Origin of the sequence: Hymenobacter piscis, from assembly GCF_018760735.1 — a bacterium.
Taxonomy (GTDB): domain Bacteria; phylum Bacteroidota; class Bacteroidia; order Cytophagales; family Hymenobacteraceae; genus Hymenobacter; species Hymenobacter piscis.
In genome coordinates this window covers 56,373-112,463 of record NZ_JAHHZN010000012.1, presented here as the reverse complement: position 1 = coordinate 112,463, position 56,091 = coordinate 56,373, and the positions used below count along the sequence as shown (strand labels likewise).

Annotated in this window: 52 protein-coding genes (2 of these 52 running past the window's edge); 26 read left to right on the top strand and 26 right to left on the bottom strand. The window is 63.4% G+C overall.

Annotated features, from left to right (window positions below; translation table 11 throughout):
* The 3 genes in view from KLP40_RS13815 to KLP40_RS13805 are tightly spaced (at most 45 nt apart) and all read left to right on the top strand, a layout consistent with a single transcriptional unit that may run on beyond the window.
* On the top strand, positions 1-250 hold the 3' portion of the coding sequence (locus KLP40_RS13815) for a hypothetical protein (protein ID WP_215594407.1). It extends 80 nt beyond the left edge of the window; the window shows 250 of its 330 coding nt (coding positions 81-330); its start codon lies off the left edge, out of view; its stop codon occupies positions 248-250.
* A 45-nt stretch (positions 251-295) separates the two neighbouring features.
* Entirely contained in the window at positions 296-811 is a 516-nt protein-coding gene (locus tag KLP40_RS13810; protein ID WP_215594405.1) for a hypothetical protein, read from the top strand.
* 32 nt (positions 812-843) lie between these two features.
* Entirely contained in the window at positions 844-1,509 is a 666-nt protein-coding gene (locus KLP40_RS13805) for a Rossmann-fold NAD(P)-binding domain-containing protein (protein WP_215594403.1), read from the top strand.
* Between the two features lie 34 nt (positions 1,510-1,543).
* On the opposite strand, the gene KLP40_RS13800 is transcribed toward KLP40_RS13805, so the two are convergent.
* Positions 1,544-2,002 carry a nuclear transport factor 2 family protein gene (locus tag KLP40_RS13800; protein ID WP_215594402.1) on the bottom strand — a complete coding sequence of 153 codons (459 nt, stop codon included), beginning with the start codon at positions 2,000-2,002 and terminating at the stop codon, positions 1,544-1,546.
* Positions 2,003-2,348: 346 nt separating this feature from the next.
* Between KLP40_RS13800 and KLP40_RS13795 the strand changes: the two genes are divergently transcribed.
* The 7 genes from KLP40_RS13795 (at position 2,349) to KLP40_RS13765 (ending at position 6,819) form a co-directional block, all read left to right on the top strand.
* Positions 2,349-4,118 carry an AMP-dependent synthetase/ligase gene (locus KLP40_RS13795; RefSeq protein ID WP_215594401.1) on the top strand — a complete coding sequence of 590 codons (1,770 nt, stop codon included), beginning with the start codon at positions 2,349-2,351 and terminating at the stop codon, positions 4,116-4,118.
* Between the two features lie 172 nt (positions 4,119-4,290).
* Positions 4,291-4,464 carry a DUF6728 family protein gene (locus KLP40_RS13790; RefSeq protein ID WP_215594400.1) on the top strand — a complete coding sequence of 58 codons (174 nt, stop codon included), beginning with the start codon at positions 4,291-4,293 and terminating at the stop codon, positions 4,462-4,464.
* Between the two features lie 104 nt (positions 4,465-4,568).
* Positions 4,569-4,919 (top strand): MmcQ/YjbR family DNA-binding protein, encoded by a 351-nt coding sequence (locus tag KLP40_RS13785; RefSeq protein WP_215594399.1) that lies wholly within the window; start codon positions 4,569-4,571, stop codon positions 4,917-4,919.
* 19 nt (positions 4,920-4,938) lie between these two features.
* Positions 4,939-5,175: a hypothetical protein gene (locus KLP40_RS13780; protein ID WP_215594398.1), complete on the top strand. Its 237-nt coding sequence runs from the start codon at positions 4,939-4,941 to the stop codon at positions 5,173-5,175.
* Entirely contained in the window at positions 5,165-5,497 is a 333-nt protein-coding gene (locus KLP40_RS13775) for a type II toxin-antitoxin system RelE/ParE family toxin (protein ID WP_215594396.1), read from the top strand. The genes KLP40_RS13780 and KLP40_RS13775 overlap by 11 nt, the downstream gene beginning before the upstream one ends.
* Before the next feature lie 155 nt (positions 5,498-5,652).
* Positions 5,653-6,093 carry an Rrf2 family transcriptional regulator gene (locus KLP40_RS13770; protein ID WP_262898946.1) on the top strand — a complete coding sequence of 147 codons (441 nt, stop codon included), beginning with the start codon at positions 5,653-5,655 and terminating at the stop codon, positions 6,091-6,093.
* 75 nt (positions 6,094-6,168) lie between these two features.
* Positions 6,169-6,819 carry an NAD(P)-dependent oxidoreductase gene (locus KLP40_RS13765; RefSeq protein ID WP_215594394.1) on the top strand — a complete coding sequence of 217 codons (651 nt, stop codon included), beginning with the start codon at positions 6,169-6,171 and terminating at the stop codon, positions 6,817-6,819.
* A 179-nt stretch (positions 6,820-6,998) separates the two neighbouring features.
* Here the strand turns inward: KLP40_RS13765 and KLP40_RS13755 are convergent, their stop codons facing one another.
* The 3 genes from KLP40_RS13755 to KLP40_RS13745 all read right to left on the bottom strand — a co-directional run bounded on the left by KLP40_RS13755 (position 6,999) and on the right by KLP40_RS13745 (position 11,488).
* Positions 6,999-10,019, bottom strand: a complete 3,021-nt coding sequence (locus KLP40_RS13755; protein WP_246558842.1) for a leucine--tRNA ligase — start codon at positions 10,017-10,019, stop codon at positions 6,999-7,001.
* 124 nt (positions 10,020-10,143) lie between these two features.
* The gene (locus KLP40_RS13750; protein ID WP_246558841.1) at positions 10,144-10,833 is read right to left on the bottom strand and encodes a spheroidene monooxygenase; all 690 of its coding nucleotides are present in this window, start codon (positions 10,831-10,833) and stop codon (positions 10,144-10,146) included.
* 142 nt (positions 10,834-10,975) lie between these two features.
* Complete coding sequence (locus KLP40_RS13745) at positions 10,976-11,488, bottom strand: pyridoxamine 5'-phosphate oxidase family protein (RefSeq protein WP_215594393.1); 513 nt, start codon at positions 11,486-11,488, stop codon at positions 10,976-10,978.
* 153 nt (positions 11,489-11,641) lie between these two features.
* On the opposite strand from KLP40_RS13745, the gene KLP40_RS13740 reads away from it, so the two are divergent.
* On the top strand, positions 11,642-12,262 hold the full coding sequence (locus tag KLP40_RS13740; RefSeq protein WP_215594392.1) for an acyl carrier protein phosphodiesterase: 621 nt from the start codon (positions 11,642-11,644) through the stop codon (positions 12,260-12,262).
* Between the two features lie 531 nt (positions 12,263-12,793).
* Here the strand turns inward: KLP40_RS13740 and KLP40_RS13735 are convergent.
* The 7 genes from KLP40_RS13735 to KLP40_RS13705 all read right to left on the bottom strand — a co-directional run bounded on the left by KLP40_RS13735 (position 12,794) and on the right by KLP40_RS13705 (position 23,303).
* Complete coding sequence (locus KLP40_RS13735; RefSeq protein ID WP_215594391.1) at positions 12,794-13,309, bottom strand: FKBP-type peptidyl-prolyl cis-trans isomerase; 516 nt, start codon at positions 13,307-13,309, stop codon at positions 12,794-12,796.
* Positions 13,310-13,594: 285 nt separating this feature from the next.
* Entirely contained in the window at positions 13,595-15,577 is a 1,983-nt protein-coding gene (locus tag KLP40_RS13730) for an AAA domain-containing protein (RefSeq protein ID WP_215594390.1), read from the bottom strand.
* A 97-nt stretch (positions 15,578-15,674) separates the two neighbouring features.
* Positions 15,675-16,241, bottom strand: a complete 567-nt coding sequence (locus tag KLP40_RS13725; RefSeq protein ID WP_215594389.1) for a hypothetical protein — start codon at positions 16,239-16,241, stop codon at positions 15,675-15,677.
* A 31-nt stretch (positions 16,242-16,272) separates the two neighbouring features.
* A complete protein-coding gene (locus tag KLP40_RS13720; RefSeq protein WP_215594388.1) occupies positions 16,273-17,244 on the bottom strand; it encodes a PorP/SprF family type IX secretion system membrane protein in 972 nt (323 codons plus the stop codon).
* A gap of 143 nt (positions 17,245-17,387) precedes the next feature.
* On the bottom strand, positions 17,388-22,280 hold the full coding sequence (locus KLP40_RS13715) for a T9SS type B sorting domain-containing protein (protein ID WP_215594386.1): 4,893 nt from the start codon (positions 22,278-22,280) through the stop codon (positions 17,388-17,390).
* Positions 22,281-22,495: 215 nt separating this feature from the next.
* Positions 22,496-22,858 (bottom strand): VOC family protein, encoded by a 363-nt coding sequence (locus tag KLP40_RS13710; RefSeq protein ID WP_215594385.1) that lies wholly within the window; start codon positions 22,856-22,858, stop codon positions 22,496-22,498.
* 16 nt (positions 22,859-22,874) lie between these two features.
* Complete coding sequence (locus KLP40_RS13705; RefSeq protein ID WP_215594383.1) at positions 22,875-23,303, bottom strand: hypothetical protein; 429 nt, start codon at positions 23,301-23,303, stop codon at positions 22,875-22,877.
* A 56-nt stretch (positions 23,304-23,359) separates the two neighbouring features.
* Here KLP40_RS13705 and mgrA point away from each other — a divergent pair, with 56 nt between their 5' ends.
* The gene (mgrA, locus tag KLP40_RS13700; protein WP_215594382.1) at positions 23,360-24,349 is read left to right on the top strand and encodes an L-glyceraldehyde 3-phosphate reductase; all 990 of its coding nucleotides are present in this window, start codon (positions 23,360-23,362) and stop codon (positions 24,347-24,349) included.
* 104 nt (positions 24,350-24,453) lie between these two features.
* Here mgrA and KLP40_RS13695 read toward each other — a convergent pair whose 3' ends face one another.
* From KLP40_RS13695 to KLP40_RS13650, 10 genes are all read right to left on the bottom strand, one after another.
* Positions 24,454-25,944, bottom strand: a complete 1,491-nt coding sequence (locus tag KLP40_RS13695) for a TolC family protein (protein ID WP_215594381.1) — start codon at positions 25,942-25,944, stop codon at positions 24,454-24,456.
* Between the two features lie 55 nt (positions 25,945-25,999).
* Positions 26,000-29,155, bottom strand: a complete 3,156-nt coding sequence (locus KLP40_RS13690) for an efflux RND transporter permease subunit (RefSeq protein WP_215594380.1) — start codon at positions 29,153-29,155, stop codon at positions 26,000-26,002.
* 254 nt (positions 29,156-29,409) lie between these two features.
* Entirely contained in the window at positions 29,410-30,558 is a 1,149-nt protein-coding gene (locus KLP40_RS13685) for an efflux RND transporter periplasmic adaptor subunit (RefSeq protein ID WP_215594379.1), read from the bottom strand.
* 149 nt (positions 30,559-30,707) lie between these two features.
* Positions 30,708-30,977: a hypothetical protein gene (locus KLP40_RS13680; protein WP_215594378.1), complete on the bottom strand. Its 270-nt coding sequence runs from the start codon at positions 30,975-30,977 to the stop codon at positions 30,708-30,710.
* A 288-nt stretch (positions 30,978-31,265) separates the two neighbouring features.
* Positions 31,266-32,642 (bottom strand): sensor histidine kinase, encoded by a 1,377-nt coding sequence (locus KLP40_RS13675; RefSeq protein ID WP_215594376.1) that lies wholly within the window; start codon positions 32,640-32,642, stop codon positions 31,266-31,268.
* A 247-nt stretch (positions 32,643-32,889) separates the two neighbouring features.
* Complete coding sequence (locus tag KLP40_RS13670) at positions 32,890-33,567, bottom strand: response regulator (RefSeq protein ID WP_215594374.1); 678 nt, start codon at positions 33,565-33,567, stop codon at positions 32,890-32,892.
* Positions 33,568-33,634: 67 nt separating this feature from the next.
* Positions 33,635-33,994: a hypothetical protein gene (locus tag KLP40_RS13665; protein WP_215594373.1), complete on the bottom strand. Its 360-nt coding sequence runs from the start codon at positions 33,992-33,994 to the stop codon at positions 33,635-33,637.
* 26 nt (positions 33,995-34,020) lie between these two features.
* On the bottom strand, positions 34,021-34,371 hold the full coding sequence (locus KLP40_RS13660) for a hypothetical protein (RefSeq protein ID WP_215594372.1): 351 nt from the start codon (positions 34,369-34,371) through the stop codon (positions 34,021-34,023).
* A 174-nt stretch (positions 34,372-34,545) separates the two neighbouring features.
* A complete protein-coding gene (locus KLP40_RS13655) occupies positions 34,546-35,118 on the bottom strand; it encodes a hypothetical protein (RefSeq protein ID WP_215594371.1) in 573 nt (190 codons plus the stop codon).
* A gap of 158 nt (positions 35,119-35,276) precedes the next feature.
* Entirely contained in the window at positions 35,277-37,577 is a 2,301-nt protein-coding gene (locus tag KLP40_RS13650; RefSeq protein WP_215594370.1) for an efflux RND transporter permease subunit, read from the bottom strand.
* A 183-nt stretch (positions 37,578-37,760) separates the two neighbouring features.
* On the opposite strand from KLP40_RS13650, the gene KLP40_RS13645 reads away from it, so the two are divergent.
* The 7 genes from KLP40_RS13645 to KLP40_RS13615 all read left to right on the top strand — a co-directional run bounded on the left by KLP40_RS13645 (position 37,761) and on the right by KLP40_RS13615 (position 42,561).
* Entirely contained in the window at positions 37,761-37,988 is a 228-nt protein-coding gene (locus KLP40_RS13645) for a hypothetical protein (RefSeq protein ID WP_215594368.1), read from the top strand.
* Between the two features lie 227 nt (positions 37,989-38,215).
* Positions 38,216-38,722, top strand: coding sequence for an energy transducer TonB (locus KLP40_RS13640; protein WP_215594367.1), 507 nt, complete (start codon positions 38,216-38,218; stop codon positions 38,720-38,722).
* A gap of 3 nt (positions 38,723-38,725) precedes the next feature.
* Positions 38,726-39,205, top strand: coding sequence for an SRPBCC family protein (locus tag KLP40_RS13635; RefSeq protein WP_215594366.1), 480 nt, complete (start codon positions 38,726-38,728; stop codon positions 39,203-39,205).
* 95 nt (positions 39,206-39,300) lie between these two features.
* Positions 39,301-39,585, top strand: a complete 285-nt coding sequence (locus KLP40_RS13630) for a TIGR03643 family protein (protein WP_215594365.1) — start codon at positions 39,301-39,303, stop codon at positions 39,583-39,585.
* Between the two features lie 15 nt (positions 39,586-39,600).
* Positions 39,601-40,785: an FAD-binding domain-containing protein gene (locus KLP40_RS13625; RefSeq protein ID WP_215594364.1), complete on the top strand. Its 1,185-nt coding sequence runs from the start codon at positions 39,601-39,603 to the stop codon at positions 40,783-40,785.
* Between the two features lie 179 nt (positions 40,786-40,964).
* On the top strand, positions 40,965-41,759 hold the full coding sequence (locus tag KLP40_RS13620; RefSeq protein WP_215594363.1) for a thymidylate synthase: 795 nt from the start codon (positions 40,965-40,967) through the stop codon (positions 41,757-41,759).
* A 190-nt stretch (positions 41,760-41,949) separates the two neighbouring features.
* Positions 41,950-42,561 carry a TonB family protein gene (locus tag KLP40_RS13615; protein ID WP_215594362.1) on the top strand — a complete coding sequence of 204 codons (612 nt, stop codon included), beginning with the start codon at positions 41,950-41,952 and terminating at the stop codon, positions 42,559-42,561.
* Positions 42,562-42,564: 3 nt separating this feature from the next.
* Here KLP40_RS13615 and KLP40_RS13610 read toward each other — a convergent pair whose 3' ends face one another.
* Positions 42,565-44,232, bottom strand: coding sequence for an alpha/beta fold hydrolase (locus KLP40_RS13610; protein WP_215594361.1), 1,668 nt, complete (start codon positions 44,230-44,232; stop codon positions 42,565-42,567).
* 158 nt (positions 44,233-44,390) lie between these two features.
* Here KLP40_RS13610 and KLP40_RS13605 point away from each other — a divergent pair, with 158 nt between their 5' ends.
* Positions 44,391-44,594 carry a hypothetical protein gene (locus KLP40_RS13605; protein ID WP_215594360.1) on the top strand — a complete coding sequence of 68 codons (204 nt, stop codon included), beginning with the start codon at positions 44,391-44,393 and terminating at the stop codon, positions 44,592-44,594.
* A 112-nt stretch (positions 44,595-44,706) separates the two neighbouring features.
* Positions 44,707-44,901 (top strand): hypothetical protein, encoded by a 195-nt coding sequence (locus KLP40_RS13600; RefSeq protein ID WP_215594359.1) that lies wholly within the window; start codon positions 44,707-44,709, stop codon positions 44,899-44,901.
* Between the two features lie 28 nt (positions 44,902-44,929).
* Here KLP40_RS13600 and KLP40_RS13595 read toward each other — a convergent pair whose 3' ends face one another.
* From KLP40_RS13595 to KLP40_RS13585, 3 genes are all read right to left on the bottom strand, one after another.
* A complete protein-coding gene (locus KLP40_RS13595) occupies positions 44,930-45,772 on the bottom strand; it encodes an aminotransferase class IV (protein ID WP_215594357.1) in 843 nt (280 codons plus the stop codon).
* A 262-nt stretch (positions 45,773-46,034) separates the two neighbouring features.
* The gene (dprA, locus tag KLP40_RS13590) at positions 46,035-47,159 is read right to left on the bottom strand and encodes a DNA-processing protein DprA (protein WP_215594356.1); all 1,125 of its coding nucleotides are present in this window, start codon (positions 47,157-47,159) and stop codon (positions 46,035-46,037) included.
* A 177-nt stretch (positions 47,160-47,336) separates the two neighbouring features.
* A complete protein-coding gene (locus KLP40_RS13585; RefSeq protein ID WP_215594355.1) occupies positions 47,337-47,696 on the bottom strand; it encodes a MerR family transcriptional regulator in 360 nt (119 codons plus the stop codon).
* 193 nt (positions 47,697-47,889) lie between these two features.
* Between KLP40_RS13585 and alaS the strand changes: the two genes are divergently transcribed.
* From alaS to KLP40_RS13560, 5 genes are all read left to right on the top strand, one after another.
* Positions 47,890-50,619, top strand: coding sequence for an alanine--tRNA ligase (alaS, locus tag KLP40_RS13580; RefSeq protein ID WP_215594354.1), 2,730 nt, complete (start codon positions 47,890-47,892; stop codon positions 50,617-50,619).
* A gap of 136 nt (positions 50,620-50,755) precedes the next feature.
* A complete protein-coding gene (locus KLP40_RS13575; RefSeq protein ID WP_215594353.1) occupies positions 50,756-51,499 on the top strand; it encodes an energy transducer TonB in 744 nt (247 codons plus the stop codon).
* A 197-nt stretch (positions 51,500-51,696) separates the two neighbouring features.
* Complete coding sequence (gatB, locus tag KLP40_RS13570; protein WP_215594352.1) at positions 51,697-53,154, top strand: Asp-tRNA(Asn)/Glu-tRNA(Gln) amidotransferase subunit GatB; 1,458 nt, start codon at positions 51,697-51,699, stop codon at positions 53,152-53,154.
* Positions 53,155-53,402: 248 nt separating this feature from the next.
* Complete coding sequence (locus KLP40_RS13565) at positions 53,403-53,918, top strand: peroxiredoxin family protein (RefSeq protein WP_215594350.1); 516 nt, start codon at positions 53,403-53,405, stop codon at positions 53,916-53,918.
* Positions 53,919-54,198: 280 nt separating this feature from the next.
* A complete protein-coding gene (locus KLP40_RS13560; protein ID WP_215594349.1) occupies positions 54,199-55,365 on the top strand; it encodes a TlpA disulfide reductase family protein in 1,167 nt (388 codons plus the stop codon).
* 146 nt (positions 55,366-55,511) lie between these two features.
* Here the strand turns inward: KLP40_RS13560 and KLP40_RS13555 are convergent, their stop codons facing one another.
* A protein-coding gene (locus tag KLP40_RS13555; RefSeq protein WP_215594348.1) for a hypothetical protein crosses the window boundary here: on the bottom strand, positions 55,512-56,091 show its 3' portion. 287 nt of this gene lie beyond the right edge of the window; the window shows 580 of its 867 coding nt (coding positions 288-867); its start codon lies off the right edge, out of view — the gene reads right to left on this strand; its stop codon occupies positions 55,512-55,514.

The following is a 56,091-nucleotide window of genomic DNA, read 5'->3' as shown; positions in this document are numbered from 1 at the left end:
AATCGGGGGCACCCTGAAGCCAACGTCCGCTTATTACACCAACTATCAGCCTTTCTTCCAAGCACATCTGGAAACACCCAATTGGGAAGGGCTTGCAGCACTGAAGCTAAAAACTGTTTCACCATTGGCCGGTGAAATCGTTGCAGAAGGAGGAATAGATATCACTGATGTGGACGGTGTTGATCAGATTGATGCCAATGTCTGCGGAATTGGCTTTCAGCAAATGAACCAGCTATTTCCTGACAGCTAAGAACATTCAAGCCGCTCACGCATCTACAGCAGATATTCAATTGCCATGACCGATAAACAGAGACTACAGGCCGCGCTGGAAGCGGCAGGAATCAACGCCCAGAAACACCGGGCGCAGTTGCGCCCTGAAAACGCGGCGCTACTGCAGCAGTGGAACGTCTCGGCGGAGGTGCAGCAGCTGTTGGCGGAGTTTTCTTTCGATACTGATCTGACAATCGGGGAGGTGCATTTTGATCATGTAAATACCCTGAAGAAGAAACTGGACTGGGAAGACGATTTTCAGCGGGCTCTACAGGCCGGGCTGCTGCTGGTCGGCAGTGGTTTAAACGGCGACCCTATAGCGCTGGATATTCGGGATTCGCAGGTAGGCTATCTGTTTCACGATTACTTCTGGGAAGAGGAAGCCGAAAACCCGCGCAAGTTCTTTATTAAGCTCAATTGCTCGCTGGGGCAGTTTTTCTGGAATACCCAGTTTGTGGAGGAGTATCCGGTAGATGCTTATGAAGCAGCTGCGTACATGGGCGCGGAGTTTACTGGCTACTGGAATCCGGACGAGGCCTAAAACATCCGCGCCGCTTATCCGTCCTCACCAGCATGAAACTACGCGTGATACTCACCGGCACGACCGGTATGGTGGGGGAAGGGGTGCTGCTGGAGTGCTTGCAGAACCCCGAAGTGGAGCAGGTGCTCAGCATCAGCCGCCGGCCCAGCGGGCACCAGCACCCCAAGCTGCGGGAGCTGCTGCACGAGGATTTCCACAACCTCACGCCCATTGCCGGCCAGCTGCGCGGCTACAACGCCTGCTTTTTCTGCCTGGGCGTATCGTCGGTGGGGATGCAGGAGCCGGAGTACCGCCGCCTCACCTACGACCTGACCCTGCACTTCGCCCGCACCCTGCTGGCCCACAACGGCCCCGACCTCACGTTCTGCTACGTCTCGGGCTCCGGCACCGACGACACGCTGCGCAGCCGCCAGATGTGGGCCCGCGTGAAGGGCGAAACCGAAAACGAGCTGCGGCAGCTGGGCTTCCGGCAGGCGTTCATGTTCCGCCCCGGTTTCCTGCGCGCCACCCCCGGCCAGCGGCACGTGCTGTCGTACTACAAGTATTTCGGCTGGCTGTACCCCGTGGTGCGCGGCGTGGCCCCCAAATTCGCTTCCACGCTGCAGGAGCTGGGCCAGGCCATGCTGCACGTAGCCCAGCGCGGCTACCCCAAACCCATTCTGGAAGTACCCGACATCGTGGCGGCGGCGAAAGGATAATCCTCCGTTCAGGATGACAGAGCTAAAGGTTGTTTTACTTACACGGCTCCTTGCGCCGCGTGTCGATGATGTGGGCGATGCGCCAGCCCTCGGCCAGCTTCACCAGCTGAAACGAGTTGTAGCCGCAGTGGCTGAAGGTGCTGCCCCGGTAGAACTGGTAGGGCGTCCAGACGCTGGCCAGGTTGGCGTCAATGAGCACTTTTTCAAACGTGATGCGCTCATCCCACACCTCTGGGTGCGGCGTACCCACGGCTTTCACAAACTCCGTGGGTCTTTCGGGGCGCAGCTGCGTCTGGCCGTTTTTGGTGGCGAGGGTGTGGAATATCGCCCCCGGGGCCAGCGTGGCGCGCACGGCGGCACTGTCGCCGCGGCGCATGCCGTCGAAGAAGCGGCGGATGGTTTGCTGCACCGCCTCGGTTTCGGCGGCCGGTTTGGTTTGGGCGAAGGCCGCCGGAGCGGCCAGCAGCAGGGGCAGAAGGAACACAGACTTCATAAGTTGAGCAGCGGGGTAGAGCGCACAAGGTAACAGAACGTCCTGCCGAAGCAGCATGCGGGCCGACGTTGGATGTAGAGACGCGTATTCGCGTCTCGTCGTTGCTGACGTTGTTTGAGTGGATGGTGCGGCCTCAGTCGTTCAACAGCGAGACGCGAATACGCGTCTCTACATCGTACTGCCGGCGCGGCCTCAGCTGTTCAACGCCGAGCCGCGAAGGGTCGCGGCTCTACACCGCGTGGCTGCCCGTGCCCTGATAAAATTATGGCCTGCCGCCATTGCCACCGGGCAGCCGCCTATTTTTGCGGATTGCCGCAGTTTCGGCAGCTTTCCCCGCGCTTCTCCCATGACGTTTTCCCGCACCTTCGACCTCCTGGCTCACCTGGCCCATACCACCCCCGCGGCCGACTGCCTGGTAGCCAAAAAGGACGACCAGTGGCAGCCGCTGAGTGCCGCCCAGGTGCAGGAAATGAGCAACCAGGCCAGCCTGGGCCTGCGGGCCCTGGGGGTGCGGGCCGCCGATAAGGTGGCCATCATCTGCCCCAACCGTCCCGAGTGGGTGGTAGCCGATATGGGCATTGCCCAGCTGGGGGCCGTGAGCGTGCCCATGTACCCCACCATCACGGTGGAAGACTACCGCCACATTTTTCAGGATGCCGGCGTGCGCGTGGTGCTGGTGGAGGGCGAAAAGCTGCTGACCCGGGTGCAGGAGGCCGTGGCCGGGCTGCCGCACGGTCCCGAGCACATCCTCACCTTCGAGCCCACGCCCGGCCACCGCTCCTTCGCCGACCTGCTGGCCCTGGGAGCCGCCGCCGACGTGGCCGCGCTGGAGCCCCTGAAAGCCGCCGTGCAGCCCGACGATTTGCTCACGCTCATCTACACCTCCGGCACCACCGGCCGGCCCAAGGGCGTGATGCTCAGCCACCACAACATCCTGTTCAACTGCCAGAACCTGCTGAGCTACCTGCCGCTGGCCCCGGGCCACAAAACCCTCAGCTTCCTGCCCCTGAGCCACATTTTCGAGCGCACCGCTACCTTCCTGTACCTGCAGCTGGGCTTTAGCATCTACTACGCCGAAAGCGTGGAGCGCATCCCCGACAACCTGCGCGAGGTGCAGCCCCACGTATTCACCACGGTGCCCCGCCTGCTCGAAAAAATCTACGACAAGATTGTGGCCACCGGCCAGCAGCTCACCGGCCTCAAGCGCAAGCTGTTCTTCTGGGCCCTCGACCTGGGTTTGCGCTACGACACCCAGCAGGACCAGGGCGCGTGGTACAACGCCCAGCTGGCGCTGGCCAATAAGCTGGTGTTCAGCAAGTGGCGCGCGGCCATGGGCGGGCAGGTGCGCTACATCGTGAGCGGGGGCGGGGCTCTGCAGCCGCGGCTGGCGCGGGTGTTCTGGGCCGCCGGCATCCGGGTGATGGAGGGCTACGGCATGACCGAAACCTCGCCCGTTATTGCCGCCAGCCAGCCCGTGCCCGAGGGCAACCTCATCGGGGCCGTGGGGCCGGTGCTGCCGGGCGTGGAAGTGAAAATTGCCGCCGACGGCGAAATCCTGACCCGCTCGCCCTCCGTGATGCAGGGCTACTACCAGCGTCCCGACCTCACGGCCGAAGTCATCGACGCCGAGGGCTGGCTGCACACCGGCGACATCGGCGAGCTGGTGCAGGGCCGCTTCCTCAAAATCACGGACCGCAAAAAGGAGATGTTCAAAACCTCCAACGGCAAGTACGTGGCCCCGCAACCCCTGGAATCGAAGCTCTCGGAGTCGCCGCTGGTGGAGCAGGTGATGGTGCTGGGCGAAGGCGAAAAGTACGCCGCCGCCCTGCTGGTGCCCGCCTTCACCGAGCTGCGCGCCTGGGCCAAGCAGCACCAGCTCCCCGCCGACCTCTCCGACGCCGCTCTGGCCGCCCACGCCCAGGTGCGCCAGCTCTACGAGCAACTGGTGCAGCAAACCAACGCCGCCTTCGCCCAGTGGGAGCAGATCAAGAAAATCGAGCTGCTGCCCGCCCTCTGGAGCGTAGAATCGGGCGAGCTGACGCCCACGCTCAAAGTGCGCCGCAAAATCATCAGCCAGAACAACCAGCAGCGCATCGAGAACCTGTTTCGGGGCTAGCGCAGTAGCGCGAACTGTGTAGTTCGCGTCCCCGCGCCGCTGAAACGAAATCGTCCGGACGGCTCGGGGGTGCGAACTACACAGTTCGCGCTACTGCCCGGCCATCCGGCCTGTGGGCAAATCTTTTCCGGGGCCCGGGTGTTATCTTTCCGAACCCGAATCCAACTGCCTCATGCGTAAAGACCTGTTTAATTTCGGCCCGATGCTCGGGTACTTTTTCCGCAAGAACGACCCCGCGCGCCACACCAACTTCAACCTGCGCACCATGCACTTCATTAATAAGCTGAGCATGGCCATGTTTCTGGTGGCGCTGGTGGTGCTGCTCTACCGCTGGTTTATCCGGTAATTTAGTTGTCAGGTGATGGTTGCCAGTTGTCAGGGGTTGCTGTAAGGTATCCTGACTGGCAACTGACACCTAACGACTGACCACCTTACCTGACAACTCTCCGCGTGAACATCGAAGACTTCCGCGACTATTGCCTGCTCAAAGCCGGCGTGACCGAAGAAACTCCCTTCGGCCCCGAAACGCTGGTGTTCAAAGTCGGCGGCAAAGTGTTTGCCCTCACCGACATCGAAACCTTCGGCAGCATCAACCTCAAGTGTGACCCCGAGCGCGCCCAGGAGCTGCGCGAGCAGCACGAGTATGTGCTGCCCGGCTACCACATGAACAAGAAGCACTGGAACACGGTACTCATCGGCACGGGCGCGCCGGAGCAGCAGCTGCGCGAGTTGATTGACCATTCCTACGACCTGGTGCGCGCCTCCCTGCCCAAAAAGCAGCGCGACGAACTATTACCCTAGAAACTCAGTATTTTGCGATATGCGCCAGATTCTGCTGACTGTTCCCGATGAGCAATACGCCTTCCTGATGAAGGTGCTCAAGAGCTTTTCCTTTGAGGTGGACGCCAAGCCCATCCGGCAGACGGCGGCCAAAAAGCTCACCCCGGCCCAGCAGGAGTGGGTGGATGATTTCCGCGAAGCCTTGGAGCAGATGGAGCTGCACGAGCAAGGCAAAATCAGGCTGAAGTCGGCTAGGGAATTGCTGGATGAGCTTTGAAATCATTGTTTCGGAAGGATTTCAGCGGCGGCTGAAGAAGTTGGGGAAGCGGTATTCCTCCATCCGGGGTGATTTTAGCGCTTTGCTCGACCAGCTGGAACTGAACCCCACTGCCGGTACTCCGCTGGGTCGCGACTGTTACAAGGTGCGCATGGCCATTGCGGCCAAAAACAAGGGTAAAAGCGGTGGGGCCCGCGTCATTACCTGCGTGAAAGTGGTAGGTCAACGCGTGTATCTGCTGACGATTTACGATAAGTCAGCGCATGACTCTGTGTCGGATAACGAGCGGGATGAGCTGCTGCGAGATAATGGATTGCTGTAGCCCCGGCCGGGCGGCTGCTTGCAGCAAGCAGCTATAAGCGGCTTCAGCCGCTTTCTTTTTGAACCGGGTTGTAACAACTGTAGTTACACTGCTACCTTTGTCGCACCGAGTGCCGGCAGTCACGGCCGTGCCGCCAGGATTTCTTCGCCCAGATTATGCAGATCAGCAGCCGCTTTTCCGTCGCCGTCCATGTGCTTTCTCTGCTGGCGCTGCCGGAGCAGGAGGGCGTGCCGCTGACGTCGGAGCGCATGGCGGGCAGCGTGAACACCAATCCGGTGGTAATTCGGCGGATTCTGGGGCAGCTCAAGAAGGCCGGGCTGGTGGAAGTGCGGCCGGCCTCGGGCGGCACGTTCCTGACGCGCCAGCCGGCTAACATCACGCTGCTGGAGGTGTACCGCGCCGTGGAAGTGGTGGAGGAAGGCCAGCTGTTCAGCGTGCACGACAAGCCCAACCCGGCCTGCCTGGTGGGCCGCCACATCCAGTCGGCGCTGGATGATACGCTGCAGCGCGCCCAGACGGCCCTGGAGCAGGTGCTGGCCCACACCACCCTGCAGCAGGTCACCACCGACATTGCAGCCAAAGCCCTTATTTCCTGACCTTTTTTTGCGCCTGATTGTAACTGTATTGGTTACAGCGTGTTTCTTTTTCTCTTCACTTTACCCTTTACGTCCATGAAAATTGCCCTCATTGGTGCCACTGGCTTTGTTGGCTCCCGCATCCTGGCCGAAGCCCTGCAGCGCGGCCACCACGTAACCGCCCTCGTGCGCGACCCCGCCAAGCTCACCCAGACCTCCGACCTCCTGACCGTAGTAACCGGCGACGTAACCTACGTCGAGGAAACCGCCCGCCAGCTGGCCGGCCACGACGTGGTCATCAACGCCTTCAGCGCCGGCTGGACCAACCCCAACCTCTACCACGACTTCCTGGAAGGCGCCCGCGCCATCGAAGCGGCCACCGTGCAGTCGGGCGTGGCGCGGCTGGTGGCCATCGGCGGGGCCGGCAGCCTCTACCTCAACGGCCAGCAGCTGGTTGATGGCCCGGACTTCCCCGCCGACATCAAGCCCGGTGCCCAGGCCGCCCGCGACTACCACAACGAGCTGAAAGCTAACGACACCCTCGACTGGACGTTCCTGAGCCCCGCCATCGAAATGCACCCCGGCATCGACACCGGCCGCACCGGCCACTACCGCCTCGGCACCGAAAGCCCGGTGTTTAACGCCGAAGGCCGCAGCATCCTCTCGGGCGAAGACCTGGCCGTCGTGGTCCTCGACGAAGTAGAGCAGCCCAAACACAGCCGCCAGCGGTTCACGGCGGCGTATTAGCATATCTGTCATCCTGAGCGGAGCGAAGGACCTTATCACGTCAGCACGAGTCGTTCGGTAGAAGCGCGGACGTGATAAGGTCCTTCGCTCCGCTCAGGATGACAAATGAAAAGGCCCGCCGGACGAATCCGGCGGGCCTTTTTCGCTAATAACTAACAGCCATCAGCGAACAGCTAAAATCACACCACCACGTTCACCATGCGGCCGGGCACGACGATGACTTTTTTCGGGGCCTTGCCGTCGGCGAAGCGGGGCAGAAAGTCGGAGGCGCGTACGGCGGCCTCGATTTCCTGGGGCGTGGCGGTGGCGGCGAACTGCATCTGCTCGCGCACCTTGCCGTTGATAGCTACCGGGTAGTTCACCACGTCCTCGACCAGGAATTCCTCGCGGAACTCGGGGTAAGCGGCCTCACTGATGGAGCAGGGCGCGTGGCCCAGCTGCTGCCAGAGCTCCTCGGCCAGGTGGGGGGCGTAGGGCGAAATGAGCACCACCAGCGGCTCCAGGATGGCGCGCTTGTGGCAGTCGAGGGCCATGAGCTCGTTCACGGTAATCATTAGGGCGCTGACGGTGGTGTTGAACGAGAATCGCTCAATGTCCTCTTCCACCTTGCGGATGGCCTTGTGCAGGGCCTTGAGCTCGGCGGGGGCGGCCGGCTCGTCGGTCACGGCAAAGGCGCCGTCCTGGGGGTGGTAGAGGCGCCAGAACTTCTTGAGGAAGCCCGATACCCCGCTCATGCCGTTGGTGTTCCAGGGCTTGAACTGCTCCAGCGGCCCGAGGAACATCTCGTACAGGCGCAGCGCATCGGCCCCGTATTTGTCGATCAAAACGTCGGGATTAACGACGTTGTACTTCGACTTCGACATCTTCTCCACTTCCACGCCCACCACGTAGGTGCCGTTGTCTTCGAGGATGAACTCAGCCGTAGCGTACTCCTCGCGCCAGTTTTTAAAGGCGGCGGTATCCAGCACGTCGTTGTTGACAATGCTTACATCCACATGTAAGGGTGTGATACTCGCCTCTTCGAAATCAGGTAGTTCGAGGGTCGTATTTCCCAGAGATTTACCTAAAAAAGCGTTGACAAGGCCATAATATTTGAGTACGCCGGGCCCATCAATTAATTCTTGCTCAGTGTATTTGCCCTTGTCTTCAAATATATCAGCAATACTTTTCGAAACGAAAACCGGACCTGTCTCCTTAGGTGTGCCACTCGTAAAGTCGATGACTTTAGCCCCATTTAACCGATACACGAAGTTCGAGCGGCCCAGAATCATGCCCTGGTTGATGAGCTTCTGGAAGGGCTCATTGGCCGTCACCAGACCCAGATCTTTCAGGAACAGGTGCCAGAAGCGGGAGTAGAGCAGGTGGCCGGTAGCGTGCTCTGCGCCACCGAGATATAGGTCCACGTTCTGCCAGTACGCCTCGGCTGCTTCGCCCACAAAACGGTCGGCGTTGTGCGGGTCCATGTAGCGCAGGTAGTACCAGCTGGAGCCGGCCCAGCCGGGCATGGTGCTCAGCTCGTAGGGATACTTGCCCTGGTAGAGCCAGTCCTGGGCGCGGCCCAGGGGCGGCTCGCCGGTTTCGGTGGGCTTGTACTCGTCGATTTCCGGGAGCACCAAAGGCAGGTCGGCTTCGGCCACGCCGTAGGCTACGCCGTCCTTGTAGTAGATCGGGATGGGCTCACCCCAATAGCGCTGGCGGCCGAAGATGGCGTCGCGGATGCGGTAGGTGATTTTGGGCTCGCCCACGCGGTTGGCCCGCAGGCGCAGGCGCAGCTGCTCGGTGGCTTCGTCGTAGGTGAGGCCCGTGATGAAGCCCGAGTTGATGTAGCGGCCTTCCTTGGTGGGGTCGGCCTGCTCGTCGAGATTTTGCTGGGCGTCCAGGATCTGGCGGATGGGCAGCTGGAAGTGAGTGGCAAACAGCCAGTCGCGCTGGTCGCCGCTGGGCACGCCCATCACGGCGCCGGTGCCGTAGCCGGCCAGCACGTAGTCGGCCGTCCAGACGGGCAGGAACTCCTGGGTAAAGGGGTTTTGCACGTAGGCGCCGGTCGGGGCCCCGCTCACGGTTTTCACGTCGGTCTGCCGCTCCCGCTCCGAGCGGTTGGTGGCCGCTTTTACGTACTGCTGCAACTCGGACAGGGTCTGCGAGGCTTCGGGCGAGTGGTCGGCCTGGGCGGCGGCCCGCTCGCCCAGTACGCGGGTCAGGTCGAGCTCGGGGGCCAGCACCAGGAAAGTGGCCCCGAAAATGGTGTCCACGCGGGTGGTGAACACCTCAATTTCCTCGGGCTGGGGCTTCATGGTACCGTCGGCGGCGCGCAGGTACACCGGGAACCGCACGCTGGCGCCGGTGCTCTTGCCAATCCAGTTACGCTGCATTTCCTTCACCGCGTCGGGCCAGTCGAGGGTGTCGAGGCCCTGGAGCAGGCGGTCGGCGTAGGCGGTGATGCGCAGGTTCCACTGGGGCATGAGGCGGCGCTCCACGGGGAAGCCGCCGCGCTCGGAGAGGCCGTCTTTTACCTCGTCATTCGAGAGCACCGTGCCCAGGCCGGGGCACCAGTTCACGTAGGTATCCTGCTGGTAGGCCAGGCGGTAGGGGTGCACGGCCTGGAGGCGCTGCTTCTCGGTGAACGACTGCCACTGGCCGGCCGTAAACTCGTGGCGCTCATCGGCGTCGCCGGCCGCCCGGATGCCCTCACTGCCGGTGGCGGCAAACTTGGCGAGCAGGGTTTTCAGCGGCTCGGCCTTGTTGGTGTCGAGGTTGTACCAGCTGTTGAAGAGCTTGAGGAAAATCCACTGCGTCCACTTGTAGTACGCGGGGTCGGAGGTGCGCACCTCCCGGCTCCAGTCGTAGCTGAAGCCCAGGGCCGAGAGCTGCTTGATGTAAGTGCTGATGTTCTGCTCGGTGGTTACCGCGGGGTGCTGGCCGGTCTGGATGGCGTACTGCTCGGCGGGCAGCCCGAACGAGTCGAAGCCCATGGGATGCAGCACGTTGAAGCCGCGCAGGCGCTTGTAGCGGGCCACAATATCGGAGGCAATGTAGCCCAGCGGATGGCCCACGTGCAGCCCGGCCCCCGAGGGGTAGGGGAACATGTCGAGCACGTAGTATTTGGGCTTCTCCGAGCCGTTTTCGGCCTTGAAGGTGTGCTGGTCTTTCCAGTGGGCTTGCCACTTCTTCTCAATATCCTGGGGATGGTAGCCGGGCATGGGCAGAGGGGGTACGGTGAATCGGAACGGGCGAAATTACGGAAAAACAGGGGCTGACCGGCCCTTTTTGCCCGGCTTCAACCGAAAATCTGCGCCTGCCGCCCCGCCGGCGTAGCAGCAGAACTCAGCCCAGCGGGTTGCGCCCGTCCCAAACCCCCTCGGTGCCCAGCACCCGGAACCGGGCGAACAGCTCCTCGCCGTACCAGTCTTCCTGACGCGTCAGCCGGATAACTTCCTTGTGTTTCTCGCTGCGGTAAGCGTAGTCCTGCATGGCCCGGGCCGACTCCCAGAGGCTCACCGTGGCCTGGCGCACCACCGGCAGCTCGCCCAGCCCGATGGCGGCGCGCACGCCCGGCGCGTCGGCAATGGTGGCGCTTACCGGGGCCACGTAGCGCCAGAACCGCGGCGTTTTCAGCAGCCGGATGGAGGCCCGCGTCAGCACCAGCACCGGCTCATCGGGGGCGGAGGGCTCGGTGGCGTAATCGAAGGGGGTTTGGCCGTCCCAGAGGCCGTGGGCCTTGATGGGTGCCAGCCGGGCCGTCCAGAGGGCCGTGGTGCGCTGCCGGTACTGCTGCCAGAGCGGGTGCCCGTCGAAGAAGGCCTGGGCCGCTGCCTCGTCGTCCCAGACGGCCATAAAGCCGTACCGCCTCAGGTTGGGCAACGCTCCGAAGCCGCCCGCCCCGCTGCCCAGCAGCTTCTGAAACCGCAGGCCCGGCACGCGCTGCAAGGGCCGTTGGGCCGTGCCCATCTGCGCAAAGCCCCAACGGCGCTGGTCGGGCCGGAGGGTGAGGATGGAAAGGGTGGTAAGAGGCAAAACGGGAAGGAAGTTAAAGCTAAAAAACTGGTTCCCCACCTTGGAAAGCAGGGGCTGGTTTTCTAGCGCTAGGTATATCGTCAAAACAACAAAAAAGGCCCGGAATTGCTTCCGGACCTTTCTCCTATTCAGTAAGCGAAGTCTATTTCACTTCCACTTTGGCGTGCTCGTTCACGTCGTCGGAGGTGCTCCGCTCGCCGGTGGCCAGGGCGCGCACGTAGGCGTAGGCCTGGGTAATGAGGCTGCTGGGCGTATCCCAGTACTCGCCTTTGTCGATTTCTACCTTCAGGATGTAGATGCTCTCGTCGTCTTTGCCCTTGGGGAACCAGGCGCGCAGGGGCTCACTCCAGAGCTGGTCGATTTCGGCCTGGTCGCGGTAGGCGTTGGCCCGGCCCGAAACCGAGACGTACACGTTATCGTCGGGGTTGGCGTAGCTCAGGTTCACGTGGCCGTCTTTTTTCACTTCGTACACCTTGGCCGAGTCCTTGTCGGTCAGGAACACCAGGGCGCTGCTGCCGTCGGGCTTCTGGGTGTACATGGGGCGGCTGCGCAGGCTGCCATCGTTGTCCTGGGTGGTGAGCATGGCAATGCGCACGTCCTTGATTTTATCGAGCAGCTTGGACAGGTCGTGGGTGACGGTGGTTTGATTCGACATGGGTTGGGATGTTTTGGAAAGAATCGGGGCGAAAAACTATTGCCCGGGGGCCGGGGTTGGACCCGCGGGCCGCCTATCTGTACGGTTGGCCCCGGCTGCGGGTTGGCTTCGCGCGGCCATTCCGCCGCCCCCTTGCCGTATCTTCCGCTCCGCATGAACTTTCTGGCCCACCTGCTGCTCTCCGGCGCCCCCGCCACCACCCCCGACTACGCCGATATCGTGGTGGGCAACTTCGCGGCCGAGGCCGTGCGCGGCCGGGCCGGGCTGCTGGCCTATCCCGAAGCGGTGCAGCGCGGCATCCGGCTCCACCGCTTCATCGACTCCTTTACGGATGCCCACCCCGTCGTGCGCCGCACCACCGCCCGCCTGCGCGAAGCAGGACTGGGCAAGTGGGCCGGCGTGGTCTCGGACATGGGCTACGACCATCTGCTGGCCCGCGACTTCGCGCAGCATCACCCCCAGGAGCCGCTCCCGCAGTTTGCCCGGCGCCAGTACCAGCTGCTCCACGAGCGCCGCCACGAGCTGCCCGGACGTTTGCAGGAAATGCTGCACTACATGCGCCAGCACGACTGGCTAACCGGCTACGCCCACCCCGAAGGTCTGCACCGCGCCCTGCTGGGTTTGAGCCGCCGCGTGCCCGCCGCCGGAGTGCTGGCCACCGGCGGCGCCGCGTTTCTGGCGGAGCTGCCGGCCTACGAGGCCGATTTTCAGGAGTTCTGGCCGGAACTACGGGCGGGGGTGGAGGACATTTGCATAAGCGCCCTCTATTTTTAGCTGGCCTACTTTATAGGGAAGCCCGAATCCCTACATCAGACGTGCACACTGTTCACGAAACAGCTATAAAGGTATTACACTATTCTCAATAATTATAGAATTCCGCAAAAAACCAAGCTATTATATTGACAACGATTATAGCAATTGATATCTTAAATATTGGTAAACTTAAAATAAATTTGCTTTGCACATTCAATAGATCAAGCACGTTTTCCGGTATAAAAATGGAAATAATTCCTGAAAGATATTTGTATAAAATATAGTTTATTAACAATATTAAATAAATTATATCTGCGAATAATAAAAAAATCTTCATATTGATTGCCTAACGGGTTTTTTTGTGAAGGTTTTTTGTTTGGAACGTTAGTATGTCCAAATCTAATTTTACCTTCAAGTCCTACTGTTATTTTTAAGCCTGCTGAAATGTTGTAAGCTTCCCTACAAAATAGGCTAGCTAAAAATAGAGGTCAAAATACTGACAAAAAACGGGGCCGTGAAGCCCCGTTTTTATTGCCAATAAGCCTGAAAAGACTAGTGCTGGTGGCCGCCTTCGCCGTGGACGTGGCCGTGCTCCATTTCTTCCTGGGTGGCGTCGCGCACGTCGGCTACTTTGCCGTCGAAGTGCATGACCATGCCGGCCAGGGGATGGTTGAAGTCCATTTTCACGGCCGCGTCGCCGATTTCGAGCACTTTGCCCTGCATGTGGTGGCCCTGGTTGTCGGCCATGGGCAGGAAGTTGCCGACCTGCAGCATTTCGCCGTCAATCTGGCCGTCGATTTCGAACACGTTTTTCGGGATTTCGACGACGGCCTGCTCGTCGTACTCGCCGTAGGCCTGCTCGGGCGTGAGTGAGAAGGTGAACGAGTCGCCGGGGTTTTTGCCGCTGAGCTGGCGCTCAAACTCGTCGGGCAGGCCGCTCTGGCCGAACAGGAATACCATCGGCGCATCTTCCTCGGCCGATTCTACGAGGACTTTCTCTTGGTTTTCGTCGGTTACGCTCAGGTCGTAGGTGATGGTAACGACTTTGTTTTCGCTGATCTGGGTCATATGCGGGGTGGGCGCGGGTGCGCCGCAAATGAAGGATGGGTTTGAGATGGCTAGTTACGGAATTAGGCCGGTAATTTTCAGGACTTAGTTGTCAGTTGTCAGTTGCTCGTTGTCAGTTGTTCGTGTCGTTCTAACAACTGACAACGAACAACTGACAACGAACAACTGACAACGAGCAACTGACAACGAGCAACTGACAACGAGCAACTGACAACGAGCAACTGACAACGAGCAACTGACAACGAGCAACTAACAACGAGCAACTAACAACGAGCAACTAACACCTTACTGCAGCTCCCAGGCCGTGCGGTAGGCCCCGATGCTTTCCACGTAGTCGAGGAAGGCCTTGTAGAAGGGGTGGGCGCCGAGGGTGCTGGAGTCGCCCACGAGCAGGAGCTTGCGGCGGGCCCGGGTCATGCCTACGTTCATGCGGCGGATGTCGCTCAGAAAGCCGATTTCGGCCTGGGTGTTGGAGCGGGTGAGGCTAATGGCGATGATGTCGCGCTCCTGGCCCTGGAACGAGTCCACGGTGCCCACGCTCAGCATGCGGTGCTCCAGCAGGCCCACCAGCTCGTCGTTTTCCTCAATGGCGTCCTTGAGGTAGTTGATCTGGGCGCGGTAGGGGGCAATGACGCCGATGGTGAGCAGGTCGTCCTCGTGGTCGGCGGGGTCGTAGGGCTCCAGCAGCTGCGAAAGGCGCTTGAGCAGCAGGTCGGCCTCCTCGGGGTTGGCCGTGGAGCGGCTTTCCTCAATGGTGATTTCCTGAAAGCCGAAGCCGGCCGTATCCAGGAACTCCACGGCCAAGTCGGGGGCGAAACGCGGGTCGTAGGCGGTCAGGTCGGCGTGGGCCACGGCCGGGGCGGCCACCAGGCGGCCGTCGTAGAACTGCTGGGAGCTGAATTCCATAATCAGCTCGTGCATGCGGTACTGCACTTCCAGCATCCGGGCCGTGGCGGGCTGGCGCTTGATGCACTTCTCGAACAGGGTTTCGCGCAGGCCGTCGCGGGCCGCTTTGTCGCTCTTCACGGTGGGTGGCAGCTGCTGGTGGTCGCCGGCCAGCACCACGCGGTTGGCTTTGGAAATCGGAATCCAGGAGCCCGGCTCCAGGGCCTGGGCGGCCTCGTCGATGAACACGGTTTCGTAGGTGAGGTGGCGGATGGCGCGGTTGCTGGCACCCACCAGCGTGCACGTAATCACCTGCACCTGCTCCAGCAAGTCCTCCGTGATGTAGCGCTCCAACTGGTCCGACTCCTGGAGCAAATCGTGGGCCTGCTGCTTGAGCAACCGGCGCTGCTCGCGCTCCTCCCAGCCGAAGTGGCGCTTGAACTTGCCGGCCTGCTCGCGGTACTGCTCGGCCGTCTGGCGCATGCTGCGCAGCTCGGCGTAGCTCTTGTGGTTCATAATCTGGGCGTCGAGCGTGTGCTGGAGCAGCAAGTCCGACACCCGGGAGGGGTTGCCCATCCGGATGACGTTCACGCCGCGCTCGGCCAGCTTTTCGGTCAGCAAATCCACGGCCGTATTGCTGGGCGCGCACACCAGCACCCGCCGCTCGCGCCGGATGGTTTCCAGGATGGCCTGCACCAGGGTAGTGGTTTTGCCGGTGCCGGGCGGGCCGTGGATGATGGCCACGTCCTGGGCCGCCAGCACGTGGCGCACGGCCGAGAGCTGGCTTTCGTTGAGGGGCGAAGGGTAGTAGAGCGTGGCTTCCGATTCCGGCTTGAATCGGGCCGGTTTGGCGCCCAGCAGCACGTCGCGCAGCTCGGCCAGGCGGGAGTCGTAAGCGCCCATCACCTTGCCCAGGGCGTACTCCATCTCGCGGTAGCTCACCTCGTCGAAGGTCAGGTCCACGCCCAGCTTGCCCTCGTCTACCCAGTCGGGAAGGTCTTCCTTGGTGGTGGCGAGCAGGATTTTGTTGCGCTTGACGCTGGTAATCACGCCCGAGAGCGTGGGCCGGTCGGAGCCCGAGCGGCCGGGGATGTTGCCGAACAGGGCCGCGTTCTTGCCCACCTGAAACAGGTGCAGACCGCCCTGGCCGCCCTGGCGCTCCAGCTCAATAACGAGCTTGCCGCCGAAGCCAATGTCTTCCTTCGTGATTTTAACCGGGTACCAGGTCAGGCCCCGCTTCTGGCGCTCGGCAATGCTGGCCTGGGCGCTCTTGATTTTGAATTGCTCGTAGTCCTCCTGCTGCTCGAGCTTCATGAGGGCCTGCACCTTGCGCAGCTCTTTTTCGAGGGCGTAGGGTTCGGTATAGGTAGGTTGTTCAGCCAACAGATTCAGGGTTTGGGATTCGTGACTAACAACGAATCCGGGCAAATGGTGGCCGAAAGGTCGGGAGGAATTTGGGAATGGGCTTTGGGGCGGCGGGTTAGTTGAATTGAACCAGATGCGAATAACACCGCTGGATTTTGCCTTCGGGGCCAAACAGGAATAAGTAGACCACCGACTGATCGAACGTGGAAATTACATTTTTCAGGCCGGGGCCGCCCTGCTGGTTGTCACTGACCTGAGCCAGCAGACGGTTCTTGTCGAGTTGGGAGAACAGGATGACGGTAGCGCCTCTGCTGCTGCCCGGATTGGCCGTCAGGCGGGCGGTCAGCGGGGAGAAATAGGGCTGGTGGTAGGTCGCTTCATCTAGCCGGATCAGGGAATCGAGCAGGCAATGTTGTTGATGATACGAAATATATCCCCACAACTCGCTTACGTCCTGGTTAAAGACGCCCAGGTCCTGATGAACGATGCTGTCGAAGACGGCGACGTCCCGAAGATGGAGCCCCATCCGGCGCAGCTGCCGGTCGTGGCGGATGTAGTTAAAAGCCGTTTCGTAGAGCTTCTCCGGCGCCGGAGAAGTCTGGCCGGCGGCCGCCAGCGGGAGCAGTGCCCAGATGAAGACGAGTAATAGCCGCATTGGAAAGGACCGGTATCCGGTGAGCATAGTTGAACTTGTTTCGAGCCGCCAAAACCTTTTACCAGAACCGGTTGGTGCACACGACCTGCGTTTTCTTTTTCAGGCGCAGACCGATCAGCAGCTCGTGGCTGCCGAAGTGGTAGCCAGCCAGCTCCGAGAGGCCGGCGTCGTAGGAGTAGCCCACCGTGAACTGCTCGTAGCTCAGGCCCGCCATGAGCACGGCCGAATCGAAGGCGCGCCAGGACACGCCGGCCCACAGCAAATCCTGGTACTTGAGCTTGGCGTTGAGGTCGAGGGAAAGCGGGGCGGAACCCACGGCCTTCACCAGCACCGAGGGTACCAAGGACCAGTCGCGGCTGAGGGGCAGACGCACCCCGCTGGTCAGGTAGTAGTGGCGCCGGAGTGAGTTGCCCGCGCCGGCCCCGAGCTGGTTGGGGTCGTAGGAGAAGTCGAGCTTGTTGGCCAGCAGCTGGGTGCCCGAAATGCCCACGTACACGCTGGGGCTGTACACCCACAGGCCCACCGAGCCATCGAGCACTCGGGAGGCGTCGCTGGCGGCCACGGTGGTGGGGTCGAAGAACTGCAGCTGGCTCCCGTCTACGGCAAACTGCTGCATGCCCACCGACATGCCCAGCGCGGCCCGGAGCTTGGGCGTCAGGACCTGGTTATAGGCGTAGGAAAGGTAGGCGCTGGTGCGGCTGGTGGGCCCGGTAACGTCGCGGTACACCAGGCCGCCCAGGGCGTGGAAGGGCCGGCGGCGGTCCTGGAGGGTGCGCTTGTTGGTGGTGCGCCACTTGCCCAAAGAGGAGTTGATGCTGGCGTAGTAGGTTCTCGGACCCCCCGTCAGGCCCACCCACTGAGCGCGGTAGCTGAACTTCACATCAATGTAGTCCTCCGCGCCCGTGGCCCCCGGATTGAGCAGGTAATTGTTGTTCATGTACTGACTGTACTGCGCCTCCTGCTGGGCCAGCACCGGCGCGGCGGCCAGCAGCAGGAGCAGCAGCAGGGAAAAGAGAAAGGCTGGTTTCATATCAGCGGGGGGCGTTAGTAGTCGGATGCTGGTCTGTTAGTTGTCAGTTTTTAGTTGTCGGTTGTCAGTGGGCAAGATTCTTCACAATATCCTCAATGAAGCCCCTGACAACCGACAACTAAAAACCAACAACTAACAACCACTCAATAAAGAACCGTAAGCGAGCCGCTGTAGGACCGGCCCAGCGGACCCTTCGTGACAACGACGTAGTAGTAAGTGCCCACCGGAGCCGGCTGGCCGTTGATGTCGCCGCGCCACTCAGTGGCCCGACTGTAGTTTTCGGCCGAAAAAACCTTATTGCCCCAGCGGTTGAACACGGTCACGGTATTGTCCGGAAACTGCTCAATGAACTCAATCTGCCAGGTATCGTCGCGGCCGTCGCCGTTGGGGGTGAAGGCGTTGGGAATCCGGATGGCCGGCAGCACGGTCACCGTCACCTGGTCGGAGGCGGCGCAGCCTCCGGCGCCGGCCGCCAGGGTGTAGGTGGTCGTTACCAGGGGCGTGGCCCGGGGCCGCAGCGAGTCGCCGCCCGAAAAGTCCAGCCCCTGGGCCGGGGTCCAGGTCACGGGGTAGGAGCCATCGGCGGTGCCTTCCAGCAGTACCGATGTGCCGGCCAGTATCAGCTGATCGGGCCCGGCACTGATCCGGACCGGGGGCTGAATGCGCACCGCTATGCCGTTGGAAACGGCCGTTACGACCTGGTTGCAGGAGTTGGTGGTGCGCAGGCGCAGCGTCACGGTCTGCCCTTCGCGCAGGGTGGTGCTGGTAAACACCGGTCCCGTGGCGCCGGCCACATCCGTGCCGTTCACCTGCCACTGGTAGGCCGGGGCCGGGCCGGGCGCGCTGACGCCGGCCAGCCGGAACGTCAGCAGCTCACCCGGGCACACCGGTCCGGCCGGCTGCCCGGCAATCGTCAGGGTGGGGACGGGCGAGGCAGTGCGCGTCACGGTTACGGTGGCCGTGGCCGGCTGGGTGCTGCACAGGCCCGCGGAGGGTGTCACGGCCACCCGCACCTGGTCGCCGGTGACCAGCGTGCTGCTGGTGAAAGTCGGCCCGCTGGCTACGGCCGCGTTGTTGACGAACCACTGGAAAGTCGGGGCCGGGCCCGCGTTGGCAACCACGGCCGTAAAGGTGAGGGGCGTACCAGGGCACTGGGTGGGCGGCGTCGCCAGCGTCACGGTGGGTGTCACCAGGGGCTGCACGCGCACTACCACCACGTTGGAAACTCCCGTGGCGCAGGTGCCGGTGCCCGACGTTACCCGGCGCCGGAAATAGGTGGTAGTCGTGAGCGGAACCGGAGCGTACGCCGCGGCACTGGCCCCCGCAATGGCCGTCCAGGTGGCGTTGTTGGTGGACGATTCCCACTGGTAGGTGAAGGTGCCCGTGCCGCCCCCGGCGCCCGCCGAACTGGTCAGGGGCGCGGGCGCAGTGCCCGCGCAGATTGTCTGGTCGGCCCGGATGCTGCCCGCCGTCAGGGGCGGGAGCAGCGTCAGCCGCACCACGTTAGAGGTCTGCGGTTCGCAGGGGCCCGATGTTACCCGCCGGCGGAAATACGTGGTAGCCGGGAGCGGCCCGGGCGCGTACGTTGCCTGGGTAGCGCCCGCAATGGTCGTCCAGGTCGAGTTGTTCACCGACGATTCCCACTGGTAGGCATACGTGCCGGTGCCGCCGGTCGGGGCCGTGGCACTCGTCAGCGGGGCCACGGCACTGCCCGCGCACACGGCCTGGCTGGCCGCAATGGTGCCCGCTGTCAGGGCCGGCGTCACGGTAATGGTTACCACGTTGGAGGGCCCACTGGCGCAGGCGCCCGACGTGACCCGGCGGCGGAAATAGGTAGTGGCCGCCAGCGGCCCGGGGGCATACGTTGCTTGGGTCGCGCCCGCAATGGTGGTCCAGGTGGCGTTATTGGTCGATGACTCCCACTGGTAGGTGAAGGTGCCGGTGCCGCCGCTGGCTGCCGTCGGGCTGGTCAGGGGGGCGGGCACAGTGCCCGCGCACACGGTCTGGTTGGCTGCAATGGTGCCGGCCGTCAGGGCCGGCGTTACGGTAATCGTCACCACGTTGGAGGGCACCGGCCCGCAGCCACCCGACGTGACCCGACGCCGGAAATACGTGGTAGCCGTGAGCGAACGGGGGGCGTACGTCGGGCTCGTCGCTCCGCTGATAACCGTCCAGGTGGCGTTATTGGTCGATGACTCCCACTGGTAGGTGACAGTGCCCGTGCCACCGCTGGCGCCCGCCGAGCTGGTCAGGGGGGCGGGCACGGTGCCCGCGCAGATAGCCTGGTCGGCCCGGATGGTGCCGGGCCGCAGGTCGGGCAGCACCGTCAGCCGCACCACGTTGGAACTCACCGGCCCGCAGCCCCCCGCGCTGGCCTGGCGGCGGAAGTAGGTGGTCGCCGTGAGCGGCCCCGGGGCATAGGTTGAACTCGTGGCGCCGCTGAGAACGGTCCAGGTAGTGCTGTTCGCCGACGATTCCCACTGGTACGTAATGGGGCCCGCCCCGCCCGTAGCCGGCGCGCGGCTGGTAAGTGAAGCCGGCGTCGCACCAAAGCACAGCGTCTGGTCGGCCGCAATGCTGCCGGCCGTCAGGACCGGGGCCACCGTGATGGTGACGACATTGGATACGGCCGGGGCGCAGGCCGCTCCCGCGCTGGCCCGGCGGCGGAAGTAGGTGGTTGCCGTGAGCCGCCCGGGCGCGTACGTTGCCTGGGTAGCACCCGCAATGGTGGTCCAGGTGGCGTTATTGGTCGACGATTCCCACTGGTAGGCAATGGTACCCGCGCCGCCCGCGGCCGGCGCGGCGCTGGTGAGCGGGGCCGGGGTGGCGCCGGCGCACAGGGCCTGGTCGGCCGCAATGGTGCCGGCCGTCAGGGCTGGGACCACCGTAATCGTGACCGGTCCGGACAGCGCCGCGCAGGGCCCGGATGTAACCCGGCGGCGGAAGGAGGTCGTGACCGTACGCGGCCCCGGATTATAGGTACTGGCCCTGGCCCCGGCAATGGGCGTCCAGGTAACGTTATCAACCGATGCCTCCCACTGGTAGGCAAACTGCCCGGAGCCCCCCGTGGGCGCCGTGGTGCTCGTCAGCGGCGCTACGGGGCTGCCGGCGCACACAGTTTGATTGGCGGCGATGGAGCCGGCAGTCAGCGCGGGCAGCACCGTAATTTTCACCGAAGCCGTGGGCGTGCGCGGGGCGCAGAAGCCCGAGGTAACCAGCCGCCGGTAGTAGGTGGTGGTGCTGAGCGCGCCCGGGGCGTAGGTATCGGCGGTGGCCCCGGGGATATCCGTCCAGGCCGCGTTGTTGGCCGAGCGCTGCCACTGGTAGCTGTACTGCCCGATGCCGGCCCCGGCCGGGGCCGCGCTGGTGAGCGGGGCGGGGGTACTGCCGCTGCAAAGGGTCTGATCGGCCGCAATGCGGCCGGGGGTGGGGGCGCCGGGCACGGGCACAAGGCTGGTGGCCTCGCGGCAGAAGCAGTCGGTGGTGATGCGCAGCGTAACGGTGTAGTTGCCGGGAGCCGGGAACGTGTGTACCGGGTTTTCGAGCGTTGAGGTGGTGCCGTCGCCGAAAGTCCAGAGGTAGGTCTTGTTGTTGAACTCGATGGGCGGCGCCTGGAAGGTAATCTGGAGGCAGGCCGTCGATTGCCCCCCGAAACCCACCCGTAGCAGGGAGCTCTGGTTGAAGTTGACCAGCCCCAGCCCGCTGCGCCGCCCGTCCAGCTGCAGGCTGTCGTCGGAGTAGGCAATGGCCACGCCCAGGGAATCGGGGTAGGGAATAAAGCCCAGGGCGGACTGGTTTTCGCGGGCCACGTAAATCTTGCCATCGGGCGCCGCCTGCAGGGAGCCCAGGTTCACCGGAGCCGTCTGATTCAGCGGAATTACTTCCCGCCCCACCAGGCCGCCGCCCGTGCCCAGGTTGCTGATATCGAACTGCAGAAGCTGGGGCAGGCGGGGCGCCGCACCCAGTACGGTGGCGTAGAGGCGGCTCCCGCCCGGCGAAAACTCCACCCCGTAGTAGCCGCCGGCGGTGCTGTCGATGATTTTGGGGTTGCTGACCAGGCCCGTTTCCGTATCGAAGCTGAACAGCTCCACGCTGCTGGTGCTGTCGCCGGCCACCGCGCTGTAGCGCGCCAGGGCAAGCTGCTGACCATCGGGCGTCACTTTCATCTGGCCGCGGTAGCCCATCGGCGATACGCTCGGCGCGTGCAGGGAGCCTATGACCGAGGGGATGGGCGCATCAATTGTGGGTGGCCCCGAGGCTCCGCCCGTAGCCGGCCGCACGCGGTAGGCCAGGAAGGCGTCGCCGCGGTTGGCGGTGCCGGTTTTGGCGTCGCCCCAGCCGTGCACGATAAGCCAAATGTCGCAGCCGTTTTTGTGGAATACGGCCGTCATCTTCTCGGTGGTGCCCTGGGTGAGGAGCGTGTTTTTGGTGGCCGCCACCACCGTGCCCGGCCCGCCCCCGGCCGGAATCACGATTTCGGAGTAGCTCAGGCCCTTGGGGCCGCCCTGGGCATCCTGGGTGAACAGCAGGTAGCGCGTGGCGGCGCCCGGGGTCAGGGGGGGCGGGCTGCCGGGCATGCGGATGGGCAGGGGGCCGTCGGTGGTGAGGCGGTTGCCGCCCAGGCCCGTGCCGTTGGTCATGATGCTGCCGTCGGCATTCCAGATGGTGTCGCCGTTGCTGTAAAACAGGGGGGCGCCGGTGCCGTCCGACATGACGCCCGCGCCGGCGGGGGCCCGCATCTGGCCGTTGGTGAGTACCACGGGCTTGATGGAATCGGTGGCCTGGTTGAAATCGAGGCCCGCTTTGTAGCCGAAATACCAGGTATTGGCAAATTTCTCGTCCTGGCTGCACTCCGGCGGAGCCGTCTGGGCGCGGGCCGGAGTCAGCAGGCCGCTTAGGGCCAGCCCAAGCAGCGCGAAGAGCCAGCGGATGCCCCCCTGCCCGCGCGGATACCGGCGCCGGCCCGGCAGGCGGGCGGCAGACGGGATGGGAGAGAAGACAGCAGCGGCGGAAACAGGTGGGAAATCTGCGGGCATAGGGAGCAGCGGGCAAGTGGGCGAGCAAACGGGCAGGTCCCGGGAAAGATGAGCCTCCCGTTGTTTGGGGACAACGCGACCTGCCAGGAAGTTAGTTTAAAAAATACCAATCCTCTTTGCTATAGTTATATAGCTATGCACCGGCAATAAAGTTTGTCCCCGGTCCCGAAGGCGTTTTCCGGCAGGCTACGCTATCCCGGCTCCCGCCGCACTACCTATCTGAACTCGCCGATGTGCCAGAGCACGCCGGCCGGGTCGTGCACGAAGCCTTCCCGGCCCCAGGCTTCCTCCCGGATGGGCACCAGCTTCACGCCCGCAAACCGGCCGGGCAGATCCAGCGCCGTCAGCTCCTGCCAGTATTGCGCCAGATTCTCCACCTCCAGAAACAGCATGGTGTTGTCCACCCAGTCCGCCACGTAGGCATTCTGCAGGTAGAAGCTCACGCCGCCGAGGCTGAACAAGGACATGACCGGCGAGAGAACCGTTTCGGTGAAGCCGAAGGCGTGGTAGAAGCGGCGCGAAACGGCGTAGTCCCGGGCCCCGATGAAGGGCCGGAGGGAAAGGATTTTTTGCGGCATAAAGAAGTCGGTATGGTCAGGGCGTGCCAGGTTTGAAAAGTAGAAAATACAGTAGTCCCACGCTGTAGAGTAGCCCGATTAGGTTGAACACGAACAAGCGGGTGCTGCCGCGCCACTGCCGGGGAAGCGTTAGCGCCGCCGGAACCAGCAGGGTGTGGGCAACCAACAGAAACGGCAGCCCCAGCCACCCATACCCCATGGGGCCCCCCTCAGAACGAATGAGCCAATAGCTGAGAACGAGAAAATACCCGTTGCTGAGCACCAGCAGACCGGCCACCACTTGGTTTGCGTGCTGAAAACGGAGGGGTAAGGCCGACATAGTTGAAAAAAAGAAACCCGGAGCTAAGACGAGCAGAAGGTAAGGCAAACCAGCGGACTGCCGGCCCTGCGTAGTTGCGTTGGCCACAAAGCAATTCCAGCCAACGCAGTGGAGGTAGCGGCGCAAGCGTTTGACGGGTTCCTGCTTACTTACGACTTCATCCAACTACTTTCCGACCCACTATGCCCTACCAACCCCGCCCCGCCCGCTACGCCGACATGCCCTACCGCCGCTGCGGGCGCAGCGGCCTGAAACTGCCGGCCGTCTCGCTCGGCCTCTGGCACAACTTCGGCGACGTGGACGTGCTCGCCAACTTCCGCGCTATTTTGCACCGGGCCTTCGATAGCGGCGTCACGCACTTCGACCTGGCCAACAACTACGGCCCGCCGCCCGGCTCGGCCGAAACCAACTTCGGCCGCCTTCTGAAGGAGGATTTTCGCGGCTACCGCGACGAGCTGGTCATTTCTACCAAGGCCGGCTACCACATGTGGGAAGGGCCCTACGGGGAGTGGGGCTCGCGCAAATACCTCGTGTCGAGCCTCGACCAGAGCCTGCGCCGCCTGAAGCTCGACTACGTGGACATCTTTTACTCCCACCGCCCCGACCCCGACACGCCCCTGGAAGAAACCATGGCCGCCCTCGACCACGTGGTGCGCCAGGGCAAGGCCCTGTACGTGGGCATCAGCAACTACGAGCCCGCCGAAGCCGCCGAGGCCATCGGGATGCTGCGCGCGCTGGGCACGCCCTGCCTGATTCACCAGCCCAAATACTCGATGTTTGAGCGCGGCCCGGAAAACGGCCTGCTCGACCTGTTGGGCCGGGAAGGCGTGGGCTGCATCCCGTTTTCGCCCCTGGCCCAGGGCCTGCTCACGGGCAAGTACCTGCACGGCATCCCCAACGACTCGCGGGTGGCCAAGGGCGTGGGCTTCCTCACCGAAACCCAGCTCACGGAGGAGCGCCTGACCCAGATCCGGGCCCTGAACGAGCTGGCTCAGGAACGCGGCCAGAGCCTGGCCCAGATGGCCCTGAGCTGGATTCTGCGCGACGAGCGGGTCACCTCCGTGCTCATCGGGGCCAGCAAACCCGCCCAGCTGGATGATTCGTTGCGCTGCCTGGAAAACCTGACCTTTAGTGAACAGGAACTGGGGCGGATTGAAAAGGTGCTGGGGTAAATAGGTTTCCCACGAACGTCCGCTGGGCGCTGCGCAGAGGTGAGGGATAAACTTCCTTCCTCTGCGCAGCGCCCAGCGGACGTTCGTGGGAATTTCAAAAGTGCCTACTCCCCAGCCTCCGTCCCAGCCCCGGCCGTCCAGCCGCCGCCGAGGGCGCGGTAGAGGTCGATGAGCAGCAGAAACTGCTGGCGGCGGGTGTTGGTCAGGTTCAGCTCGGCTTCCAGCACGCTGCGCTGGGCCGTGACCACCTCCAGGTAGGTGGCGTAGTTGGCCTTGTAGAGGTCGTCGGACACGCTTACGGCCTTATTGAGGGCCGTTACTTCCTGCTGCTGAAGCTCGTACATGCGCTGGTAGTTGCCCACGCCCCGCAGGTTGGTGGCAACCTCCTCGAAGCCCGTCTGGATAGCCTTCTGGTACGTGTGGTAGGCCATCTGCTGCTCGGCCACGGAGCGGCGGTAGCCGGCCTGGAGAGCGGCGCGGTTGAGCAGCGGGGCCGAGAGGCCGGCCAGCAGCCCGTAGGCCAGGGAGCCGGGCGTGGAAAACAGCACCGAGGCCCGGTAGGCGTTCAGGCCCAAGTAGGGCGTGAGGTTGAGCGAGGGCAGGAAGGCGGCCCGGGCCGCGGCTACGTCGGCGCGGGTGGCGGCCAGCTCCAGCTCGGCCTGGCGCACATCGGGGCGGCGCAGGAGCATGGCGGCGGGCAGGCCGGACGCTACCTGGGCGGGCAGGGGCTGCTCCAGAATAGGCAGGCTGCGGCGGATGGGCTGGGGGTAGCGGCCGAGCAGGCGGTTGAGCGTGTTTTCGGTGGCGGCAATGCGCTGGCGGGTTTCGGCCTCCAGGCTGCGGGTGCGCAGCAGCTGGGCCGTGAACTGCTGCACGGCCAGCTCGTTGGCCCGCCCGGCCCGCTTGAGGGTGCCCACAATGTCGAGGGCGCGCTCCTGGAGGCGCTGGTTTTTCTCCAGCACCCGCAGCTCGTTGTCCTGGCCCAGCAGGTTGAAGTAGAGACGGGCCACTTCGGCCACCAGCTCGGTTTCGATGAGGTGGCGGCCCTTCTGGGTGGCCAGCAGGCGCAGGTAGGCGGCCTGGCGGCGCTGGCGCAGCTTGCCCCAGAGGTCAATTTCCCAGGACGAGCGCAGGCCCAGGAAGAAGTCGGGCGTGGGGGTGGGGATGCGCTCCTTGCCCTCAATGTTGCCCGACAGGTTGGTGTCGTAGTTGCCGATGCCGTTCATCGTATAGTAGCCGAAGCGGTCCACGCCGGCGCTGGCCACCCCATCCACGGTGGGCCGCAGGGCCCCGCGCCGAAGCTGCAAATCGGCCCGGGCAATTTCGAGGCGCTGCAGGGCAATGCGGGCGTCGGGGTTGGCCTGCAGGGCCGTGTCAATGAGCCCGCGCAGGTTGGCATCCCCGAACAGCTCCCGCCAGGGCTGATCGGCGTAGGAAGCGGAGTCCGCGGCCACTGAATCGGCGGCCACCAGCGGGAAGGCAGCGGGCAGGGGCGTGGCGGCCGGGGCCGCTGCCGGCGCGGCCACCCGGCAGCCCGCCGCCGCCAGCGAAAGGGCCGTGAGCAGGGGGAGCAGGGAGCGGGTAAGTGAGGGCATGGAGAGTAGTGAGTATTGGGTACTGAGTAGTGAGAGGGGGGAGTTCCGTTCTGAATTACACCAGCACCGCCTCTTCCGCGGGCGCTTCCACGGGCTGCTTGGGCTTCTTGCCGCCGCCCGAGAACAGCACGTAAAGGCCCGGAATCAGGATCACGCCGAACAGGGTGCCGATGAACATGCCGCCGGCCGCGGCCGTGCCGATGGAGCGGTTGCCGAGGGCGCCCGCGCCGGTGGCAATGGTGAGCGGAATCAGGCCGGCAATGAAGGCGAAGCTGGTCATCAGGATGGGGCGCAGGCGGGCGTAGCTGCCCTGCACGGCCGCCTCCAGGGCCGAGAGGCCTTCCTGGCGCTTAAGCACCGCGAATTCGATAATCAGAATGGCGTTCTTGCCCAGCAACCCGATGAGCATCACCAGCGAAACCTGGGCGTAGATGTTATTTTCGAGGCCCAGCAGCTTGAGGGCCAGGAAGGCGCCGAAGATGCCGGTGGGCAGACTCAGCAGCACGGGCAGGGGCAGCAGGAAGCTTTCGTACTGGGCCGCCAGCAGCAGGTACACGAACAGCAGCACGATGCCGAACACGTACAGGGCCTGGTTGCCGCTCAGAATCTGCTCCCGGGTCATGCCGCTCCACTCGTAGGTGTAGCCCCGGGGCAGCTCGGTGGCGGCCACGCGCTCAATGGTCGAAATCACGTCGCCGGAGGAGAAGCCGGGGGCCGCGTCGCCGTTGAGCATGGCCGAGGTGTACATGTTGTAGCGGGTGAGCTGCTCGGGGCCGTACACGCGCTCGAGGCGCACAAAGGCCGAGTAAGGCACCATCTCGCCCCGGTCGTTTTTGACGTAGAGCTTGAGCACGTCCTCGGGCTTGGTGCGGAAGCGCGGGTCGGCCTGCACCATCACCTTGTACATCTGGCCGAAGCGGATGAAGTTGGAGGCGTAGAGCGAGCCCATCAGGGTCTGGAGCGTGCCCATGGCTTTTTCCACCGTCACGCCCTTCTTGGCGGCCTGGTCCTGGTCGACGTGAATCAGGTACTGGGGGAAGCTGGCGTCGAAGCCGGTGAAGGCCGCGCCCACGGCCGGCGTCTGGCGCAAAGCGGCAATGAAGTCCTGGCTGACCTTGGCCGTCTCCTGCAGGTTGCCCCGGCCGGTGCGGTCGAGCAGGCGCAGCTCGAAGCCGGCCGAGTTGCCGAAGCCGGGCACGGTGGGCGGGGGGAAGAACTGAATGTCGGCGTCGGTGATGTGCCGGGTTTTGGCTTCGAGCTCGGCAATCAGCTCGGTCACCGACTGCTGCCGGTCGTCCCAGCTTTTGAGGTTGATCATGCCCATGCCGTAGCTGGAGCCGGCCACCTCGTTCATGAGGCTGTAGCCGGCCAGCGTCGAAACCGACTCGACGGGCCCGAGCTGGGCGGCGGCTTTTTCAATCTGGTCGAGCACCCGCTCGGTGCGCTCCACGGTGGCCCCGGGCGGGGTCGTCACGTTCACGTACACCATGCCCTGGTCCTCGGTCGGGATGAAGCCGGACGGCAGGATGGTGTTCACGCCCCAGGTGGCGGCGCAGAAAATCAGCAGCAGGGCCACGGTAACGAGGCGGCGGCTGGCTACGGCCCGCACCAGGCGCTGGTAGCCCAGGGCCAGGCTTTCGTAGCGGCGGTTGAAACCGGCGAAAAACCGGTTGATCAGCCCCTTTTGGGCGGCGGCTCCCTCGGGCACGGGCTTGAGCAGCAGGGCGCACAAAGCCGGAGTGAGGGTAAGCGCATTCACCCCCGAAATGACGATGGAAATGGCCAGCGTAAGCGAAAACTGGCGGTAGAACACGCCCACCGGCCCGTCCATGAACGACACCGGCACGAACACGGCCGACATCACCAGGGTGATGGCCACGATGGCGCCCCCGATTTCCTGCATGGCCGCCAGCGTGGCCTCCAGGGCCGGCAGGTGCTCCTCGTGCATTTTGGCGTGCACGGCTTCCACCACCACAATGGCGTTATCGACCACAATGCCGATGGCCAGCACCAGGGCAAACAGGGTGAGCAGGTTGATGCTGAAGCCCAGCAGCTGCATGAAAAACAGGGTGCCCACCAGCGCCACCGGCACGGCCAGGGCCGGAATGAGGGTGGAGCGCCAGTCCTGCAAAAACAGGTACACCACCACGAACACCAGCAAAAACGCCTCCACCAGCGTGCGCAGTACCTCATGAATACTCGCGTCGAGGAAGCGCGACACGTCGTAGGCCACGTTGTAGGTCATGCCGGGCGGGAAGCTGGTGCCCTGGAGCTCGGCCATGCGCTCCTTTACTTTCTCAATGACTTCGGAGGCGTTGGAGCCAGGGCGCTGCTTGAGCATGATGGCGGCCGAGGGGCGGCCGTTAATCTTGGAAATCATGCCGTAGTCGAGGATGTCGAACTTGACCTCGGCCACGTCGCGCAGGCGCAGCACCGAGCCGTCGGGGTTGGCCCGCAGCACAATGTTTTCGTACTGCTTGGGCTCGAAGAGCTTGCCGGTGTAGCGTAGCACGTACTGGAGCACCTGGGCCTGCTTGCCCGAGCTCTCACCCGATTTGCCGGGGGCCGCCTCCACGTTGGCCGCCCGGATGGCGTCCACCACCTCGTCGGCCGACACGTCGTAGGCCACCAGGCGGTCGGGGCGCAGCCACACCCGCATGGAGTACTCGCGGGAGCCCATAATTTCGGCGAAGCCCACGCCATCGATGCGCTTGAGCTCCTGGAGCACGTTGATGTCGGCAAAGTTGTAGATGAACTTCTCGTTCACCGTCGGGTCGTCGCTCATAATATTGAGGTAGAGCAGCATGCTGTTTACCTCCTTCTCGGTGGCCACGCCGGCCTTAATCACCTCCTCGGGCAGCTCATCAATGACGGTCTGCACCCGGTTCTGCACGTTCACGGCGGCCAGGTCGGGGTCGGTGCCTACCTGGAAAAACACGGTGATGAGCGTGGTGCCGTTGTTGGAGTTCACCGATTGCAGGTAGGTCATGCCCGGCACCCCGTTGATGGCCCGTTCCAGGGGCGTGGCTACGGCCTTGGCCAGCACCTCCGAGTTGGCCCCGGTGTAGCGGGCCGTCACCGTCACCGACGGCGGCACGATATCCGGAAACTGGGTGATGGGCAGCGTAAACAGCGCCAACCCGCCCAGCAGGGTAATAAACAAGGAAATGACCAGCGACAAAACCGGCCGGCGAATGAAGAGTGCGAACATAGAAACAGCTAGGCGGCGTGAGGGGAGCGGTGAATGAGTGAAGTAGCGAATGAGTGAAACCTTAGAGAACTGTCATTCTGAGCCAAGGCGAAGCATCTCTACCGCAGTGCTAATCCGGTCGGCTGGCTCCCCCTCTCCTTTTTCGGAGAGGGGGCCGGGGGGTGAGGCGAGACGTGAGAACGAAGCGGTAGAGATGCTTCGACTGCGGCTGCGCTGCGCTCAGCATGACCGTTCTCTGTGGTTTCCGGCTCGGGCTACCGCGCCTCGGCGGTGGGTTCGGACTGGGGGGGGCGGGGGGTAATCTGGGCCCCGTCGCGCAGGCCCTGCACGCCCTCGTACACAATTCGGTCGCCGGTTTTGAGGCCCGATTTCACCACGTAGAACTGGGCCAGGCGGGTTTCGGGCTGGAAGGCGTGCTGGGCCACGCGCCCGGTGCTGTCCACGAGGTAGACGTAGTTCTTGTCCTGGACCTCGAACACCGATTTCTGGGGCACCAGCACCGCGTCGTGGACCGTGTTGGCCAGGCGGATGCTGCCGCTGGCGCCGTGGCGCAGCAGCTTGCGGGGGTTATCGAAGCGGGCCCGGAAGGCAATGGAGCCGGTATTGGGCGCGAACTGGGCTTCCACCGTTTCCACCTTGCCCTTCACCGAATAGGTGCTGCCATCGGCCAGCAGCAGCGTGGCCACGTTGGTGCTGCGGGCCGAGTCCTGCTGGTGGGTTTTCACGTACTCCAGGTACTCGGCCTCCGACACGTTAAAGTAGGCAAACACGGCCCGGGTGTCCGATAGGCTCGTGAGCAGGGTGCCGTCTTCCACCACGCTGCCCATCTTGAGCGGAATCCGGTTGATTACCCCATCGAAGGGCGCCTTAATGAGCGTGTACGACAGGTTCAGCTCGGCATTCGACTGGGCCGAGCGGGCCTGCTGCACCTGCGAGAGGGCGGCCTGGTACTTGGCCCGGGCTACGTCGAGCTCGGTTTTGGAGATGATGTCCTTGCTCACCAGCAGCCGCACGCGCTCAAGTTCCAGCTGGGCCACCCGGGCATCGGCGCGGGCGCTGCTCAAAGCGGCCTGGGCCCGGTCGAGGCGGCTGCGGTACTCGGCGTCGTTGATGCGGAACAGGGTCTGGCCCTTTTTCACGGTCTGGCCCTCATCCACGTAAATCTGCTCCAGAAACCCTTCCAGCCGGGCCCGGATTTCCACGTTGCGCACGGCCTGAATATCGGCCACGTAATCGTGGGTGAGCACAGTGTCGCGGGAGTGCAGGCGCACGACGGGCAGTTCGGGCAGGGTTTCCTTGACAGGCGTATCGGCCTGACTGTTGGAGCCGCAGCCGGCCAGGGTGGCGGCGCAGAGAGGCAGCAGCAGCAGCCGGCGCAAACGGAAACGGGAGGGTAAGGGCATACAAAAGGTTCGGAGGTGAGCCCGCCGGGGCCCCGGCTCGGTAGTGTGAGCCAAGGCCCCGGCGGGCCAGTGAGCGGGCCCGCCGGCCCGCGGTAAGACGGTAAGACAAGACGAAAAACCGCCCCCGGCCGGGGCGGTCAGCAAGGCAGTCAGGGGTAGGCAGTAGCAGCGGCCGTCGCCAGCGAGTCGGGCGGGAGCGGGTGGCCGGCCTGGCACTCGGCCAAGGCCCGCCGGGTCTGGACGAGCTCCACGGCCGCGGCCGACTCCAGCAGGGGGCCTTCGAGCTCGTAACCGGCCAGATAGGCGGGTTCCTCCAGCAGCAGGTACAGATTCAGGCCGGTCGAGAGCAAGAGCGTGGCCAGCAACAGGCCCAAAAGCAGGTTGCGGGAGTTGCGCCGACTAATTGGTTTCCCCATCATACTCCCAAAGCTCCCCCCACAACATTAAAACGGGATGAGAAGCAGGTTAGAAGATGTTAAGAAGGTGGGATTGTTGGATGGGTGAATTGTCGGATGGGTGGATTGTCGGATGGGTGGTCGGGGCACAAACAAAACTGTCATCCTGAGCAGAGCGAAGGACCTTATCATGTGAGCACGGCCCTATCAACGGCTCGTTCCAACGTGGCAAGGTCCTTCGCTCCGCTCAGGATGACAGTTCCTTTGTCCAATCACTCATTCAGCAATCCACCCCTTCACTCATTCCCTGCTTCACTCACTCATCGCCGGTAGCTCCACGGTGGCGGTGGTGCCGGTGCCGGGCTGGGAAGTCAGCCGGATTTCGCCCCGGTGAACGAGGATGATTCTGCGGGCCATGGGCAGACCCAGGCCGTAGCCGGGAGCAGAAGTGGCGGTGCCGGCCCGGTACAGGGGCTCGTAGATACGGGCCAGCTCGTGGGGGGCCATGCCGATGCCCGAATCGGAGATGCGCACGCGCAGGATGGTGGGCGTGGGGTAGTCGAGGCGGGCCAGCACGGGACCGGTGGAGTACTTGCAGGCGTTGTCGAGCAGGTTGAGCAGGGCCGAGGTGAGCAGGCGGGCGTTGCCACGCACTACAAACAGGTCGTCCACTTCCTCGGCGGGCAGCTCCCCGAACGCCAGGCGCAGCTCCCGGCCGGGGTAGCGGCGCTGGCAGGCGTCGAGGGCCTGGGTCAGGCACTCATCAAGGCGCACGGCCTCCTGCGCGAAGGCCGGGTCCGTAATCTGGGCCAGGCTCAGCAGGCCGTTGGTGAGCTCTGCCAGCTTCTTGATTTCCTCCACCGCCGAGCCGATGCTGCGCTTGGCCTCGGCCAGGTCGGTATCGTAGGCGTAGGCCGTTTCGAGGGTGCCCAGCACCGAGGCCAGGGGCGTGCGCAGCTCGTGGGAAGCGTTGCTCAGAAAGCTCTTCTGCGACTCAAAGGCCTGCTCCACTCCGCCCAGCATGTGGTTGAAGGTGTGGGCGAGCTGGGCAATTTCGTCGGTGCCGTTGCCCTCGTCGAGGCGGGCGCTGAGCTCGGTGGCTTTGATGCGCTCCACCTGCTGAATGATGCGCGAAATGGGTCGCAGGGCCTGCTCGGCGAAGTACCAGCCGGCCAGGATGATGAGCACCAGCGCCGCCAGGTTGCCGGCCACCACAATCAAACCCAGCTTACGCAGCTGGGCCAGGCCCAAGTCATCGTGGCCCGAGGCAAACAGGTAGTAAGGCTGGTCGTGGTACACGTAGCGGAAGCCCACTACCTCCAGCGGCCCGTCGCGGAAGTGCACCGGCTGGCCGCGCACGAGGCGGTCCAGGTACTCGGAGTTGCGGAGCTGGCTCAGGCCGTCGGCGCTGGTGTAGAGCAGGTGCTGGCCCGGCCCGTAAATGCTGATTTGCTCTTCCGGAATCGTAAACAGGTCGTGGCGCCGGAACTGGTGCAGCAGCGTTTCATCCACGTGGCCCCCGCGCCGCACCAGCAGGCGGGTGGTCATGGCGGCCTTGGTGGTCAGGCGCCCCGTAAAGCGCTGCTCCCGCGTGGTGGCTTGGAAGTAGTAAAGAAACGCCGAAAACACCAGCTGAATCCCCACCACCAGCAGCGTAAACCGCAGAATCAGCTTGTTCCGAATGAGCATTCTTTTTTTAATTAAGAATTAAGAATTAAGAATTAAGAATTAAGAATTAAGAATTAAGAATTAAGAATTAAGAATTAAGAATTAAGAATTAAGAATTAAGAATTAGAACTTCCTAAATGCCGAGTGTCGAAATACATCAAAAATAAAGCGGGCTACATGTAACTCGTCGGCGCAGCCTGGACTATACCTTTAATTCTTAATTCTTAATTCTTAATTCTTAATTCTTAATTCTTAATTCTTAATTAAATCACCCTTCCCGCAGCACGTAGCCCATGCCGACGACCGTGTGGATGAGCTTGACGGGGTAGCCGCGGTCGAGCTTCTTGCGCAGGTAGCTCACGTACACGTCGATGACGTTGGTGTTGGTGTCGAAGTTGAGCTCCCAGACTTTCTCGGCAATATCAACCCGGGAAATAATGCGGCCCTGGTTGAGCAGCAGGTATTCGAGCAGGGAGTATTCCTTGGTGGTCAGGTCGATGCGCTGGCCGGCGCGGACGACGGTTTTGGCGTCGAGGTTGAGCTCCAGGTCGGCCAGGCGCAGCACGTGGGGGGCGGTGGTGGCGGCCGCGTGGCGGCGGGTGAGGGCACGGGCCCGCAGCAGCAGCTCCCGAAACTCGAAGGGCTTGGCCAGGTAGTCGTCGGCCCCGGCCTCGAAGCCCGTGACCTTGTCGGCGAGGCTGTCGAGGGCCGTGAGCAGCAGCACCGGCGCGGGCACTGGCTGCTGGCGGGCCAGCCGGCACAGCTCGAAGCCGTTGACGTAGGGCAGGTTCACGTCGAGCACCACCAGATCGTAGCGGTTGTGCTGAATCAGCGACTGGCCCACGCGGCCGTCGTAGGCAATTTCGAGCTCGTAGCCCTCGTTTTCAAACCCTTTCTTCACGAAGGAAGCCACCTTGGGCTCGTCCTCCACCAGTAATATCTTCATGCCAACCAAGTACAGATGCCTTGCCGGGTACGTGGCCCGGGCCGGTTGCGGCCGGTTCCGGCGGGTTTTACTCGAAAAAGTCGCCGGGGTCGGCCTGGCTGAGGTAGTTGTTGAGGCTGCCCAGGTCGCCGAAGATGGGCAGAATCAGAGCCAGAAACTGCTCGGTGGCGCCGGGGCCATCGGTGTACACCCCAAATATTTCGCCCTGGCCCAGCAGTTCCACGTGGTCGAGCAGGGCGGGGGCGTGCTCTTCGAGAATGGTTTCGATGTGTTCGGCCCAGCTGGCCCCGCTGCCGCTGAAACCGTACTTCTCGAACACGGTATAGTAGTCGTCCAGGTTGGACAGGTTCACCAGCAGGCGCTGCTGGCGGCCCGGGGTGGCCTGGTCTTCGAGGTCGGCAACCAGAAACGGAAAAGTGGTAGACATGGGCGGCAAGGTACGATATCGGGGGCTCAGACCGGGAATGTGGCGCGGCACTGGGGGCACTGGTGCAGCACGGTGCCCGCGTAATACAGCCGCTGCCACCACGCAGGCCGGAGCAGCGGCGCGGCACCCTCGGCCCGGCAGCGGGGGCAGCGCAGCACCGGGGGCGTGGCGCGCTGCAACTCAAACGCGGCCACGGTTTCCTGGGCCTGCGGCACGTCGGCTTCCTCAATCAGCAGCTGGTAAAACATGCCGTCGCCGAAGGGGAAGGAGGGCGGGCCGCAGGTTTTCACCAGCGCGTCCACATCGGCGTCCCGGAGCTGCTGGTACAGCGCCACCGCCTCGGCGTAGGTCAGGAACTGGGCGGCGGGGGTGAGCATGGGGAAAGCGGCGCGCGAAATAAAGGAATGCTGAGCTAAAAGAACGTCATGCTGAGCTTGCCGAAGCATCTCGCGTGCTGACTTAGGAGTGGTATTTCAGCGTCAGCACGCGAGATGCTTCGGCAAGCTCAGCATGACGTTCTTTTAGCTCAGCAGCATGACGTTCTGTTTATTCTACTTCCGCCGTTTCACCGGCGCGCTGCGCTGGCCGCGCAGCTTGAGCACGTAGAACAGCAAGCCGGCTGATAGCACGGCCAGGGCGGCGGCCAGCAGCTCGCGGCTGGTACGGGCGGCGGTGGCTTCGTCGGCGGTGGCTTGCAGGGTCTGGAGCTTCTTGTCGCGCTGCCGGTCGCGCTCCTGCAGGTTGGCAATCTGGTTTTCCAGGTCGTGGAACCGCTCTTGGGTGCTGCTCTGGTCGGTTTGGGCCACAGTGATTTGCTGGCGGGCCTGCTGGTTTTCGGCCACCACGGCGGCGGTTTTGCGCAGGGTGGCGGCCTGCACTTCGCGCACAATCTCGGTGTCCTTGCGGATGATGCCTTTCAGGGCGTCCACCACTTCCTGCAGGTCTTTTTTGCTGGGCTTGTCGGCCAGGAAGGCATTGCGCTGGGCGGCGGCGGCTTCGTAGTCCTGCACCAGCTGCTGGCGCTCCTGAATCAGGCGGGGCAGCGGGTCGTCGGGGGCGGGCGTTTGGGCGAGGGCGGCGGTGCTGGCCAGGGCAAACAGCGCGGGCAGAAGGCGTTTCGTCATGTGGAGGCAAAGATGGGGCATACGGGCTTAGCCCGCTGCAGGCAACGGATGCTGTAGGGGATTTTCATTTTTCAGGCGCAATTCCCTACACACCCTGTAGGGAATTGCGCCTGAAAAATGAAAATCCCCTACAGTCTTTGAGGCTTCAAATGAAAGTTTCATCCCCCCAACGCCGGCACCGGCTGCCGGATTTCCTTGGGCTTGTGGCGGTAGAACGCCAGAATCAGAATCGGTAGCAGGGTCAGCTCGGCCACCACCCCAAACAGCAAGGTCAGCCCAATCAGCAGGCCCACGTAGAACGTGCCGTCGAAGGACGAAAAGATCAGCGTGGAGAAGCCGCCCACCAGAATCAGGGAGGTGACGATGACGGCTTTGCCGGCCATCAGGTAGGTTTTGCGCACGGCTTTGAACAGGCTGGGCTCCTTAAGCAGCACCAGTTTCAGCTTGGAGATGAAGTGGATGGTGTCATCGACGGCAATACCGAAGGCAATGGTGAAGATGATGCTGGTGCTCACCTTCATGCTCACGCCGGCCGCGCCCATCACGCCGGCCACAATCAGGATGGGCACCAGGTTGGGGATGAGCACCACCACCGTCATGCGCACCGAGCGGAACAGCAGCAGCACAATCAGCGTCACCATCACAATGTCGATGCTCATGCCCGTAATCATGTTGAGCGTGAGGGTTGAGTTGTTTTTGTCGATGAGGTTGGCCGAGCCGGTGAGGCGGGTTTGCAGCACGGTGCTGTCCACGGACGTGCGCAGGAAGCGGCGCAGGCCGGCGTTCAGCTCGCCGGCCCGGATGCTGCCCACGTCGGGCATGCGGCCGGTGAGGCGGCCCTCGGAGCCGTCGGGCAGGGCCAAGGCCCGGAACTCGGGCTTCTTGCGAAACAGCTTCACCTTGCGCAGCAGCCGCTGCAGCTCGGCCTCCGAGTCGGGCAGGCGGTACTCGGTCAGCAGGCCGCCGTTCAGGGCTTTGCGCACCGATTTGATGAGCGTGACGGGCGAGGCCATGAAGTTCAGGCCGTAGTCGCGTTGCAGGTAGTTCTCAATCTGCTCGGTCTGGCGCAGCACCTGCAAATCGTAGACGGTGCGGCCGGGGCCGGGCTTGAGGTTTAGCTCGAAAGGTCGCACGCCGGCAAACTGCCGCTCGAAAAACTTGAAATCCAGCTTCACCGGGTCGTTCTTCGACAAATCGTCCAGCAATGCGGAGTTGATACGAATAGTGGAAGCCGAGGCCACCGACAGCCCCAGCACCACGGCGCTGATGGCCACCACCCAGTGCCGCCGGGCCAGCACCGTGCGGAACAGGCGGCCCAGCACGCCGTCCCAGCTGTGGCCGGTTTCGCGCGGAATGCGCAGCTGGGGCTTGCGCAGCAGCAGCAGCATGGCCGGCAGCAGCGTGAAGCTGAGCACGAAGGTGAGCAGCACGGCAATGCCCGTAAACAGCCCGAAGTTGTAAATCGGCCGGATGGTGCTGGTCATCAGGGTGAAAAACCCAATGCTGGTGGTCAGGGCCGAAAGTCCCGAGCCGAAGCCCGATTCCTTGAGGGCAATCAGCAGCGAATCCCGCTTGCTGGCCCCGTAGCCCAGCTCCGTGACGTAGCGCGTGATGATGTGGATGGTATCCGACATGCCCACCACGAACAGCATCACCGGCAGCAGGGCCGTCATCAAGTCTATGCTCACCCCGAAGGCCGACATCACGCCCAGCCCCCACAAAATGGCCCCCAGCACCACCACCAGCGGCAGCACCACGCCCCACCAGGTCCGGAACGTGAGCCACAGCAGCCCCGTCACCAGCACCACCGAGAGACTCATAAACACCATCAGCTCCAGCTGCAGCCGGTCCACAAACACCGACTGGGCCACCATCTTGCCCGCCAGGTGGTACTCGTTTTCGGGGATGCCCTGGCGCTGCAGCTCCGTGCGCACGGCCGCCAGCAGCGAGTCGCCGGGCGGTTTGCTGAGGTTAGGCGAGGTCTGGAACAGAATGGTCACGGCCCGGGCATCCCGCGAAATCAGGTTGCCCACCAAGCCCGGCGTGCGGTACACCAGCACCGAGTCCTGGGCGCGCCGTTCGGGCTCCCGGGGGTGCAGGTAGGGCACGTTGAACACGCCCAGCCCTTCCACCACTGGGTTGCTGGCCGTGGTCGGCGACGATACCTGCGTGACGTGCCGCCGCGCCCGGATAAAGCGCGTGAGCGAATCGACTTTGGTCAGGAACCGGGGCTCGAACACCGTCTGGCCGGCCGGGGCTTCCAGCCCCAGCAGCACGTAATCGTTGTCGTTGCCGAAGCGGCTGGCGTACTGCTCGTAGTAGTCCAGGTCCGGGTCGCCGGCGGGGTAGAAGTCGTTGAAATTGTAGTTGAAGCGCAACTGGGCCACGAAGAACACGGCCAGGGCCGTGAGCAGTCCGAGGGCCAGCAGCGTCAGGTGCGCAAGTTTGCGAAGGGGCATAGAAACCAGTACCGCGCCGCCGGGGCCGCGCGCATCGTTGAACGGAAAAAGGCCGCGGGGCAGCCCGCGCAAAGGTAGGGCCGCCCCGGCGCGGGTTTCTGCCGAATCCGCGCTACTTTAGGGCAACCAGAAGCCAACCCCGGCTTTCGGGCTTTTGTTTCCTCGTTTCCTTAGTCTTCGCCCATGAAAAATGCCCTGCTCGCCCTCTGCCTGTTCGCCTTCGCCGGCACCGCCACCGCCCACGAAGGCGACAAAGCCGCCGCCAAAGGCAAGAAGAAAGAAGCCTGCTCCACCGAAATGGCCGCCAAGTGCGCCAAAACCGGTGCCACCGCCGGCACGCCCTCGTGCTGCATGAAGAAAGGCGCCAAAACTGCCGCCGTAACGCCTGCGCCGGCCGTGAAGTCGCTGTAAGAGGAGCTGCTGTTAGTCGGCTTGATGCTGCCGCTACGATGTAGAGACGCAATACTTTGCGTCTCTTCGTTGAACGACCTGAAGCCGTTTGAGGCAAATAACGTCAGCAACGAGGAGACGCAAAGTATTGCGTCTCTACATCGTTCAAGCTGTTGCCTGACACTGTAATAAGCCCCTCCCGTAGCTGACTGCGTGAGGGGTTTTATATTGATAGCATATTGATGGGTATGAAATTGCCGACTGTATTTTGGGTGTTTGTAATTCTGTTGCTCACCGCCGCCGGGCAAGCTCGTGCGCAGGCTACGTACAACCGCTGGGAGGCGCGTCCGGTAGCTATGCCACAGATTAGGTTCACGAAAGCGCAGCAGGATTCTATCCGCCGGGCTGCCTACTGGCAAAAGAATCCGTCGCTCAAACGCGGCATCGGCTCACGGATACGCAACCGGCAGTTGCTTCCCGAGGATCAGCCGTATTTCGATTTCGTGGGGCGCTCCGTCCGGTACCCCGCGGCGGCACTGCGGGCTCAGACAGAAGGGGAAGTCTGGATGCAGTTGGCGGTGGACGCCACCGGCCGGGTAGTTAAGGTTACGTTGCTTACAACGACCATTGCACCAGGAGCCGGCGGAGAAGCTGAGATAGTACAGCAGACGCGTGAAATTCTGCAGCATCTGCGCTTTGAACCAGCCGCGGCGGCCACTCAGGAGGAAGCAAGAATTTCATTTGGGATTCGGTAGCTGATGGCCATAATCGTACTGGAAACATTCATCAACGCCCCGGCGGCCCGCTGTTTTCAGTTGGCGCTAAGCATGGATTTGCACACCATTTCGGCCCGCCAAACCCAAGAGGAAATCATCGATGGCGTCCGCCGCGGCGTGCTGCAGCTCGGCGACTCCGTCACGTTCCGGGCGCGGCATTTTGGCGTGTGGCAGACGCTGACGAGCAAAATCACCGCGTTTGAGTCCCCGAGGTATTTCTGCGACGAAATGCAGCGGGGCGCTTTTAAACGCATGCGCCATGAGCACCACTTTCAGGTTCAGGATGCCGGTACCCTGATGCGGGACGTGTTCGAATTTGCCTCCCCGCTGGGCTGGCTGGGCCGGGCAGTGGATGCGCTGGTGCTGAAACGCTACCTCCGGAAATTCCTGGTGGAGCGGGCGCGCGTGGTCAGGCACTACGCCGAAAGCGGTCAGTGGCGCGAAGTACTGCCGCCGCAGTAGCGGCCCGCTGCTGTTGTGCCCGCCGAAACATCCCCCGAAGCCCAACGGTTGCAGAAGCGCCGGCCACCCCCCCGCCGGCCCTTATCCGCTGCTGTATGCCCGAAAACGCCCCTTTATCTCCCGCCGACATCGACCGCATCATCGAAATGGGATGGGAGGACCGCACGCCGTTCGAGGCCATTGAAACCCAGTTTGGTCTGGCCGAAAAAGACGTCATTGCCCTCATGCGCCGCGAAATGAAGGCCTCCTCGTTTCGGATGTGGCGGGCCCGCATGACTGGCCGCGCCACCAAGCACCGCGCCCTCCGCCCCGATGACGTGGACGGCTTCAAAAGCAACCAGCAGCGCAGCATCTCCCTCAACAAACTCAGCAAGCGGTAGCGCCCCTTTTTCGTCATGAGCACGCACCTGCGCAAACTCCACGCCGGCCAGGCCCACCCCGAGCCCACTGCCGCCCCCAACCTCAGCTTCTCCACCCGCTACGCGGACATTCTGGACCGCATAGCGGCCATCGACCCGGTGCGTTACGGCCGCTCGCGCAACTTCCTCAACGGGGCCCTCACGTATCTGTCGCCCTACCTGAGCCGGGGCGTCATCAGCACCCGGCAGGTGTACGAGGCTCTGCAGGCCCGCGGCTTCGCCTTCGACGATATGCAGAAGCTGGCCAGCGAGCTGGGCTGGCGCGACTATTTCCAGCGGGTGTGGGAGGCCCGCGGCGACGAGCTGTTCACCGATTTGCGCCAGCCCCAGCCCGGCGCGCAGCACCACCAGCTGCCCCGGGCCCTGCCCGAGGCCAGTACCGGCATTGCGGCCGTGGATGGGTATTTGCGCCGGCTGCCCGCCACTGGCTACCTGCACAACCATCTGCGCATGTACGTGGCCAGTCTGGCCTGCTGCATCGGGCGGGCGCATTGGTCGGCCCCGGCGGCCTGGCTCTACTACCACCTGCTCGACGGCGACCTGGCCAGCAACACCTGCAGCTGGCAGTGGGTGGCCGGCGCGTTTGCCGGCAAGCAGTATTACTGCAACCAGGAAAACATCAACCACTACACCGGCAGCCAGCAGCGCCACACTTACTTGGATGTAGCCTACAGCGAGCTGCCCACCCTGCCCGTGCCCCCGGAGCTGCAGGCTACCGTGGTGCCCGACCTGGAAACGCCGCTGCCCACTACGCCCGCCCCGGTTATCGACCCCGCCCGGCCGTTGCTGCTCTACAACAGCTACCACCTCGACCCGCAGTGGCGCGCCGACGAGCCGGCCAACCGCATTCTGGTGCTGGAGCCCTCGCACTTCCGACGGTTCCCGGTGAGCGGGGCGGTGCTGACCTTTATCCAACAGCTGGCCACGGACAATATCCCCGGCCTCCAGGTGTTCGTGGGGGAGGTGACAGAACTGCCCCACCTGGCCGACGTGCCGGCCATCTACACCCGCCAGCACCCCACCACCGCCCATTACCCCGGTACCCACGACGCCCGCCCCTGGCTGGTGCCGGAAGTAGCCGGCTATTTCCCCAGCTTCTTCAACTACTGGAAGAAGTGCGAGAAAGTGCTGCGCCGCCAGGAGATAAATGGCACGGTGTAGAGACGCAATATTTTGCGTCTTGTCGTTGAACGGTACGTCTGAACCGCTTTGAATAACATCAGCAACGAGGAGACACAAAATATTGCGTCTATACACCGTGCGGGCCGCCTCGTGGCAGAGCATAGAATGGTTTCAGAACAGAAACCGTACTTTCGCGTCCGTTTTCGCACACCCACGCCATGCACCAGTACCACACCCTGCTCCAGCACATCCTCGATAACGGCACCCAGAAAACCGACCGCACCGGCACCGGCACGCTGTCGGTGTTTGGGTATCAGATGCGCTTTAATCTGCAGGAGGGGTTTCCGCTGGTGACGACCAAGAAGGTGCATTTGAAAAGCATCATCCACGAGCTGCTGTGGTTTTTGCGCGGCGACACCAGCAACCAGTCGCTGGAAGATGTGGGCGTGACCATCTGGCGGGAGTGGGCCGACGAGCACGGCGACCTGGGCCCCATCTACGGCAAGCAGTGGCGCAGCTGGGCCACGCCCGACGGCCAGAGCATCGACCAGATTGCCCAGATGGTGCATCTGCTGCGCACCCAGCCCGATTCGCGCCGCATGGTGGTATCGGCCTGGAACGTGGCCGATTTGCCGCTGATGCGCCTGACGCCCTGCCACGCCCTGTTCCAGTTCTACTTGGCCGACGGCCGCCTCAGCTGCCAGCTCTACCAGCGCTCCGCCGACGTGTTCCTGGGCGTGCCCTTCAACATTGCCAGCTACGCCCTGCTTACGCTGATGATGGCCCAGGTAACCGGCCTGGAGCCCGGCGAGTTCATCTGGACCGGCGGCGACACCCACCTCTACAGTAATCACCTGGAGCAGGCCCGCCTGCAACTCACCCGGGAGCCCCGCCCGCTGCCCACCATGCGCCTGAACCCGGCCGTGCAGGACATCTTCGCCTTCCAGTACGACGACTTCACCCTGGAAAACTACGACCCCTGGCCCGCCATCAAAGCCCCGGTAGCCGTGTAGAGACGCGTATTCGCGTCGCCCGTTGAACTACTGAAGCTACGCCAGTAGCCGGAAACGTGTACCCGCGTTTTCGGCCGGACTTCGCCTGATACGAAGGCGGCTTGCTGGAAGGCCATAGGCAGATTGCTCCTAACAGCAGTAGGCATCATAAACGCGGGCAAGCATCGTTACACACTGTAAACGCAGCTGTATGAAACGTGCTATTGGTGTTGGACTAATGGTGTTTCTGGGCGGAATAGCCGAGGCCGTTGCCCAGCACCCCGTGTATAACCGGTGGGAGGCCGGCACGTCGAGCGCGCCCAAGGCACCTTTTGGTGCTGCGCGCGGGGCCGTCATCCTGACGGAGCAACTTCGCCGCGACTCATTGCAGCTTCAGCTTCGGCTCCGGGAAGATTCCCTGACTTATACCCGGGCGGCGATTCCGCTACAGTTGTCCCGAGGGTTGGGCCAGCGGCTGGCAGCTGGCGGCCCGCTGCGGCCCGAGGATGCGGTGTATATACAGTTTCTGCGCCGTAACCTGCGTTACCCGGAACTGGCCTTGCGCAGTGGAATGGAGGGCTCGGTAACGGTGCAGCTGCAGGTGGCCGCTACGGGTCGGGTCCTCAGCAGCCGGGTTGTGAGCAGCGACCTGCGCCAACTCACCGAGTTTGAGGACGTGCCAATAAAGAGCAGCGCCAAGCTACAGGATGCCGCGCGGCAGGCTATGCAGCAACAGGCCCGGGTGTTGCTGCGTCAGCTCACCTTCGAGCCCGGTGCGGCCAGTACCACAGAAGAGTTGAAGATCAGCTACGTGTTCCAATAGTTATCAGGGGCGTGGCACCCCCAGAAACGCCAGCACCCGCGCGTTGAAATCCTGCGGCTGCTCGTGCGGCACGAAGTGCGAAGCCCCCGGAAAGATGTGCAGGCGGGCCCCGGGAAGGGCGGCGGCCAGGGCCCGGGTATGGGCTTCCAGAATAACATCGTGCTGCCCGGCCAGTACCAGCGTGGGCACGCGCAGTCCGGTCAGGTCGGTGGGGCGGAGGTGAGGCTCCTGCAGCAGCAGCCGGTGCCAGCGCGCGGCGGCTGAGGTGGGCGGTAGGGGCGCCAGCTGCTGTTGCAGAAACGTCAGCAGGGGCGGGTCCAGCGCCTCGGGCGAGAGGTTGGCTCCCACCAGCACCAGGGCGGATACGTAGTCTGGGGCCTGCCGGGCCAGGTGCAGAGCGGTGTTGGCGCCGTCGCTCCAGCCCAGCACCCGCACGCGGCGCAGCTGCAACGCATCCAGCAGCTGGCGCACATCCTCGGCCAGCAGGCCGTAGGTGAGTTCCGCGCTGGTTTCGTCGAGGCTGCGGCCGTGGCCCCGGGTATCTACGGCCAGCACCCGGAAGTGGCGGGCCAGCGCGGCAATCTGCCGGTGCCACGCCGCAATGGATTGCCCGTTGCCGTGCAGCAGCAGTAGCGGCTCGCCCTGGCCGTAGGTTTCGTAGTAGAGCCGGGCCCCGGCCACCGGCACCGTGCGGCCCAGGGCCGTGCTGTCGCCGTAGTGGTGGGAGGAGCGGGGCGGAAACCGGGCGGCCCGCATCAGCCGAAACAGGGGGCTGGGCTCGTCGGGGGCGGAATCGGGTGGGGGCGGAGCCGTGCCGGCGGCGGTGAGGTAGCACACCGGCGCGTCGCCGGACGTGAGCTGCCAGGGCGCGGCGGGCGCGGAGCGGGTCAGGCGCTGCTGGCGGCGGCCGGTGCGGGCGGCCAGTACAAAACCCTGGCGGCTGACGTCGGTAGAATCGTTGGGTTGCCAGTGCAGGGTGGCCGCCACGGCCTGCCCGGCGGGCAAACGCAGCCGGTATTCGCGCAGGTCCACGTTCACCCAGCCCCGTTTCTGGCTCACCACCACCGGGATGCCGCCCCGCACCAGCGCCTCGGTGGGGCGGCCCTGCGCCGTACGGTAGAGGTGCAGCACCGCTTCTACCTGCCGGAAGGTGTTGAAGGCCACCTGAAAACTGAAGTCCTGGAGTTCACAGGCCTGGCTGATGGGCAGCACGGTGCCCACTTGCCGGGGGCCGCCCGCGCCAATGAGGTTGTAGGCATTGTACAGGTCGGTGGTGAGGCGGTTGGCCTTACGCGGCCGTCCCAGCACCACGGCCGGTTCCGACTGCCCCGGCCGGATGACTACCTCGCGCAGGCTGACCGCGCGCTCAGGGAGCTGCACGAGCAGGGGCGCGGGACCAAATGCGGCCAGTGGCGTGGTGGTGGGGGCAAAGCCCACTGCCGATAGCACCAAGGAGGCCGGCCGCAGGGAATCGGGCAACTGCAGACGGAAGTTGCCCTGCTCGTCGGCGGCCGTGCCCCGGCCCGTGCCCGGCACGCCCACCGTGGCAAACGGCACGGGCTGCTGCCGGGCATCAACGGCCCGGCCCTGCACCACAAAGTGCTGCCCCAGCGCCCTTCCGGACAACAGGCCGGCGCCGGCCAGCAGAAAAAACGTACGCAGTGTGGCCATAACAAGGATAGAGAGGAAAACAGAAACGACCCGCAGCAACCGTACAGGGAGAATAAGCCAAATGTAGTACGCCGCCCGCTGCCGCGAACGGGCCCTCCTCCCGGAATCATTTTGAGAAAAGTAAATCTAGGAATAGGACAAGTTGCGTACATTCCCGCATGATTGCTACTCGCCCTGCTGCTGCCCCCATCCCCGTCCTATCGCGGGAACATCGGACCTGGATTGCCCTCTACTGCCTGCAAAGTAACTTTCCTGACCGCCAGCAGGTGCTGGTGCAGAACGATGTGACCGAGGACGACCTGCGGCAGTACACGCCCGGCTGGTTGCTGCTGCGGCACCGCCATCAGTTGCGGCGGCGCTGAAAAGCCACCACTTTGGGAAAAGCGAAAATCCAAGATACCGGGTAAAATCCAGGTAAACAGGCAGCTGCGTAGCTGAGGTATGGTTTGAACTATTACCGCTGACGCTTTCGTTATGTTCGCTTCTTCTGCTGCCGCCACTGCCCTGTGCCGTCGTCACCGGGCCTTCATTGCCTTGTACTCGCTGGATGCCGGGCACCGCAATCCGGCAGAGGTGCTACGGCAGAACAACGTAACGGAAGCCGATTTGCAGCAGTATTTCGACAGTTGGTTTGAGATGCGCTGCCGCTGCGGCTGCCTCGCGGCCTGAAGGGCAGGGGCAGAAGAGGAAGGGCCACCTACTCCGGGCGCAGCAGCCTCTGTTCCGCCGCCCGCAGCGCCCGTAGTACCGGATGATGGTCGGAGGCAAACGTAGCTTCTCCCACCCGCAGCACCGGCCGGATGCCCGCCACATTGGCCGTAAACACGGCTTCGGCCGCCAGTAGGGCGGCAGGCTCATAAAGGCCTGCGTGCCAGGGAAGCGCCAGTTTTTCGGCCGCCGCGCGCAGATGGGCCAGGCGGGTACCGGCCACTCCGCCCGCCGTTTCGGCCGGTGTCCAGACCGCCCCGTCGCGAATCCAGGCCACGGCCGCTGCCCCGGCTTCGGCCACGTAGCCCTCCGCCGAGAGCAGCAGAATCTCCTCCAGGCCCCGCTGTTCCCGCTCCCGGGCCGCCAGCACGTAGAGCAGGGCATTAGGACCCTTGCAGAACGACACCGGCGAGCAAGCCGTCCGGACCGTGGCCGCAAAATCGGCGGATTCCACGGGCGTTTCCCGGGCCGCAAAGGGCTGGGCCGTGGCCAGCCACTCCGCCGCGCTGGTCGCGGGCGCGTAGAGTCCGCCGCCCGACCGCCAGAGCTGGAGCCGGAGCCGCTGCGGCCCGGCCGGCGCCGGCTGAGCCGCCACCAGCCGGGCCAGGGTGGCCGTCAGGGCTTCGGGAGTGGCCAGCGGCCCGGGCAGCACCAAGCCCAGCGCGGCGGCGGCGCGCTGCATCCGGTTCCAATGCTGAGTGAGGTAGCGCAGGCGCCCGTCGGCCCACACCAGCGTCTCGAAGAATCCGTCGTTGAAAAACAGGCCCCGGTTGGGCAACGCCAAGCGGACTGCGTTGGCCGGCAGCAGTCCGCCGTTATAGAGCACCATCATGTCCGCAAAGAAAGCAGAGCCGGCCGGAACAGGTAAACAAAGCGCGGCCAAGGTGCCCGTGGACAGCCTGCGGCAACTAAATCAGCCAGCACAAAACGCCAGGTGCGGGTCGTGCGGTCCTTCAGCAGTAGATTTTGCGCAACTATTTTTGACTTCCTAAGCTCCTGGAAACGTGCTGTTCCAGCAGGATATGCGGCCTCTCAGCGCATAGGTTTCCCGTGGAACATTTTGGTGTTCCACGATTTTCATTATTGTGGGGAGCCTACACCAGCGCGAACCGCTTGCCCGGCAGGGCCTTCACCACGCCGCGAAATTCCAGGCCCAGCAGCAACCCTGCCACCTGATGCACCGGCAATTGCGCCTGCCAGGCCAGCGTATCGAGGTGCTCCTCGCGGCCCGGGGCCGCCTGCAGCACCAGCAGCAGGCTGAATTCGTCCGCCGTGAAATCCAGCGGGTTGTAGGTGGCGGGGGCTTTTGGGCGGCCGCTCAGGTGCAGGGCCAGGTCCCAGTTGAGCAGCTGCTCGATGTCGCGGGGCTCGGAATAGAGAGCGGCCTTGTTGCTTTTGATAAGCTCGTGACAGCCCTCGGAAGCCGCCGAGCCCAGCGGGCCGGGCACGGCCAGCACGTCGCGGTCGTAGCCCTGGGCCAGGTCGGCCGTAATCAGGGCCCCGCCTTTTTTGGCCGCTTCTACCACCACGGTGCCGTCGGCGAGGCCGGCAATAATGCGGTTCCGACTGGGGAAATTGTACTTGTCGGGCGGGGTGCCGAAGGGGAATTCGGTGAGCAGACCGCCCTGGGTGAGCATCTTTTCGGCCGTTTTGCGGTGGATGGTGGGGTAGAGCACGTCGAGGCCGGTGGCCATCACGCCCACCGTTTCCAGGCCTTCCTGCAGGGCGGCGCGGTGGGCGGCAATATCAATGCCGTAGGCCAGGCCGCTGACGATGAGCGGGCGGTGCGGGGCCACGCCCTTCACCAGCCGCTCGGTTTGCTCGCGGCCGTAGTCGGTGGCCTGGCGGGTGCCCACCAGGGCCAGAATCTTAGACTGGTTGAGGTCGGCCGTGCCCTGGTAGTAGAGCAGCACGGGCGCGTCGGGCAGCTGCCGGAGCCGGGTCGGGAACTGCTTGCTTGTGTAGAAGAGCAGCTGCACACCCTCTTTTTCGGCCCGGCGCAGGGCCGCTTCGGCCTGGTTCAGGGCCTCGGTGCGCGCCTTACCGGTCAGGATACCCACCGTGGCCGGTCCCACGCCCGGAATCTTGAGCAGCTTGCCCGCCGGCAGGTGCAGGGCGTTGCGGGCCGAGCCGGCGTAGCTCATCAGCTGCCGCGTCAGCTGCGGCCCCACGCCGGGGAACAGCGTCAGGGCGACTTCGTGAAGTAACGTATCGTTCATATGGTCGCCTCACCCCCTGGCCCCCTCTCCGGAAAGGAGAGGAGGAAACTAGCTTTTAGCGCTAAAAAGCCGGTTATGAGGTGTTAGAAAGCCAGGAAATAATAATTTTTAAAAGCTAAAAACTAGTTCCCCTCTCCTTTTTCGGAGAGGGGGCCAGTGGGTGAGGCGAATGTCAGATCATTGCTGCGCTTTCCCAATGGCATCCAGCTCCTTTTTCATGGTCACCATGAACTTGCGGATTTTCTCCAGGCTCTGGATGACGTCGATTTTTTCCTTGAGCTGGGGGCCTTTCTGCTTGAGCATGTCGCGGGCGCCGGGGATGGTGTAGCCGCGCTCCTTCACCAGGTGGTAAATCGTGCGGAACACGTCCACGTCCTGGGGCGTGTAGAGGCGGTTGCCCTTCTTGCTTTTGCGGGGGCGCAGCTCCTCAAACTCCGTCTCCCAGAACCGGATCAGCGAGGGGGCCACGTTGAACTGGGCCGCCACCTCGCCGATGGTGAAGTATTGCTTCTCGATTTCGCGGTCTTTGTAGGGCATGATGTAGTAGTGAGTAGATAGTAGCTGGTAATGAGTACACAGTAGCCGCCGCCGAAACAAAGTCTCACTACGCCGTACTCAATACTCAATACCTTTTACCTTTGCCGCTAGTGCCTTTCCCGGAGGAAAGGCGAAAAATAGCCAAAATCCCGGCGGCCGCCAATTCCCGGTGCCCGCCGCCACGCAATCCGACATGTCACTGCCCACCGCTTCGCACGTCCGCCAGCAATTCCTGGACTTCTTCGCCTCCAAAGGCCACCACATCGTGCCCTCGGCCCCGATTGTGGTGAAGGACGACCCCACGCTGCTGTTCATCAACTCGGGCATGGCCCCGTTCAAGGATTACTTCCTGGGCAACAAGCCCGCGCCCTTCAAGCGCATTGCCGACACCCAGAAGTGCCTGCGCGTGAGCGGCAAGCACAACGACCTGGAAGAGGTGGGCTACGACACCTACCACCACACCATGTTCGAGATGCTCGGGAACTGGTCGTTTGGCGATTATTTCAAGAAAGACGCCATTGCCTGGGCCTGGGAGCTGCTCACCGACGTGTTCAAGCTGGAAAAGGACCGCCTCTACGTCACCTATTTCGAGGGCGACAAGGCCGACGGCACCGCCGCCGACACCGAAACCCAGGACCTCTGGCGCCAGTACACCACCGACGACCGGATTCTGCCCGGCAACAAGAAGGACAACTTCTGGGAGATGGGCGACACCGGCCCCTGCGGCCCCTGCACCGAAATCCACATCGACCTGCGCTCCGAGGAGGAGCGGGCCGCCAAGCCCGGCCGCGAGCTGGTAAACGCCGACCACCCGCAGGTGGTGGAAATCTGGAATAACGTGTTCATGGAGTTCCAGCGCCTGGCCGATAAGAGCCTGATCAAGCTGCCCGAGCAGAGCGTGGACACCGGCATGGGCTTCGAGCGCCTGATGATGGCCGTGTCGGGCGTGAAGTCCAACTACGACACCGACGTGTTTCAGCCGCTGATTCAGTTCATTGCCAAGGAGGTAGGCCTGCAATACACAGGCTCAGTTGTCAGTGCTCCGTTGTCAGTTGTTAGTGAGGGCCATCAGGACGAACGGACAACTGACAACCAGCAACTAACAACTCAGCAAAAAACGGACATTGCCATCCGGGTAATTGCCGACCACATCCGCACCATCGCCTTCACCATTGCCGACGGCCAGCTGCCCTCCAACGTGAAGGCCGGCTACGTGATTCGGCGCATCCTGCGCCGGGCCGTGCGCTACGCGTTTTCGTCGCTCAACCAGAAGCAGCCCTTCCTCTACAAGCTGGTGCCCGTGCTGGCCGACCAGATGGCCGGCATCTTCCCCGAGCTGAAAGCTCAGGTACCCTTCGTGCAGCGCGTGGTGGAAGAAGAGGAAATTGCCTTCCTCAAAACCCTGGAAACCGGCCTGCGCCGCCTCGATGCCCTGGAGGAAACCACCCGCCAGAACGGCGGCGTGATTGACGGCAAAACCGCCTTCGAACTGAGCGACACCTTCGGCTTCCCGCTCGACCTCACCGCCCTCATTGCCCGCGAAAAAGGCCTGAGCGTGGACGAGGAAGGCTTCAAGAAGGAGCTGGAGCAGCAGAAAAACCGCAGCCGCAACGCCCAGGAAACCGAGCAGAGCGACTGGGTAACGGTAACCGAGCACGATGCCCCCAACGTGTTTGTGGGCTACGACCACGACGAGGCCCCGGCCCGCCTGCTGCGCTACCGCAAAATCGACAAGAAGGGCAAAACCGAGTACCAGCTGGTGCTCAACCAGACGCCGTTCTACGCCGAATCGGGCGGGCAGATTGGCGACACGGGCTACCTGGAGTCGCCGCTGAGCAAGGTGCGCGTGCTGGACACCAAAAAGGAAAACGACCTCATCATCCACACCACGCTGGAGTTGCCCCAGGACCTGGAAGCCGAGTTCCTGGCCCGCCCCGACGCGGCCCGGCGCGCCCTCATCCGCAACAACCACACGGCCACCCACCTGCTGCAGGCCGCTTTGCGCCAGGTGCTGGGCAGCCACGTGCAGCAGAAAGGCTCGTTGGTGAACGACAAGCTGCTGCGCTTCGACTTCTCGCACTTCACCAAGGTAACCGACCAGCAGCTGCGCGAGATTGAGCAGCTGGTGAACCAGCGCATCCGCCAGCAGATTCCGCTGGACGAGCGCCGCAATGTGCCCATCGACGAAGCCAAGACGCTGGGCGCCATGGCCCTGTTCGGGGAGAAGTACGGCGAATTCGTGCGCGTCATTACCTTCGATAAGAACTACTCGGTGGAGCTGTGCGGCGGCCTGCACGTGGCCAACACCGGCAGCATCGGCTACTTCAAAATCACCTCGGAAAGCGCCGTGGGCGCGGGCGTGCGCCGCCTGGAAGCCGTAACGGCCGAAGCCGCCGAAGCCTACGTGGACCAGCAGCTGGATTTGCTGGCGCAGGTGCGCGAGGCCCTGGGCAACCCCCAGCACCTCCTCCCCGGCATCGAGAAGCAAACCGAGGAAATGGCCACCCTGCGCAAGCAGATCGAGCAGTTTGCCCAGCAGAGCCTCAACCAGCAGAAAGACCAGCTGGTGGGCCAGGTGAAAACCCTGCACGGCGTGAGCTTCCTGGCAGCCCAAGTGCAGGCCACCTCCGCCGACGGCCTCAAAACCCTGGCCTTCAACCTGCGCCAGGCCGTGCCCAACCTCGTAGCCGTCCTCGGCGCCGAAATCGACGGCAAACCCCAGCTGGCCGTGATGCTCGACGACGAGCTGGCCAAGGGCGGCAAGCTCAACGCCAGCACCCTGGTGCGCGAGCTGGCCAAGGAAATCCAGGGCGGGGGCGGCGGCCAGCCATTCTTCGCCACGGCCGGCGGCAAAAACGCCGCCGGGCTCCCGGCCGCCATCGGCAAGGCCGAGGCGCTGGTGGGAGAGAAGCTGGCGGGGTAGCATCCTGTCGGTATCGGCAGCCGGCAGGTGAGCCGTTTACTCATTATAAATTGCACATGTATTGCGGAGTAGCAGATATATTTCTCTACTCCGCAATGCTTTTCTGCCTTCCCCGTCTCCCTGATAACGTGTCTTTATGAAGTTATATGTACTTATACCTTGGTTTCTGCTGATTACCAGCTGTCCCATAATTGCTCAGCAGAAGCCGAGCAAAACGTTCTATCTGGACTACGGCTTCAAGGAAATATTTGTAAATAATGACGTAGCATATGTGGTGGACCGTTACAGCACGGGCCCAGCCAGCTGGACCGATAGTGTTTTCACGGTTATGGATGGCTATTTACGGCAGGTTGAGCAAGTCAGTCACCACCCGCAAGGCGACACCATAACGCACTCAACCCGTTGGCAGGCCAATGGCCTGTTGCAGTGGCAAGAGGAAAGGCTGGGAAAGAAAAGGCATGGTCCTCAGCTATACTATAACCGGCAAGGCCGACTACAGCACCGGCATCTGTACGTTGCCGGAGTGCAACAACGTACCGACTGTACCTTGGGTAATGTTAACTCGCAAACCTGTGATGACCAACAGGCTATGCCTCAGTATCCGGGTGGGGTAGAGGCTTTATTGAAGAAGATAGCGGCTGATCTGCACTATCCTGTCGATGCCCTTGCCGGTAGAAAACAGGGAAGAATACTGGTGCACTTTGTCGTGGACGAAACTGGGCAAGTGCGCAACGCACACGTCCGGGACCAAGTGTTTCCCAGCTTAGGTGCCGAAAGTATCCGGGTGGTGAAGGGGCTGGCTCAGTTTGAGCCCGCTCGTAAAGCGGGTTTGCCGGTACCCGTATTCTTCGCTGTGCCTGTCACCTTTTCCATTCGGTAATTTCAGAATCAGAAGCTGCCTCCGCGCTTACAAATAAGCCGGTAGTAACTTTCACGTCATGCGTAATCTGGTGTGTAAAAATGAAGCCTGACCTCGTGAAGACTGGAAGTTCCGGTTTGCCGGGCTCCGGCGGAATAGTGCTTACTTTGCACCGGAAATCAGCGCCCTCAGTACAATCAGCGCGAATCTGTGATTCAATGGACGACAATATCAAATCCCAATACCAGCCCGTCATCGGCCTAGAAGTACACGCCCAGCTGCTCACGCGCAGCAAAATGTACTCCTCCGACGAAAACGAGTACGGCGCCCTGCCCAACAACAACCTGAGCGTGATTACGCTCGGCCACCCCGGTACGCTGCCCAAGGTGAACTACTCGGCCGTGGAATTCGCCATGAAAATGGGCCTGGCCACCAACTGCCACATCCGCCGCGACAACCTGTTTGCGCGCAAAAACTACTTCTACCCCGACCTGCCCAAGGGCTACCAGATTACCCAGGACAAAACCCCGATCTGCCACAACGGCCACGTGGATATCCGCCTGGCCGACGGCTCGGTAAAGAAAATCGGGGTGACGCGCATTCACATGGAGGAGGACGCGGGCAAGAGCATGCACCTGGCCGGCGAGGTAGAAACCCTCGTGGACCTGAACCGGGCCGGCGTGCCGCTCATCGAAATCGTGAGTGAGCCCGACATCCGGACCGCCGAGGAAGCCTACGCCTACCTGGCCGAAATCAAGAAGCTGGTAGAGTACCTGGGCATCTGCGACGGCAACATGGAGGAAGGCTCTTTGCGCTGCGACGCCAATATTTCGGTGATGCGCAAAGACGCCACCGAGTTCGGCGTGAAGGTGGAGGTGAAGAACATGAACTCCTTCCGCAACGTGCAGCGGGCCATTGAGTACGAGATTGAGCGGCAGATTGCCCTGGTAGAGGCCGGCGAAATCATCGACTCCGAAACCCGCGGCTTCGACGCGGCCACCGGCACCACCAACGGCCAGCGCAGCAAGGAAACCATGAACGACTACCGGTACTTCCCGGAGCCCGATCTGCCGCCCGTTATCATCTCCGACGAGTGGCTGCACCGCGTGCAGGCCGAGCTGCCGGCGCTGCCCCAGCAGCTCTACGCCCGCTTCACCGGCGAGCTGGGCCTTTCGGATTACGATGCCACGGTACTCACGGCCGAGAAGGAAGTGGCGCTCTATTTTGATGCGCTGACCCGCCTGACGGCCAACGCCAAAGCCGCTGCCAACTGGGTGACCGGCCCCGTGAAAGCCTACCTCAACGAGCGCGCCCTCACCCTCGACCAGTTCCCGCTCACCCCCCAGCACCTGGCCGATATCATCCAGCTCATCGACGAGAACAAGGTGGGCCACTCGGTAGCCAGCAAGCAGCTGTTCCCGTTCCTGCTGGAAAACCCCGCGCACACCGCCGCCGCCGCCGCCGAAGCCCAGGGCCTGCTCCAGCAGTCCGACGCCGGAGCCCTGGAAGCCATGATCCGGCAGGTGCTGGAGGCCAACCCGGCCAAGGTGGCCGAGTATCGCGCCGGCAAAAAGAGCCTGACGGGCATGTTTATGGGCGAGCTGATGAAGCTCACCGGCGGCAAGGCCGACCCCAAACTCGCCAACCAGCTCCTGCGCCAGCACCTGGAAGGCTAAGCGAGTTTAGTAGTGAGTAGTTGGTAGTGGGTTATGAGACTCGCTATTGCCACGACGCCCCCGGCCCGGCCGGGGGCGTCGTTGTGCTTTGCGGCGGCCCACCCCGGTCCGGCGGCGGACCGGTCGTTGCGGAAGTTGCGGTCTGCTTCCAATGCCACCATCACCGGAAAACCTCGTATGCTACTCACTACTCACTACTCACTACTCACTACTCACTACTCACTACTCACTACTCACTACTCACTACCATGCGCGGCTTCTGTTTCGGATTTCTGGTGTTGCTGCTGGGTGGCTGCCAGCGCCTGGGCGCCCCGGCCGAACCCGGGGCCGCCACGGTCAACCGCCAGGCTACCCGGCCTCCGGCCCCGGATTTCACCTTGCCCACCGCCACTGCCGACTCGCTTACGCTCCGCAGCTGGCGCGGCAGCTACGTGCTGCTCGATTTCCGGGCCGCCGACTGCGCCCCCTGCCGGGCCGAAAACGCCAACCTGCGCAAGCTCCACCAGCAGTTCCATAGCCGGGGCCTGCAAATCGTGAGTGTGTGGGCGCATGCGCACGGGGCCGACTGGGCGCGGGTCGCGGCGGCCGATTCGCTGCGCTGGCCCCAGGTGCTGGACCGCCCCACCAACCCGGTGGCCCGGGCCTACGAAGTGGAGACGCGCCCCGCTACCGTGCTGCTCGACCCCCGCGGCCAGGAGCTGGCCCGCAACCTGTTCGGCCGCGACCTGGGCCAGAAAATAGCGGCGTATATCCCGTTGGACTGAGGGCCTTGGGTTGTGGGAGTAGGGATGCGGAACGTTGTCACGAAATAAGCGGGGCGGCCCTTCTGAGCAGGCTCGGAAGGACGGGCTTTCTCCCAGGCGCGGCAGCAGGGGCGGCCCTGGCGGCAACTACTGGCCGTAGGGGGGCGGCGGAACCGTTCGGGTGGGAGCGGGGTTAGGGCGGGGGCTGACAAATCCGGCCGAATTTGGCAACTTGCGGCCCGTTTCCTCGTCCTTTGCCCCACACCCCGGCCCCCGGCGGGCCGGTTTGCTTCCCCGACTGATGACCCACATGAAGAGCCTGCTCTATTTTGGTGCCCTGCTGGGCATGACCAACGCCTGCAACAAAAACACCCCGCCCACCACCGGCGCGGCCTCCGCCGACGGGGCCGGCTACCAGCTGGTGGGCCAGCTGCAAAATGCCCCGGCCGGCACCAAAGTGTACCTGGCCGAGCTGGGCGAAACCCAGTTCGTATCGCGCGATACAGCTACCGTAGACGACAAGGGCCAGTTCCGCTTTACCGGCTCCGTGCCCGAGGCCGGCCTCTACCAGGTGAAAACCACCGACCAGAACCAGGCCCTGGTGGTGCTCGGCAACGGCACCCGCCTGGAGCTGGCCGCCGACGCCCAGCAGCTGCCCGCCACCTACACCGTGCAGGGCTCCCCCGACTCGGAGCTGCTGCGCACCATCAATCAGCAACTCACGGCCAGTCAGCAGCTGCTGCAGGAGCAGATGCCCCGCCTGGAGCAGCGCTACGCCGCCGCCGCCCAGGCCAACCGCACCGACTCCATGCAGGCCATTCAGGCCCAGGCCCAGGCCCTGCAGAGCCAGGGCCAGCGGCAGGTGCTGCGCCTGATCCGGCAGAACCCGGGCTCCATCGTGTCGGGCTTCGTGGTGGCCAACGTGCTCAACCCCGACGAGAATTTCGCCCTGGCCGACTCCGTGGCCAGCCAGCTCAAGGCCAGCCAGCCCAACTCCCGCTACACCAAGAGCCTGGTCACCCGCCTGGAGGGGCTGCGCACCACCGCCCTGGGCTCCGTGGCCCCCGAAATCAACCTGGCCACCCCGGCCGGGCAGCCGCTGGCCCTCACCAGCCTGCGCGGCAAGTACGTGCTCATCGACTTCTGGGCCAGCTGGTGTGGTCCCTGCCGCCGCGAAAACCCCAACGTAGTGCGCGCCTACAACAAGTACAAGGGCCAAGGCCCGGGCTTTGAAATCTACGGCGTGAGCTTCGACCAGGACCGGGGCAAGTGGCTCAAGGCCATCGAGGCCGACCAGCTCACCTGGAAGCACGTTTCGGACCTGAAAGGCTGGGAATCGGCCGCCGGCCAGACCTACGGCATCAAGTCCATCCCCGCTTCCATTCTGCTCGACCCCCAGGGCCGCATCATCGGCAAAAACCTGCGCGGCGCCGAGCTGGAAGCCAAGCTGGCTTCGGTGCTGAAGTAGGGACCTAGAAAAAGCACGTCATCCTGAGCGGAGTGAAGGACCTTATTCAGTTTGAACGACACTCGTTAGTACGGTTCGTTCAAACTGGATAAGGTCCTTCACTCCGTTCAGGATGACGTGCTTTTTCTAAGTCTCAAGCCTCCAAATTACACCCCAAACATGCGCTGCACGGCCTGCCAGAGCTTCTTTTTGCGGCCGGCGTCGTATTCGAGCATCTCGATTTCGCCGGCGCCAAGAAAGGCCGTGTCGCCGTAGAGCAGCACCGGCTCGTAGGGCTGAGTGGTGTAGACGGCCACGTCGAGCAGGTTTTTGCCGAAGGCCAGGAACTGCCGGGCCGTCAGGTGCCGGCGCAGGCTGCACAAAGCCACCGGGTAGCTGGGGTGCTCCACGTTTACCAGCACCACGTCTTCCACAATCAGGCGCAGGGCCTTGAGCAGGTTGTTGAGGAACACGTTGCGGGGCAGCTTGCGGAACTGGTCGGGCGAGACGCGCACCAGCACCACGAGGCCACCCGCGTTGCTGCCCAGGGTGGAAAACGGTACGTGCGCCACCGGCGACTGAGTGGGCGTGGGCTGCACCCGGCCCGGCTGGGAGGGCGGCGCGGCGGGCGCGGCCGGCAACTGGCCCAGCGTCAGCGTCACGGCCGCCCGCTCCGCCGGAGTTGCCGGAGTAGGGGCGGCCGCCGGAGTTGCTGCTGGAGCAGCAGTCGGAGCAGATACCGCCGGA

Excerpts from the sequence above, each read along its gene's own strand:
- KLP40_RS13810 (WP_215594405.1), top strand. The coding sequence starts at position 296 with ATGACCGATAAACAGAGACTACAGGCCGCGCTGGAAGCGGCAGGAATC.
- KLP40_RS13805 (WP_215594403.1), top strand. The coding sequence starts at position 844 with ATGAAACTACGCGTGATACTCACCGGCACGACCGGTATGGTGGGGGAA.
- KLP40_RS13800 (WP_215594402.1), bottom strand. The coding sequence starts at position 2,002 with ATGAAGTCTGTGTTCCTTCTGCCCCTGCTGCTGGCCGCTCCGGCGGCC.
- KLP40_RS13795 (WP_215594401.1), top strand. The coding sequence starts at position 2,349 with ATGACGTTTTCCCGCACCTTCGACCTCCTGGCTCACCTGGCCCATACC.
- KLP40_RS13790 (WP_215594400.1), top strand. The coding sequence starts at position 4,291 with ATGCGTAAAGACCTGTTTAATTTCGGCCCGATGCTCGGGTACTTTTTC.
- KLP40_RS13780 (WP_215594398.1), top strand. The coding sequence starts at position 4,939 with ATGCGCCAGATTCTGCTGACTGTTCCCGATGAGCAATACGCCTTCCTG.
- KLP40_RS13775 (WP_215594396.1), top strand. The coding sequence starts at position 5,165 with ATGAGCTTTGAAATCATTGTTTCGGAAGGATTTCAGCGGCGGCTGAAG.
- KLP40_RS13770 (WP_262898946.1), top strand. The coding sequence starts at position 5,653 with ATGCAGATCAGCAGCCGCTTTTCCGTCGCCGTCCATGTGCTTTCTCTG.
- KLP40_RS13765 (WP_215594394.1), top strand. The coding sequence starts at position 6,169 with ATGAAAATTGCCCTCATTGGTGCCACTGGCTTTGTTGGCTCCCGCATC.
- KLP40_RS13755 (WP_246558842.1), bottom strand. The coding sequence starts at position 10,019 with ATGCCCGGCTACCATCCCCAGGATATTGAGAAGAAGTGGCAAGCCCAC.
- KLP40_RS13745 (WP_215594393.1), bottom strand. The coding sequence starts at position 11,488 with ATGTCGAATCAAACCACCGTCACCCACGACCTGTCCAAGCTGCTCGAT.
- KLP40_RS13740 (WP_215594392.1), top strand. The coding sequence starts at position 11,642 with ATGAACTTTCTGGCCCACCTGCTGCTCTCCGGCGCCCCCGCCACCACC.
- KLP40_RS13735 (WP_215594391.1), bottom strand. The coding sequence starts at position 13,309 with ATGACCCAGATCAGCGAAAACAAAGTCGTTACCATCACCTACGACCTG.
- KLP40_RS13725 (WP_215594389.1), bottom strand. The coding sequence starts at position 16,241 with ATGCTCACCGGATACCGGTCCTTTCCAATGCGGCTATTACTCGTCTTC.
- KLP40_RS13720 (WP_215594388.1), bottom strand. The coding sequence starts at position 17,244 with ATGAAACCAGCCTTTCTCTTTTCCCTGCTGCTGCTCCTGCTGCTGGCC.
- KLP40_RS13715 (WP_215594386.1), bottom strand. The coding sequence starts at position 22,280 with ATGCCCGCAGATTTCCCACCTGTTTCCGCCGCTGCTGTCTTCTCTCCC.
- KLP40_RS13710 (WP_215594385.1), bottom strand. The coding sequence starts at position 22,858 with ATGCCGCAAAAAATCCTTTCCCTCCGGCCCTTCATCGGGGCCCGGGAC.
- mgrA (WP_215594382.1), top strand. The coding sequence starts at position 23,360 with ATGCCCTACCAACCCCGCCCCGCCCGCTACGCCGACATGCCCTACCGC.
- KLP40_RS13695 (WP_215594381.1), bottom strand. The coding sequence starts at position 25,944 with ATGCCCTCACTTACCCGCTCCCTGCTCCCCCTGCTCACGGCCCTTTCG.
- KLP40_RS13690 (WP_215594380.1), bottom strand. The coding sequence starts at position 29,155 with ATGTTCGCACTCTTCATTCGCCGGCCGGTTTTGTCGCTGGTCATTTCC.
- KLP40_RS13685 (WP_215594379.1), bottom strand. The coding sequence starts at position 30,558 with ATGCCCTTACCCTCCCGTTTCCGTTTGCGCCGGCTGCTGCTGCTGCCT.
- KLP40_RS13680 (WP_215594378.1), bottom strand. The coding sequence starts at position 30,977 with ATGATGGGGAAACCAATTAGTCGGCGCAACTCCCGCAACCTGCTTTTG.
- KLP40_RS13675 (WP_215594376.1), bottom strand. The coding sequence starts at position 32,642 with ATGCTCATTCGGAACAAGCTGATTCTGCGGTTTACGCTGCTGGTGGTG.
- KLP40_RS13670 (WP_215594374.1), bottom strand. The coding sequence starts at position 33,567 with ATGAAGATATTACTGGTGGAGGACGAGCCCAAGGTGGCTTCCTTCGTG.
- KLP40_RS13665 (WP_215594373.1), bottom strand. The coding sequence starts at position 33,994 with ATGTCTACCACTTTTCCGTTTCTGGTTGCCGACCTCGAAGACCAGGCC.
- KLP40_RS13660 (WP_215594372.1), bottom strand. The coding sequence starts at position 34,371 with ATGCTCACCCCCGCCGCCCAGTTCCTGACCTACGCCGAGGCGGTGGCG.
- KLP40_RS13655 (WP_215594371.1), bottom strand. The coding sequence starts at position 35,118 with ATGACGAAACGCCTTCTGCCCGCGCTGTTTGCCCTGGCCAGCACCGCC.
- KLP40_RS13650 (WP_215594370.1), bottom strand. The coding sequence starts at position 37,577 with ATGCCCCTTCGCAAACTTGCGCACCTGACGCTGCTGGCCCTCGGACTG.
- KLP40_RS13645 (WP_215594368.1), top strand. The coding sequence starts at position 37,761 with ATGAAAAATGCCCTGCTCGCCCTCTGCCTGTTCGCCTTCGCCGGCACC.
- KLP40_RS13640 (WP_215594367.1), top strand. The coding sequence starts at position 38,216 with ATGAAATTGCCGACTGTATTTTGGGTGTTTGTAATTCTGTTGCTCACC.
- KLP40_RS13635 (WP_215594366.1), top strand. The coding sequence starts at position 38,726 with ATGGCCATAATCGTACTGGAAACATTCATCAACGCCCCGGCGGCCCGC.
- KLP40_RS13630 (WP_215594365.1), top strand. The coding sequence starts at position 39,301 with ATGCCCGAAAACGCCCCTTTATCTCCCGCCGACATCGACCGCATCATC.
- KLP40_RS13625 (WP_215594364.1), top strand. The coding sequence starts at position 39,601 with ATGAGCACGCACCTGCGCAAACTCCACGCCGGCCAGGCCCACCCCGAG.
- KLP40_RS13620 (WP_215594363.1), top strand. The coding sequence starts at position 40,965 with ATGCACCAGTACCACACCCTGCTCCAGCACATCCTCGATAACGGCACC.
- KLP40_RS13615 (WP_215594362.1), top strand. The coding sequence starts at position 41,950 with ATGAAACGTGCTATTGGTGTTGGACTAATGGTGTTTCTGGGCGGAATA.
- KLP40_RS13610 (WP_215594361.1), bottom strand. The coding sequence starts at position 44,232 with ATGGCCACACTGCGTACGTTTTTTCTGCTGGCCGGCGCCGGCCTGTTG.
- KLP40_RS13605 (WP_215594360.1), top strand. The coding sequence starts at position 44,391 with ATGATTGCTACTCGCCCTGCTGCTGCCCCCATCCCCGTCCTATCGCGG.
- KLP40_RS13600 (WP_215594359.1), top strand. The coding sequence starts at position 44,707 with ATGTTCGCTTCTTCTGCTGCCGCCACTGCCCTGTGCCGTCGTCACCGG.
- KLP40_RS13595 (WP_215594357.1), bottom strand. The coding sequence starts at position 45,772 with ATGATGGTGCTCTATAACGGCGGACTGCTGCCGGCCAACGCAGTCCGC.
- dprA (WP_215594356.1), bottom strand. The coding sequence starts at position 47,159 with ATGAACGATACGTTACTTCACGAAGTCGCCCTGACGCTGTTCCCCGGC.
- KLP40_RS13585 (WP_215594355.1), bottom strand. The coding sequence starts at position 47,696 with ATGCCCTACAAAGACCGCGAAATCGAGAAGCAATACTTCACCATCGGC.
- alaS (WP_215594354.1), top strand. The coding sequence starts at position 47,890 with ATGTCACTGCCCACCGCTTCGCACGTCCGCCAGCAATTCCTGGACTTC.
- KLP40_RS13575 (WP_215594353.1), top strand. The coding sequence starts at position 50,756 with ATGAAGTTATATGTACTTATACCTTGGTTTCTGCTGATTACCAGCTGT.
- gatB (WP_215594352.1), top strand. The coding sequence starts at position 51,697 with ATGGACGACAATATCAAATCCCAATACCAGCCCGTCATCGGCCTAGAA.
- KLP40_RS13565 (WP_215594350.1), top strand. The coding sequence starts at position 53,403 with ATGCGCGGCTTCTGTTTCGGATTTCTGGTGTTGCTGCTGGGTGGCTGC.
- KLP40_RS13560 (WP_215594349.1), top strand. The coding sequence starts at position 54,199 with ATGACCCACATGAAGAGCCTGCTCTATTTTGGTGCCCTGCTGGGCATG.